General features: G+C 59.1%; 58 protein-coding genes (2 of these 58 cut by a window edge). 22 read left to right on the top strand and 36 right to left on the bottom strand.

Annotated elements, in window-relative coordinates; translation table 11 throughout:
- The 11 genes from MK208_RS03385 to mraZ form a co-directional block, all read right to left on the bottom strand.
- Positions 1 to 144, bottom strand: partial view of a hypothetical protein gene (locus MK208_RS03385; protein ID WP_294113877.1) — the 5' portion only. Its footprint begins 30 nt before the window's first position; the window shows 144 of its 174 coding nt (coding positions 1–144); it begins with the start codon at positions 142 to 144; the stop codon falls past the left edge of the window.
- A 101-nt stretch (positions 145 to 245) separates the two neighbouring features.
- The gene (locus MK208_RS03390; RefSeq protein WP_294113879.1) at positions 246 to 563 is read right to left on the bottom strand and encodes an HPF/RaiA family ribosome-associated protein; all 318 of its coding nucleotides are present in this window, start codon (positions 561 to 563) and stop codon (positions 246 to 248) included.
- 162 nt (positions 564 to 725) lie between these two features.
- The gene (gene murD / locus MK208_RS03395; RefSeq protein WP_294113880.1) at positions 726 to 2,126 is read right to left on the bottom strand and encodes a UDP-N-acetylmuramoyl-L-alanine--D-glutamate ligase; all 1,401 of its coding nucleotides are present in this window, start codon (positions 2,124 to 2,126) and stop codon (positions 726 to 728) included.
- Between the two features lie 65 nt (positions 2,127 to 2,191).
- Positions 2,192 to 3,058 carry a hypothetical protein gene (locus tag MK208_RS03400; RefSeq protein WP_294113881.1) on the bottom strand — a complete coding sequence of 289 codons (867 nt, stop codon included), beginning with the start codon at positions 3,056 to 3,058 and terminating at the stop codon, positions 2,192 to 2,194.
- A gap of 223 nt (positions 3,059 to 3,281) precedes the next feature.
- A complete protein-coding gene (gene mraY, locus MK208_RS03405) occupies positions 3,282 to 4,364 on the bottom strand; it encodes a phospho-N-acetylmuramoyl-pentapeptide-transferase (RefSeq protein WP_294113883.1) in 1,083 nt (360 codons plus the stop codon).
- On the bottom strand, positions 4,364 to 5,806 hold the full coding sequence (gene murF / locus MK208_RS03410; RefSeq protein ID WP_294113885.1) for a UDP-N-acetylmuramoyl-tripeptide--D-alanyl-D-alanine ligase: 1,443 nt from the start codon (positions 5,804 to 5,806) through the stop codon (positions 4,364 to 4,366). The genes mraY and murF overlap by 1 nt, the downstream gene beginning before the upstream one ends.
- Entirely contained in the window at positions 5,803 to 7,284 is a 1,482-nt protein-coding gene (locus MK208_RS03415) for a UDP-N-acetylmuramoyl-L-alanyl-D-glutamate--2,6-diaminopimelate ligase (RefSeq protein ID WP_294113886.1), read from the bottom strand. The genes murF and MK208_RS03415 overlap by 4 nt, the downstream gene beginning before the upstream one ends.
- A 21-nt stretch (positions 7,285 to 7,305) precedes the next feature.
- The gene (locus tag MK208_RS03420; RefSeq protein WP_294113888.1) at positions 7,306 to 9,090 is read right to left on the bottom strand and encodes a penicillin-binding protein 2; all 1,785 of its coding nucleotides are present in this window, start codon (positions 9,088 to 9,090) and stop codon (positions 7,306 to 7,308) included.
- Positions 9,087 to 9,434 carry a cell division protein FtsL gene (locus MK208_RS03425; protein WP_294113890.1) on the bottom strand — a complete coding sequence of 116 codons (348 nt, stop codon included), beginning with the start codon at positions 9,432 to 9,434 and terminating at the stop codon, positions 9,087 to 9,089. Before MK208_RS03425 ends, MK208_RS03420 begins: the two co-directional genes overlap by 4 nt.
- Positions 9,434 to 10,426: a 16S rRNA (cytosine(1402)-N(4))-methyltransferase RsmH gene (rsmH, locus tag MK208_RS03430; RefSeq protein WP_294113896.1), complete on the bottom strand. Its 993-nt coding sequence runs from the start codon at positions 10,424 to 10,426 to the stop codon at positions 9,434 to 9,436. Before rsmH ends, MK208_RS03425 begins: the two co-directional genes overlap by 1 nt.
- A 2-nt stretch (positions 10,427 to 10,428) precedes the next feature.
- Entirely contained in the window at positions 10,429 to 10,920 is a 492-nt protein-coding gene (mraZ, locus tag MK208_RS03435) for a division/cell wall cluster transcriptional repressor MraZ (protein WP_366010435.1), read from the bottom strand.
- A 734-nt stretch (positions 10,921 to 11,654) separates the two neighbouring features.
- Here mraZ and MK208_RS03440 point away from each other — a divergent pair.
- From MK208_RS03440 to ptsP, 5 genes are all read left to right on the top strand, one after another.
- Complete coding sequence (locus MK208_RS03440; RefSeq protein ID WP_294113901.1) at positions 11,655 to 12,137, top strand: NUDIX hydrolase; 483 nt, start codon at positions 11,655 to 11,657, stop codon at positions 12,135 to 12,137.
- Positions 12,138 to 12,209: 72 nt separating this feature from the next.
- Positions 12,210 to 12,683: a DUF1178 family protein gene (locus MK208_RS03445; RefSeq protein ID WP_294113902.1), complete on the top strand. Its 474-nt coding sequence runs from the start codon at positions 12,210 to 12,212 to the stop codon at positions 12,681 to 12,683.
- A 26-nt stretch (positions 12,684 to 12,709) separates the two neighbouring features.
- Entirely contained in the window at positions 12,710 to 13,354 is a 645-nt protein-coding gene (locus MK208_RS03450; RefSeq protein WP_294113904.1) for an SDR family NAD(P)-dependent oxidoreductase, read from the top strand.
- A gap of 193 nt (positions 13,355 to 13,547) precedes the next feature.
- On the top strand, positions 13,548 to 14,786 hold the full coding sequence (locus MK208_RS03455; RefSeq protein ID WP_294113906.1) for an aspartate kinase: 1,239 nt from the start codon (positions 13,548 to 13,550) through the stop codon (positions 14,784 to 14,786).
- A gap of 323 nt (positions 14,787 to 15,109) precedes the next feature.
- A complete protein-coding gene (ptsP, locus tag MK208_RS03460; RefSeq protein WP_294113908.1) occupies positions 15,110 to 17,353 on the top strand; it encodes a phosphoenolpyruvate--protein phosphotransferase in 2,244 nt (747 codons plus the stop codon).
- A gap of 217 nt (positions 17,354 to 17,570) precedes the next feature.
- Here ptsP and MK208_RS03465 read toward each other — a convergent pair whose 3' ends face one another.
- Both MK208_RS03465 and MK208_RS03470 read right to left on the bottom strand, forming a co-directional pair.
- Positions 17,571 to 18,338, bottom strand: a complete 768-nt coding sequence (locus MK208_RS03465) for an EcsC family protein (RefSeq protein WP_294113909.1) — start codon at positions 18,336 to 18,338, stop codon at positions 17,571 to 17,573.
- Positions 18,339 to 19,178: 840 nt separating this feature from the next.
- Complete coding sequence (locus MK208_RS03470) at positions 19,179 to 19,679, bottom strand: N-acetyltransferase (protein WP_294113910.1); 501 nt, start codon at positions 19,677 to 19,679, stop codon at positions 19,179 to 19,181.
- Positions 19,680 to 19,770: 91 nt separating this feature from the next.
- Here MK208_RS03470 and MK208_RS03475 point away from each other — a divergent pair, with 91 nt between their 5' ends.
- The gene (locus MK208_RS03475; protein WP_294113912.1) at positions 19,771 to 20,376 is read left to right on the top strand and encodes a flavin reductase family protein; all 606 of its coding nucleotides are present in this window, start codon (positions 19,771 to 19,773) and stop codon (positions 20,374 to 20,376) included.
- 44 nt (positions 20,377 to 20,420) lie between these two features.
- On the top strand, positions 20,421 to 21,053 hold the full coding sequence (locus MK208_RS03480) for a CatB-related O-acetyltransferase (RefSeq protein ID WP_294113914.1): 633 nt from the start codon (positions 20,421 to 20,423) through the stop codon (positions 21,051 to 21,053).
- Here MK208_RS03480 and MK208_RS03485 read toward each other — a convergent pair.
- Both MK208_RS03485 and MK208_RS03490 read right to left on the bottom strand, forming a co-directional pair.
- Positions 21,050 to 21,961 carry an AEC family transporter gene (locus MK208_RS03485; protein WP_294113916.1) on the bottom strand — a complete coding sequence of 304 codons (912 nt, stop codon included), beginning with the start codon at positions 21,959 to 21,961 and terminating at the stop codon, positions 21,050 to 21,052. The genes MK208_RS03480 and MK208_RS03485 overlap by 4 nt on opposite strands.
- A 199-nt stretch (positions 21,962 to 22,160) precedes the next feature.
- The gene (locus MK208_RS03490) at positions 22,161 to 23,807 is read right to left on the bottom strand and encodes a SulP family inorganic anion transporter (protein ID WP_294113918.1); all 1,647 of its coding nucleotides are present in this window, start codon (positions 23,805 to 23,807) and stop codon (positions 22,161 to 22,163) included.
- 248 nt (positions 23,808 to 24,055) lie between these two features.
- On the opposite strand from MK208_RS03490, the gene MK208_RS03495 reads away from it, so the two are divergent.
- The 3 genes from MK208_RS03495 to MK208_RS03505 all read left to right on the top strand — a co-directional run bounded on the left by MK208_RS03495 (position 24,056) and on the right by MK208_RS03505 (position 26,329).
- A complete protein-coding gene (locus MK208_RS03495) occupies positions 24,056 to 24,613 on the top strand; it encodes an invasion associated locus B family protein (protein ID WP_294113920.1) in 558 nt (185 codons plus the stop codon).
- A 126-nt stretch (positions 24,614 to 24,739) separates the two neighbouring features.
- A complete protein-coding gene (locus tag MK208_RS03500) occupies positions 24,740 to 25,630 on the top strand; it encodes an S-methyl-5'-thioadenosine phosphorylase (protein WP_294113923.1) in 891 nt (296 codons plus the stop codon).
- A 69-nt stretch (positions 25,631 to 25,699) separates the two neighbouring features.
- Positions 25,700 to 26,329, top strand: coding sequence for a LysE family translocator (locus MK208_RS03505; RefSeq protein ID WP_294113926.1), 630 nt, complete (start codon positions 25,700 to 25,702; stop codon positions 26,327 to 26,329).
- Here the strand turns inward: MK208_RS03505 and MK208_RS03510 are convergent.
- Positions 26,326 to 26,556, bottom strand: a complete 231-nt coding sequence (locus MK208_RS03510) for a hypothetical protein (RefSeq protein WP_294113929.1) — start codon at positions 26,554 to 26,556, stop codon at positions 26,326 to 26,328. The two genes, MK208_RS03505 and MK208_RS03510, sit on opposite strands and share 4 nt — an antisense overlap.
- Before the next feature lie 162 nt (positions 26,557 to 26,718).
- Here MK208_RS03510 and MK208_RS03515 point away from each other — a divergent pair, with 162 nt between their 5' ends.
- Positions 26,719 to 27,258: an adenine phosphoribosyltransferase gene (locus MK208_RS03515; RefSeq protein ID WP_294113931.1), complete on the top strand. Its 540-nt coding sequence runs from the start codon at positions 26,719 to 26,721 to the stop codon at positions 27,256 to 27,258.
- Between the two features lie 59 nt (positions 27,259 to 27,317).
- Here the strand turns inward: MK208_RS03515 and MK208_RS03520 are convergent, their stop codons facing one another.
- From MK208_RS03520 to coxB, 11 genes are all read right to left on the bottom strand, one after another.
- Complete coding sequence (locus tag MK208_RS03520; RefSeq protein ID WP_294113932.1) at positions 27,318 to 28,727, bottom strand: FAD-binding oxidoreductase; 1,410 nt, start codon at positions 28,725 to 28,727, stop codon at positions 27,318 to 27,320.
- 46 nt (positions 28,728 to 28,773) lie between these two features.
- Positions 28,774 to 29,583: an MBL fold metallo-hydrolase gene (locus tag MK208_RS03525; protein WP_294113934.1), complete on the bottom strand. Its 810-nt coding sequence runs from the start codon at positions 29,581 to 29,583 to the stop codon at positions 28,774 to 28,776.
- 129 nt (positions 29,584 to 29,712) lie between these two features.
- Positions 29,713 to 30,303, bottom strand: a complete 591-nt coding sequence (locus tag MK208_RS03530) for a GNAT family protein (RefSeq protein ID WP_294113936.1) — start codon at positions 30,301 to 30,303, stop codon at positions 29,713 to 29,715.
- Positions 30,303 to 31,565, bottom strand: coding sequence for a pitrilysin family protein (locus tag MK208_RS03535; protein WP_294113938.1), 1,263 nt, complete (start codon positions 31,563 to 31,565; stop codon positions 30,303 to 30,305). The genes MK208_RS03530 and MK208_RS03535 overlap by 1 nt, the downstream gene beginning before the upstream one ends.
- Positions 31,562 to 32,950, bottom strand: a complete 1,389-nt coding sequence (gene thrC, locus MK208_RS03540; RefSeq protein ID WP_294113941.1) for a threonine synthase — start codon at positions 32,948 to 32,950, stop codon at positions 31,562 to 31,564. The genes MK208_RS03535 and thrC overlap by 4 nt, the downstream gene beginning before the upstream one ends.
- A gap of 5 nt (positions 32,951 to 32,955) precedes the next feature.
- Positions 32,956 to 33,633, bottom strand: a complete 678-nt coding sequence (locus tag MK208_RS03545; protein WP_294113942.1) for an SURF1 family protein — start codon at positions 33,631 to 33,633, stop codon at positions 32,956 to 32,958.
- 97 nt (positions 33,634 to 33,730) lie between these two features.
- Positions 33,731 to 34,537 (bottom strand): cytochrome c oxidase subunit 3, encoded by an 807-nt coding sequence (locus MK208_RS03550; RefSeq protein WP_294113943.1) that lies wholly within the window; start codon positions 34,535 to 34,537, stop codon positions 33,731 to 33,733.
- Between the two features lie 45 nt (positions 34,538 to 34,582).
- Entirely contained in the window at positions 34,583 to 35,146 is a 564-nt protein-coding gene (locus tag MK208_RS03555; protein ID WP_294113946.1) for a cytochrome c oxidase assembly protein, read from the bottom strand.
- Positions 35,146 to 35,313 (bottom strand): hypothetical protein, encoded by a 168-nt coding sequence (locus tag MK208_RS03560; protein WP_058240054.1) that lies wholly within the window; start codon positions 35,311 to 35,313, stop codon positions 35,146 to 35,148. The genes MK208_RS03555 and MK208_RS03560 overlap by 1 nt, the downstream gene beginning before the upstream one ends.
- Before the next feature lie 4 nt (positions 35,314 to 35,317).
- Entirely contained in the window at positions 35,318 to 36,262 is a 945-nt protein-coding gene (gene cyoE / locus MK208_RS03565) for a heme o synthase (RefSeq protein ID WP_294113952.1), read from the bottom strand.
- An 84-nt stretch (positions 36,263 to 36,346) separates the two neighbouring features.
- Positions 36,347 to 37,195, bottom strand: coding sequence for a cytochrome c oxidase subunit II (coxB, locus tag MK208_RS03570; RefSeq protein WP_294113954.1), 849 nt, complete (start codon positions 37,193 to 37,195; stop codon positions 36,347 to 36,349).
- A gap of 181 nt (positions 37,196 to 37,376) precedes the next feature.
- Between coxB and tldD the strand changes: the two genes are divergently transcribed.
- Both tldD and dprA read left to right on the top strand, forming a co-directional pair.
- A complete protein-coding gene (gene tldD, locus MK208_RS03575) occupies positions 37,377 to 38,798 on the top strand; it encodes a metalloprotease TldD (protein WP_294113957.1) in 1,422 nt (473 codons plus the stop codon).
- Between the two features lie 128 nt (positions 38,799 to 38,926).
- Positions 38,927 to 40,069, top strand: a complete 1,143-nt coding sequence (gene dprA / locus MK208_RS03580; protein ID WP_294113960.1) for a DNA-processing protein DprA — start codon at positions 38,927 to 38,929, stop codon at positions 40,067 to 40,069.
- 12 nt (positions 40,070 to 40,081) lie between these two features.
- On the opposite strand, the gene MK208_RS03585 is transcribed toward dprA, so the two are convergent.
- Positions 40,082 to 40,525 (bottom strand): hypothetical protein, encoded by a 444-nt coding sequence (locus MK208_RS03585; RefSeq protein ID WP_294113962.1) that lies wholly within the window; start codon positions 40,523 to 40,525, stop codon positions 40,082 to 40,084.
- Between the two features lie 125 nt (positions 40,526 to 40,650).
- Here MK208_RS03585 and topA point away from each other — a divergent pair, with 125 nt between their 5' ends.
- A complete protein-coding gene (gene topA, locus MK208_RS03590) occupies positions 40,651 to 43,245 on the top strand; it encodes a type I DNA topoisomerase (RefSeq protein ID WP_294113964.1) in 2,595 nt (864 codons plus the stop codon).
- 47 nt (positions 43,246 to 43,292) lie between these two features.
- Here the strand turns inward: topA and MK208_RS03595 are convergent, their stop codons facing one another.
- Positions 43,293 to 43,835, bottom strand: coding sequence for a TetR/AcrR family transcriptional regulator (locus MK208_RS03595; protein ID WP_294113966.1), 543 nt, complete (start codon positions 43,833 to 43,835; stop codon positions 43,293 to 43,295).
- A gap of 109 nt (positions 43,836 to 43,944) precedes the next feature.
- Between MK208_RS03595 and MK208_RS03600 the strand changes: the two genes are divergently transcribed.
- The 3 genes from MK208_RS03600 to MK208_RS03610 all read left to right on the top strand — a co-directional run bounded on the left by MK208_RS03600 (position 43,945) and on the right by MK208_RS03610 (position 45,872).
- Entirely contained in the window at positions 43,945 to 44,370 is a 426-nt protein-coding gene (locus MK208_RS03600; RefSeq protein ID WP_294113968.1) for a VOC family protein, read from the top strand.
- Positions 44,371 to 44,517: 147 nt separating this feature from the next.
- Positions 44,518 to 45,240, top strand: coding sequence for a CoA transferase subunit A (locus MK208_RS03605; RefSeq protein ID WP_294113970.1), 723 nt, complete (start codon positions 44,518 to 44,520; stop codon positions 45,238 to 45,240).
- A gap of 2 nt (positions 45,241 to 45,242) precedes the next feature.
- On the top strand, positions 45,243 to 45,872 hold the full coding sequence (locus MK208_RS03610; RefSeq protein ID WP_294113972.1) for a 3-oxoacid CoA-transferase subunit B: 630 nt from the start codon (positions 45,243 to 45,245) through the stop codon (positions 45,870 to 45,872).
- A 92-nt stretch (positions 45,873 to 45,964) separates the two neighbouring features.
- Here MK208_RS03610 and MK208_RS03615 read toward each other — a convergent pair whose 3' ends face one another.
- Together MK208_RS03615 and MK208_RS03620 are read right to left on the bottom strand one after the other, a co-directional pair.
- Positions 45,965 to 47,257: an FAD-dependent oxidoreductase gene (locus MK208_RS03615; RefSeq protein WP_294113974.1), complete on the bottom strand. Its 1,293-nt coding sequence runs from the start codon at positions 47,255 to 47,257 to the stop codon at positions 45,965 to 45,967.
- Positions 47,258 to 47,371: 114 nt separating this feature from the next.
- A complete protein-coding gene (locus MK208_RS03620; RefSeq protein WP_294113976.1) occupies positions 47,372 to 48,847 on the bottom strand; it encodes an AMP-binding protein in 1,476 nt (491 codons plus the stop codon).
- Positions 48,848 to 49,010: 163 nt separating this feature from the next.
- Here MK208_RS03620 and MK208_RS03625 point away from each other — a divergent pair, with 163 nt between their 5' ends.
- The 5 genes from MK208_RS03625 (at position 49,011) to aat (ending at position 53,271) form a co-directional block, all read left to right on the top strand.
- Positions 49,011 to 49,712, top strand: coding sequence for an ABC transporter substrate-binding protein (locus MK208_RS03625; RefSeq protein WP_294113979.1), 702 nt, complete (start codon positions 49,011 to 49,013; stop codon positions 49,710 to 49,712).
- Between the two features lie 92 nt (positions 49,713 to 49,804).
- Positions 49,805 to 50,347: a LuxR C-terminal-related transcriptional regulator gene (locus tag MK208_RS03630; protein WP_294113981.1), complete on the top strand. Its 543-nt coding sequence runs from the start codon at positions 49,805 to 49,807 to the stop codon at positions 50,345 to 50,347.
- 412 nt (positions 50,348 to 50,759) lie between these two features.
- Positions 50,760 to 51,263, top strand: a complete 504-nt coding sequence (gene accB / locus MK208_RS03635; protein ID WP_294113983.1) for an acetyl-CoA carboxylase biotin carboxyl carrier protein — start codon at positions 50,760 to 50,762, stop codon at positions 51,261 to 51,263.
- Between the two features lie 9 nt (positions 51,264 to 51,272).
- Positions 51,273 to 52,625 (top strand): acetyl-CoA carboxylase biotin carboxylase subunit, encoded by a 1,353-nt coding sequence (gene accC / locus MK208_RS03640; protein WP_294113985.1) that lies wholly within the window; start codon positions 51,273 to 51,275, stop codon positions 52,623 to 52,625.
- Between the two features lie 19 nt (positions 52,626 to 52,644).
- Complete coding sequence (aat, locus tag MK208_RS03645) at positions 52,645 to 53,271, top strand: leucyl/phenylalanyl-tRNA--protein transferase (RefSeq protein WP_294113987.1); 627 nt, start codon at positions 52,645 to 52,647, stop codon at positions 53,269 to 53,271.
- Here aat and MK208_RS03650 read toward each other — a convergent pair.
- The 5 genes from MK208_RS03650 to MK208_RS03675 all read right to left on the bottom strand — a co-directional run.
- Positions 53,226 to 53,723 carry a DUF2155 domain-containing protein gene (locus MK208_RS03650; protein WP_294113989.1) on the bottom strand — a complete coding sequence of 166 codons (498 nt, stop codon included), beginning with the start codon at positions 53,721 to 53,723 and terminating at the stop codon, positions 53,226 to 53,228. The genes aat and MK208_RS03650 overlap by 46 nt on opposite strands.
- Positions 53,716 to 54,165, bottom strand: a complete 450-nt coding sequence (mlaD, locus tag MK208_RS03655) for an outer membrane lipid asymmetry maintenance protein MlaD (RefSeq protein WP_294113990.1) — start codon at positions 54,163 to 54,165, stop codon at positions 53,716 to 53,718. Before mlaD ends, MK208_RS03650 begins: the two co-directional genes overlap by 8 nt.
- Before the next feature lie 5 nt (positions 54,166 to 54,170).
- The gene (locus MK208_RS03660; RefSeq protein ID WP_294114111.1) at positions 54,171 to 54,560 is read right to left on the bottom strand and encodes an NADH:ubiquinone oxidoreductase subunit NDUFA12; all 390 of its coding nucleotides are present in this window, start codon (positions 54,558 to 54,560) and stop codon (positions 54,171 to 54,173) included.
- Between the two features lie 102 nt (positions 54,561 to 54,662).
- Entirely contained in the window at positions 54,663 to 55,202 is a 540-nt protein-coding gene (locus MK208_RS03665) for a glyoxalase superfamily protein (protein WP_366010417.1), read from the bottom strand.
- Between the two features lie 191 nt (positions 55,203 to 55,393).
- Positions 55,394 to 56,108, bottom strand: partial view of a DMT family transporter gene (locus MK208_RS03675; protein ID WP_294113992.1) — the 3' portion only. 179 nt of this gene lie beyond the right edge of the window; 715 of the gene's 894 nt are visible here — the last part of the coding sequence; its start codon lies off the right edge, out of view; it ends in the stop codon at positions 55,394 to 55,396.

Genomic DNA, 56,108 nt, shown 5'->3' on the forward strand with positions numbered 1-56,108 from the left:
AATGACAACAAAGTAGGCAAGGATCATCTTCCAACTGACCAGTTTTCGTTCTTCTTCCGAAACAAGCCCTGTGACAATCAAAAAAAGCTTGGTCACGACCAGCGCCACAACAATGATAACCGTATGTGCTAAATCAAAATGCACAGTCCCTTCCCCCGTAGTTCAGAAACAGCGTAGCACAAAAATGGCGTCGCCAAAGTCCGGCGACGCCATGTAACTCTTGGCTTTTGAGGTTAAACCTCGGCTCAGTGGTGCTTATCCGCCTTGCCAAACTCGCTGGTCAGGAGAGTGCGCAGCTTTTTTGCGGCCCCTTTCAGCGCGGCCTGTATATCCGCCGCCTCGTGATGGGCAGACAGCGGGCCTTTGCCACGTGGCCGCGCTTCCATGGTGCAGAGGATGTGGTCCGGGCCGTGCTTGTCTGCGTTCTGATCTTTCAGGTGCACTTCCACTCGGGTGAGACGGTCGCTCATATGTTCCAGATCGTTGGAAACGGCCAGCTCAGCCACCTCGATCACACGCTCGTCACCATGAATGAAGTTGTCGGTATTCACCTGAATTTGCATCGTCAGATCCTTTCATCGTTACACTACAGACCTATGAACGCCTGCGTGATTTGCAAGGAACAAGCTCTTCATTTCCTTGCGTGAATTCAGGATAGACAGGCCAATTTCCGCCCACTTTGATGTTGATCAAACCTGCTCAAAAAGCCGTGGCAGCGCCCTCCTTCAGGAGAGCGCCTGCTCGACACATTTGGCAAAATCCTCGCCGCGTTTCTCAAAGCTGTTGTATTGGTCAAAACTCGCGGCTGCAGGCGCCAACAACACCGTATCGCCCGCCTCTGCCTCCGCCGTAGCTTTGGCCACAGCCGTCGCCATGTCGGTGCAAACCTCGGCCTCAACGCCCTTGAGCTGCATCGCAAAGCTGGCCGCCTCGCGCCCAATCACATAAGCCTTCTTGACCCCACCGGCACTCTCAACCAAATCGCCCAGACCGCCCTCTTTCTCCAGCCCGCCACAAATCCAGCGGATGTTTTTGAAAGCGGACAGCGCCTTCTTGGCAGCATCAACGTTGGTCGCCTTGCTGTCGTTCACATAGGTCACACCGTCCTGCTCCGCGATGATCTGGCTGCGATGGGGAAGACCGCCGAAAGAGGTAAACCCGGCTTCGATCACGCGCGGCGCCAACCCTAATGCCCGGCACACCGCATAGGCGGCGCAGGCATTCTGGTGGTTGTGCGTACCCGGCAAGCCTTTGATATTGCGCAGATCAATCGACCCGGCCTGACGGCCTTTGCGGTACTCACTTAAGTAGCCCTTGCGGGCAAAGACATTCCAGCCCGCCCCGGGCAGCTTACGCTCGGTGGAAATCCGCATCACCCGATCATCTGCCGGCCCTTCTGAGAGCTGCCCCGCCAGATATTTGCCCTCAATCTCGTCCACGCCGACGATGGCGCGGTCCGGGCCACCTTCCGCAAACAAACGACGCTTGGCGGCAAAATAACCGCCCATGCCCGCGTGCCGATCGAGATGATCCGGGCTCAGGTTGGTAAACACCGCCACATCTGGCGTCAGGCTGCGCGCCAGATCGGTCTGATAGCTCGACAGCTCCAGCACCACCACATCACCGTCCTCCGCTGGATCAATATCCAGCACCCCGCGGCCAATATTGCCTGCCAGCTGCGTGCGCCGTCCCGCCTCGGTTAACACATGATGAATCAACGCAGACGTGGTGGATTTCCCATTGGATCCGGTCACGGCCACCACCTTGGGCGTGACTTCAAAACTGTCCCATTGCCGTGTGGCAAAGCTGCGGAAGAACAAGCCAATGTCATTGTCCACTGGCACACCCGCGTCCAAGGCTGAGGCCACAACCGGGTTCGGCTCAGGATACAAATGCGGAATGCCCGGCGAGACAATCAGGCTAGCAACATCCTCAAACGCGCCCTGACGAGACAAATCGCGACAGACAAAGCTTTCCCCTTCCGCCGTTTCCCGCGCCGTTGGATTGTCGTCCCAGCAAATCGCTTCCGCACCACCTGCGCGCAATGCCCGCGCTGTGGCAAGGCCGGACCGCCCCAACCCCAACACAGCCACATTTGCGCCGTCATACCCTTGCACTGGAATCATTTTTTCGCCTGCCACTTTCCGAGTCACTTACGTCTTACTCATAGCAACAGATACTGACGTGCGCTCTAGTGTTTATTTCTCTCTTGTTTGAGCTTGCGCCGTAAATGCGCCGCCTTTTGCCTGACAGAAGTCAATTCTTCCGCCAAATCAGAAATGGTTTGCGCAATCCCTTGCACGGCTTCATCGGTGAAGAGGTTTTGCTCTTCGCGCGGCGGACCGGCCAGATCGCAATCCGGAAACTCTATGCCCCAGGTCTCCCGAAAATAGATGTAAGTCTCTTCGCAACGTGCCCGCAACAACGCGACACTTCCTGCTTCCAATCGCAATTTTGGCCCGTCGATATGCTGCAGTTGAAACCCATTCATGACGTGGCCAAGCGATTCATGGCGGATGTCTGACAGAGCGTCTGCAATCAACAGTCCCGCGCCGGACAAGGACTGGTTCAAGCTCATCGTCTCAATGTTGCGTCCCAACGCTGATAGACCAGCAGCGTTCCAAAAACTCGCCATGATGTCCGATTTTATCGGAGGGTCGCCCGGAAACATCACCAGCTTAAGAGACTCAGAACCGAATACGGCGCGATACGCTTCAATAATCTGAGGTGCTGGCAATTCGGGTATCGCGGCCAACGGAGTGTTCAATCTCCGGTCCCCCCGTTTTATGCCATGAAACAAACGACTGATTGTTAACAAAAGCGGGTCGCGTACGTAAAAGACAACCTCAATACGTTTTGCAAACTTCAACAGATAGTTCCGCAGTGTGTTCAGCCCTGCTCTGTCCTCATGAAGCTGCACCAGATGCTCGGAGCTCAGAAGCAAAACTTTCGGTTTGGTCGCGTAGAACTCGTCCTCAAACTCGCGCCGACTGTCAGTATTGTTTTTGGTTACGTCCTCCAGGGTCAAATTGTGCTTAGACACTTGAAGAAGACGCATTGGATCGCTGGCGCATAAAGTTGCCAGGAACCTGTGATTGACCGCCACAGAGGGATACAGCACCCCAGAGGAAATGAGCTGAGGCGCCGCGCGCCTCAGAGTTCGCTGAATGGTTGTGGTCGCCGTTTTGGGCGGCCCAATGTGTAAAATGCAACGGTCGGCTATATACTCTTCAAAATTACCTGAACCCATACCACCTGTCCAAAACTACAATAAAAACCCATTATCGCAGTTTTAGCGTCGCCAGTCCAATCATTGCTAAGATAACCGCAACGATCCAGAAACGGATCACAATTTGCGGCTCTGACCAGCCCTTTTTCTCATAGTGGTGATGGATCGGCGCCATTAGGAACACACGCTTACCGGTGCGTTTGAAGTAGAGCACCTGAATGATCACACTGAGCGCTTCGACCGCAAACAGGCCGCCAATGATGCCCAGCACCAGCTCGTGTTTGGTGGACACTGCAATCGCACCCAAAGCACCACCAAGCGCCAACGAGCCGGTGTCTCCCATGAACACCGCAGCTGGCGGCGCATTATACCAGAGGAAGCCCAGCCCGCCGCCGATCAAACCTGCGACAAAAATCAGGATTTCGCCAGTGCCCGGCACGTAATGCACGTCCAGATACTGGGTAAAGTCGACCCGCCCAACGGCATATGCAATCACACCCAACGCACCGGCGGCAATCATCACCGGCATGATCGCCAAGCCGTCCAAGCCATCGGTCAGGTTCACCGCATTGGCCGCGCCCACAACCACAAACATGGCGAATGGAATATAGGCCCAGCTGAGGTTGATCAGCACTTCTTTGAAGACCGGCACAGCAAGCTGCAATTGTAGTGCCTCCGGCTGCAAATAAGTCGCCCAGACCCCGGCCACACCGGCAATCACAAAGCCCAGCAACAAGCGCACTTTGCTCGACACGCCTTTGGTGTTTTGCTTGGAAACCTTAGCGTAGTCGTCGGCAAAACCGATCAGCCCATAAGCCAGCGTCACAAACAGCACCAGCCAGACAAAACCGTTGTCCCAACGCGCCCAAAGCAAGGTAGAGGTCACCAAAGCCCCCACAATCAGCAGGCCCCCCATGGTGGGTGTGCCCGCTTTTACAAAATGCCCCTCAGGACCGTCATCGCGGATCGGCTGGCCTTTGCCTTGCTTGCGGCGCAGCACATTGATCAGGGGCTTGCCAAAGATAAAACCAAATATCAGCGCTGTCATAAACGCCCCGCCTGCGCGGAAGGTGATGTAGCGAAACAGGTTAAAAAAATCACCGCCGTCTGACAGACTGGTCAGCCAATAAAACATTACGCGTCCTCGTTTTTGGATTGCGGGGCGGGATGGCCCAGTTTGCGGATGGCGTCAACCACCTTGGACAGCGCCATGGACAGGCTGCCCTTGGCCATGACCACGTCGCCCGCATCTACCAGCCTACGCACATCCGGCACCAGATCGGCACTGGTGTCGACCCATTGCCCTTGTTTTTCTTCTGGCAGGGCGGCGTGCAAATGCTGCATCAACGGGCCCACGCAATGCACCACATCGATGTCTTTCATCGCCGGGTGACCCGCCAAATCCGCATGCATCTCAACCTCTTGTGGGCCAAGCTCTTTCATGTCTCCAACAAAGGCAATCCGACGACCCTTGCCAATCCGGCCCACGCCATTGGTAGGCACCGCCGCCGCCAAAACCTCGAGCGCCGCTCCAAGGCTGGTTGGGTTGGCATTATAGGCCTCGTCAATCAGCACCAACGTGCGTTCGGTTTCTACCGGATCGAGATAAATCGTTTCCCGCGCGCCACGACCCACAAACGGCGTCCAGCGTCCCAAAGCAGCCACCGACAGCGCCAAATCCGCGCCCAAGGCCTCGGCGGAAGCCAAAGCGCCAAGCCCGTTCATCGCAAAATGCCGTCCGGCGCTTTGCACTTTGAACATTGCCAAATCGCCGCCATGAATGGCGCGCGCCACAGTGACATTGCCGGTCAGCTTCACGTCACCCAACCGCCAGTCTTTGGCGGTTTCACCAAACTCCTGGATCTCCGCTGACAGGCTCTGCGCATGGGTGCGCAACACATCGGCAGTTTCAATGTCAGCGTTCACAATCGCAATGCCACCCGGCTCAAGTCCGTCAAATACCGCCGCCTTTTCCTGCGCGATGCCTTCCACGTTCTCAAAGGCTTCCAAATGCACCGCCGCCACCGTAGTCACCAGCGCCACATGCGGTCGGGCCATCTTTGCAAGCGGCGAAATCTCACCGGGGTGGTTCATCCCAATTTCGATCACCGCAAACTCGGTGTCCTGCGGCATCCGCGCGAGGGTCAGTGGCACGCCCCAATGATTGTTATAGCTCGCCACAGAGGCATGGGTCCGACCCTGCCCGCCTAAGATGGCACGCAGCATTTCTTTTGTGGAAGTTTTGCCAACAGAGCCGGTCACCGCCACAACCCGCGCGTCGGTGCGCGCGCGCCCGGCTTTCCCCAGCGCCTCCAGCCCTTCAAGCACATCATCCACAATCAACAGCGGCGCGTCTGGTGACACGCCCTCCGGCACCCGGCTCACCAAGGCAGCCGCCGCGCCTTTTTCCAGCGCCTGCGCCACAAACTCGTGCCCGTCCCGCGCCGCCGTCAGCGCCACAAACAAGTCGCCCGGCGCGATGGTGCGCGTGTCAATCGACACACCATCGCATTCCCACGCAGTGGTGACTTTGCCGCCGGTCGCTTTAGCGGCGGCCTCAGATGTCCACAGGCTCATGCGATCCCCCCGTCCAGCGCGGCCACGGCCACACTGGCTTGTTCACAATCATCAAATGGCAACACGTCGTCGCCGACAATCTGGCCGGTTTCATGACCTTTGCCTGCAATCAACAACGTATCCCCCGGCCCCAATGCATCCACCGCCAGCAAAATAGCTTTGGCGCGGTCGTCCACCTCGGTAGCTTCCGGCGCGCCTTCCATCACGGCGGCCCGGATTGTGGCAGGGTCTTCGGTGCGCGGATTGTCATCAGTGACATAGACCACATCGGCGTTTTGCGCCGCCGCTTGTCCCATCAACGGCCGTTTGGCCGCGTCGCGATCGCCCCCAGCGCCGACAATCACAATCAAACGCCCCATCACATGCGGGCGCATGGCCTGAAGCGCGGTTGCCACTGCATCTGGCGTATGGGCGTAGTCGACAAACACTGCCGCGCCGTTTTCCCGTGTGGCCGCCAGCTGCATCCGCCCGCGCACGCCTTTGAGCTCATGCAAAACCTCAAACACCCGCTCCGGCTCTGCGCCACAGGCAATCGCCAGTCCTGAGGCCAACAACACGTTCTCCGCCTGAAACCCGCCCAGCAGGTTCAATCGTTGCTGATAAGCCTTGCCCCGGAACGTAAACCGAATGTCCTGCCCGGTTGCATCAAACCGCTGCGCCATCAGCGCGATGTCCGCCTCAGCCTTACCTACGGTGATCACACCTTGTCCACGGCCCCCGGCAATGATCGCCATATCCAGACCGCGTGGATCATCGACATTGATCACCGCTGTGCCATCGTCGGGCAAGACCCGGCCAAACAACCCCGCTTTGGCGTTGAAGTACTCATCAAACGTCTCGTGGTAATCGAGGTGATCTTGCGTGAAGTTGGTGAACCCCGCCGCCTTCAATTGCACCCCGTCCAGACGGCACTGCGCCAAGCCATGCGAACTGGCCTCCATCGCGGCAACCCCAATGCCGGCCTCCGCTGCGGCCGCCAACGTGCGATGCAAGGTGATTGGCTCCGGCGTGGTGTGATTGAGCGGCGCGGTGAAGTCACCCTCAACCCCAGTTGTACCCAGGTTCACCGCCTCAAGACCCAACTCTTGCCAGATCATACGCAGGAATGTCGCTACCGATGTTTTGCCATTGGTGCCCGTGACCGCTGCCATGATCCCCGGCTGCGCGCCAAAATACAGCGCCGCCGTATAAGCCAGCGCCTGACGTGGATCTTCGGCAATCACCAGCGCGGCGTCACTTGCCGCCAGTTCCTGTTCGGCAATCTTGGCGCCCGCTGCATCGGTCAGGATCGCCGCCGCGCCCATGCGCAGCGCAAACTGGATAAATGTACCGCCATGCACCCGCGTGCCCGGTAGGGCAGCAAAGAGAAATCCCTCTTTCACCTCACGGCTGTCCACCGCCAATCCGGTGATCGCCGGGTTCAGCCCACCCATGGCTGTCAGACCCAATTCTGAAAGCTGTTTTGTGCCTGCTGCCATCTGTGAATGCCCTTATTTGGCTTAGTTTGATGTCAGCGTTATATCAGCCAAAGGCGCAGGCTCAACCTCGGGACGCAGGCCCAAAAGCGGCGCCACGCGCGTGATCATCTCTGCCGCCACCGGCACCGCGGTCCACCCCGCCGTCCGTCGCGGTTCATCACCGGAGGTTTCCACTGGCTCATCCAAGCTCACGATCAGCACATATTTGGGATCATGCGCCGGGAACATAGCGGCAAAGGTGGCAATCACCTTGTCCTCATAATACCCGCGCCCGCTCTCCAGCGGCTTGTCTGCGGTGCCAGTTTTACCACCCACAGCATACCCCGGCACCTCGCCAAAGGACGCCGTGCCTTCGCTCACCACCTTGCGCAACATCAGACGCGAGGCTTCGGCACTCGCCGCGCTCATCACGCGCTCGCCCTTCACCACCGCATCCTGCTTCAGGATCGTCGGCACCACCTTGGTGCCACCATTGGCAATCGCCGCATAGCCAGCCGCCAAATGCAACGGGCTGGCCGACATTCCGTGGCCGTAAGAAATCGTCATGGTCGAGAGCTCGGACCAGTTTTTAGGCAACAGAGGCTGCGCCCCTTTGGCCTCAACCAGTTCCACCGGTGTTGGATCAAAGAAGCCTAGCTGCTTGAGGAAATCTTGCTGCCGCGCTGCGCCAATCACCTGCGCCATGCGTGCGGTGCCGATGTTGGACGACTTCACGATCACCTTGGTGACGGTGAGTTGCGCGCCGTAGTTGCGGAAATCGCGGATCTTGAACTTGCCCCAACGCAACGGGCCAGCGGTGTTGATCTTGGTCTCCGGGTTCGCCAACCCAAGCTCCATAGACTGCGCCGCCGTGAAAATCTTAAAGGTCGACCCCAGCTCATAAAGCCCCTGCACCGCGCGGTTGAACAACGGGCTGTCCGCCGCCTGCCCCTGCACCGGTGGGTTTGGCCGGTTGTTCGGGTCAAAATCCGGCAGGCTCACCATAGAGACGATCTCGCCAGTATGCGCATCCATCAAAACCGAGCTCGCCCCTTTGGCGTTCATCAACTTCATGCCGCCCCAAAGCACCCGCTCTGCGGCAGTTTGCACCGTAAGGTCAATCGACAGCGTCAGCGCCTTGTCGCCATTGGCCGGATCCCGCAAAGCATCGTCGAAGTATTTTTCTACACCGGCAACGCCCACAAGCTCGGCGTCATGCACGTCTTCTTCGCCAAAAGACGCCCCGCCTAGGATATGCGCCGCCAAGCGCCCGTTCGGATACAGCCGCATCTCACGACGCCCAAACAGCAAGCCCGGCTCACCAATGTCATGCACCGCCTGCTTCTGCTCCGGGGAGATTTTTTTCTTCACCCAGTAGAACTTACGGCCGTCTTTGAACCTACGCTCCAGCTTCTCGGCATCCAGATCCGGGAAGATCTCCGCCAGCTCTTGCGCCGCAAAGGCCGGGTCGATCATCTCATGTGGATGGGCATAGATGGAATGGGTTTCCAAGTTGGTCGCCAAAATGCGGCCCTTGCGGTCGACAATATCCGCGCGCTCCGCCTGAATGCGACTGCCGGCGTAGCTGGTGCGCGGCTCGGTCGCCTCTGACATGCTGACCACGGCCATCCGTGCGCCAACTGTCAAAAACGCGCCGGCAAACAGCGCGCCCATGATGAGCAACCGCCCCTCGGCCCGCGCACGCCCCTTGTTGCGCATCTCTTCATGCCGCTCGCGCAGGTTGGCGCGCTCAATCTGATCCGGATTTTCACCGGCACTGCGCGCATGCAGGATCGACGCCAACGGGCGCAGCGGCTTGCGGATCATGGCTTGGCCTCCTCAGAGGAGACTTCCACCGCGTTCTCAAAGGTGATCGGCGCGTCAACGGACGGGAACGCCACCTGCTCGATCCGGCCAAACTGATCCGGGCGCAGCGGCAAAAGCTGCATGTCGTTGTAGTTGATTTCCGTCAGATCGCGCAGCCGGTCCGGACGGTTGAGATAAGCCCACTCCGCCTTCAACACAGCCAAACGCGCCCGCGCCTCGCCAATCTCACGCTGCAAACGTTCGGTCTCGCCAATCATTGCCTGAGTACGATAGTTCTCCTGATAGGCCCAAACCGAGAGCCCAATCACCATCCCTGCGGCCAGGATAAACAACACCATCCGCATCACTTACGTCCCCCAAGTGTCGGCATTCCAATGGCTTTTCCCGCAATCTCACCGGACGGCGCATCGGTGCGTCGCGCCACGCGCAACTTCGCGGACCGCGCTCGCGGGTTGTCTTCCAACTCGTCCGGGTCCGGCCCAACCGCCTTGCGCGTGATCAACTCAAACGCTGGCTTTTCCTGCTCGGTCTCGGGTGCATAGCGGTTCACATTGCCAGTTTTTCCGGCGCGGCTCTGAAGGAAGCGTTTGACCATGCGGTCTTCCACAGAATGGAAGGTCACCACCGCCAGCAAACCGCCCGGCTTCAAGGCCCGCTCCGCCGCCATCAACCCACGAAACAGCTCGCCATATTCGTCATTCACCGCAATCCGCAATGCCTGAAAACTGCGCGTTGCCGGATGACTCTGCCCAGGTTTTGGCCGTGGCAAACAGCCCTCCACAATCTCCGCCAACCGCAGCGTTGTGGTGATCGGTTCTGCCTTACGCTCGCGCACAATCGCCTTGGCAATCCGCCGGCTCGCGCGCTCTTCACCGTATTGATAAATGATGTCAGCCAGATCGGCCTCGTCAGCCTCATTCACCAGATCAGCAGCCGAAGGCCCTTCCTGGCTCATACGCATGTCCAGCGGGCCGTCTTTCATGAAAGAAAAGCCACGCTCCGCCAAATCAAGCTGCATGGAACTGACCCCAAGGTCGAGCACCACGCCGTCCAGGTCCTGGGCATATTCGTCCATCTTGGAAAACACACCGGCAACCAGCTCAATCTGATCGCCATACTCGCCCACCCAAGGTGCGGCCATCTCAAACGCGAGAGGGTCGCGGTCCACGCCATACACTTTGCTGGCCCCGGCTTCGATCAGCCCACGGGTATAGCCCCCGGCGCCAAAGGTGCCATCCAGCCACCGCCCAGACACCGGCGCCACTGCGCGCAGGAGCGGCGCAAGCAGAACTGGAATGTGAGGACGTTTGGCGGCGGGTTCGTCAGTCGTCGCCATGGTTAGAAATCCTCGTCGCCATCAAGGTAGATCGACGGATCGGCATCCGGATCAAAATCCTCATCCGCCTCCAGCGCCTCTTCCTGGGTGGCGTCATATGTCTCTGGGTTCCAGATCTCAAACGTGTCGCCTTTACCGGCAAAGAACGCCATACTGTCGAGCCCAATCTTGTCGCGCTGCTCTTTGGGCAACACCAAGCGGCCGGTTTCATCCACCGACACTTCCAACGATTGGGTGAGGTATAATTTACTCAGCGCCAGGCGCTTTTTGCTGCCACGGGGCATTTTCATGATGCGGCTCACCACATCATCCATCGCCTCAACCGTGAAACATTCCAGAAATTCGCGTGTCTTGCCGCCGTAGACAATCACCAGGTTGGGGTTTTCGCCACTTTTCCACTCAGGGTCGCCTGCTTCAAGCACACGGCGGAACTTGGCCGGAATCGACATCCGTCCCTTGCTGTCCACCTTGTTACGGCTTTCGCCGCGAAACATGAGCGCCACTGCCTATGGCCCCTTTCAACCTGTTGTCCCTGCCCTCCCCGGGGCTGGAAGCGAAACGGCGGATTGATCTGCTGCCACTGATCAATCCGCCGCCCTCGTCCCGCTTCTGCGGGTAGTCCAGTTGCGCGTGCCACCTGGGGGGATGTTCTGCTCGCCCACGCACCGGATCTCTTTTTTTTCGATGAAAGCGGGTGCCTGTATGAAACCTGACTTGGGATCGGAGGTCTTAGCGCCTCTCTTTATGTCCCGTCCTCATCGTGTAGACAGGGATGCCATGGGAATTCATGGAAATCAACAGGAATTTGTGGACAAAAATGCTTCACGCGCGACCCAAGCTCACCCAACCTCGCGATTTTGAGAGCAATTTTGTGGGTGATGACACCATATTTAGGATATCAATCCAGAACCAACCACCAAATAAAGCGCCCCTTTAGGCGCCAAACTTTTTCCCAAGTTTTCCCAACTTTTTTCCACAGAAGGTCAAGAGCGCCCCATAACAGCCCGATCAAAAGGGCAAATCTCCGCCGTTCTGAAACTGATTCGGCGCAAAACCGCCGCGATTCCCATGCGGATCCCATGCATTCCCAGCGGGACTTCCCATATCTTTCCCACAAAATCCCAAACCGCTTCGCAACACTGCGAAACGTTGCATACCTAACCGCTTGGCTTGCCCGGGCATGGCTTCTAGGGTGCCCCTACCCGAGCACCGGACTTTTGGAGACGACATGGGGCTGCTTGACCCAACCGCCACGGCCAGCATGATCCGCAAGGCACAGAAGCGCGGCAAACACATCCAGTTTGCCGCCCTGCCGTACCGCATCCACAAGGGAAAAGCCGAAGTTCTGCTGATCACCTCACGCGGCACCCGTCAGTGGCTGCTGCCGAAGGGCTGGCCGATGGCCGACCTGAAGCCCCACAAAGCCGCTGCGCAGGAAGCCTGGGAAGAAGCGGGCATTCTGGGCCGCGCGCGCAAGCATTGTTTGGGCACCTACCGCTACCGCAAAACCCGCGGCCCCAAACGCGGCCAAACCATTCGGGTGCTTGTGTACCCTCTGGAAGTGGATAAGCTCGCGCGCATCTATCCAGAAACCGGCCAACGGGACCGCAAATGGCTGCGTCCAAAAAAGGCCGCCAAACGCATCGCCCACCCCGAACTCGCCAAACTGGTGCGCAGCTTTGACCCAGCGACAATCTCCGCCAAAGGCTAACCCCCGTCGCTTGATCCCAACCGCCCCCACGCCTATGTTCGCGCCACTGAACATGGGCACCATCACAGCAAAATGATCAACTACACTCTGAAATGCGCCAACGACCACCGCTTTGACAGCTGGTTTCAATCCGCCGCCGCCTTTGACAAACTCAAGGCTGCGGGCATGGTGGCCTGCGCCGTCTGTGGTGACACCAATGTAGAGAAGGCGATGATGGCCCCGCGCGTGCGCCCCGCCCGCTCCGCCGCCGCCAAACCGCAAGAGACCACACCAGCCCCGACACCCGAAGCCGCAACCGCACCCGGCCCGCTGAGCCAACCCGCCTCTCCAGCCGAACAAGCCCTCAAAGAGCTGCGCGACCATGTCGAGGCCAATTCCGACTATGTTGGCAAAGACTTCGCCAGCGAGGCCCGCGCCATGCATGACGGCGACGCCCCTGAACGGCCAATTTATGGCGAAGCCAAGATTGAAGAGGCCAAAGCCCTGATCGAAGATGGCGTGCCCGTTGCACCACTGCCCTTTAACATCGGTCGCAAAACCAACTGATCTCACACACATACAGGAGCCACCCCATGCATGTCCTCATCACCGGCGCCAATCGCGGCATTGGACTGGCCCTCGATCAAATCCTACGCGCGCAAGGACACCAGGTCACCGGCACCAGCCGTGCGGGCGGCGAATGCCTAAAACTGGACGTGACCGATGCGGACAGCCAACGCGCCATGGCACAGGCTTTGGACACCCAACCGATTGACCTGCTGGTCTGCAATGCAGGCGTATTCCTCGACAAAGGCCAGAACCTCGCGGACGGCTATGCGCCAGACCTCTGGGCACAGACCTTTGCCGCCAATGTCACTGGCGTGTTTCTGACCGTGCAAAACCTGCTGCCCAACCTGCAGCTGGCCCAAAACCCAAAAATCGCGATCATCTCATCGCAAATGGGCTCCTCCACCAAAGTTGGCGGTGGCGGCTACATCTATCGCGCCTCCAAAGCGGCGGCCCTGAACCTCGGCCTCAATCTGGCACAAGACCTCAAGCATATCGGCATTGCCGTCGGCATCTATCACCCCGGCTGGGTGAAGACCGATATGGGTGGCGAAGGCGGTGACATCACTGTGGCGGAGTCGGCAACCGGCCTGGTCGACCGCTTCCATGCCCTGAGCCTTGAGACGACCGGCTGCTTTGAAACCTGGGACGGGCGCGCGCACCCGGTCTGATCCCGCATTCTCATTCCTTCAAATATCCCGGGGAGGAGGCGCATCCTCTGTGCCGGAGGGGCTGGCCCCTCCTCTCCCCCTGCCGTCAAGCCTTGCGTCCCCGACACATGCGCCGCCCTGACGCGCCAATCTGCCTTGCCTCGGAGCCCCCAAGCGCGTAAACCGCCTGCGACTTACGAACTAAGGACGCGCCATGCCCGTACTTGTGATGAAATTCGGCGGCACCTCTGTCGCCAACCTGGACCGCATCCGCCGCGCCGCCAAACGCGTCGGGGTTGAGGTGGCCAAAGGCTATGACGTGATTGTCATTGTCTCCGCCATGTCCGGTGAAACCAACAAACTTGTGGGCTATGTGGACGAAACCTCGCCGCTTTATGACGCCCGCGAGTATGACGCGGTGGTCAGCTCCGGCGAAAACGTCACCGCTGGCCTGATGGCGTTGACCCTGCAGGAAATGGATGTGCCCGCGCGCAGCTGGCAGGGCTGGCAAGTGCCGCTCAAAACCTCCTCTGCCCACAGCCAGGCCCGGATCGAAGAGATCCCGACCGACAACATCAACGCCAAATTTGGCGAAGGCATGCGCGTCGCCGTGGTTGCCGGCTTCCAGGGCATTTCCGAGGAAGGTCGCATCACCACGCTCGGCCGTGGCGGCTCCGACACCACAGCGGTGGCCTTTGCCGCCGCCTTTGATGCGGAACGCTGTGACATCTACACCGATGTGGACGGCGTCTACACCACCGACCCGCGCATCTGCTCCAAGGCGCGCAAACTGGACAAAATCGCCTTTGAAGAAATGCTGGAGCTCGCCTCTCTGGGCGCCAAGGTCCTGCAAACACGCTCTGTCGAGCTCGCCATGCGCTACAAGGTGAAACTGCGCGTGCTCAGCTCTTTTGAAGAACAATCCGACGAGGCCGGCACGCTGGTCTGCGATGAGGAGGAAATCATGGAATCCAATGTTGTGGCCGGTGTGGCCTACTCCCGCGACGAAGCCAAAATGACCTTGCTGTCCGTGGCCGACCGCCCCGGCATCGCCTCCATCATCTTTGGCTGCCTGTCTGACGCAGGCGTGAACGTCGACATGATTGTGCAGAACATCTCTGAAGATGGCCGCACAGACATGACCTACTCCCTGCCGACAGATCAGGTGAAACGCGCCGAAACCGCGCTGGACGAGCTCAAAACCTCCGGCGGCCTGAACTTTGCCGAATTGGTGATCGACGAAGACGTCTCCAAGGTCTCCGTTGTGGGCATCGGCATGCGCTCCCAGTCCGGCGTCGCGGCCAAGATGTTCAAAGTGCTCTCTGACGAGGGCGTGAACATCAAAGTCATCACCACCTCGGAGATCAAAATCTCCGTGCTGATTGACCGCAAATACATGGAACTGGCGGTGCAGGCCTTGCACGACGCCTTTGAACTGGAAAAAGCGGCGTAAGCCGCGCTGCAAAATGTCAACGCGCGGCCCAAAGGGTCGCGCGTTTTTCTTTCAGGACACAAGCCGCCCGAATTTGCGGCATTTCGCCACTTTTTACAGCATAATGCCCAATTCGATGCTACGCTTTGCTACACCGCAGCAAGCCACCCTGCGCAAGCTTTTCCCCGTCAATCAACACGCTCGTCCAAGTTTTTGAATTTTCTTCACAAAAATCGCTGCAACGCGGCGTATTATTGCAACCAAGACAGCCATATAAACCGTTTTGATTCCACGATTGTTGTGATCTATTCGGCGCCGAGTAGTGACAAGGACCACACCTCACCATGGTGCAAAAAACCGAAACCGAGAGCCGCAAACTTTTGGGGCGCCTGCGCGATGCCTTGGCCGAAGACAGCGCCGGTCAGGAGCGCCTGGACAAAATCACCCATCTGATTGCCACCTCCATGGGCACAGAGGTGTGCTCGATCTATCTGTTTCGCGATGAGGACACGCTAGAGCTCTGCGCCACCGAAGGCCTGAACGCAGAAGCGGTCCACCAGACCCGCATGCGTGTTGGCGAAGGCCTTGTCGGCCGCGTGGCCCGCACCTCCAAAGTGGTGAACACCGATGACGCGCCCAGCGCCAAAGGCTTCCGCTACATGCCGGAAACCGGCGAGGAGATTTACTCCAGCTTCTGCGGCGTGCCGGTGCAGCGCCTTGGCGACAACCTCGGCGTATTGGTTGTGCAATCCAAAGACAAACGTGGGTATTCCGCTGATGAAGTCTATGCGCTGGAAGTGGTCGCCATGGTGCTCGCTGAGATGACCGAACTTGGCGCGTTTGTCGGCGAAGGCGCCGCCATGAGCGCCTTGCACCAGCAATCGGAGCTGTTTCGCGGCACCTCAGGCCAAGAAGGCGCCTCCGAAGGCCACGTCTGGCTGCATGAACCTCGCGTCGTGGTCACCAACCCCGTGGCGGATGACCCAGACGTAGAGCTCACCCGCCTGAACGAGGCGGTCGAAGAGCTGCGCGTTGGCGTCGACAAAATGCTTGATGGCGCCAAACGCGGTGACAAAGAACAGCTGGAAGTGCTTGAAGCCTACCGCATGTTTGCCAACTCCAAAGGCTGGATGAAGCGTATGGAGCAGGACATCGCGCGCGGCCTGTCCGCAGAGGCGGCTGTCGAAAAAGAACAATCCACCGCCCGCGCCCGCATGGAGCAGGTCACCGATCAGTATCTGCGCGAACGCCTGCACGATCTGGACGATCTCTCCAACCGCCTGCTGCGCATCCTGACCGGCCAAGGCAGCGAGACCGGCGCAGACATGCCCGCTGCTCCCATCCTGATCGCGCGCAACATCGGCCCCGGTGAATTACTGGAATATGGCCGCAATCTCAAAGGCATCGTGCTGGAAGAGGGCTCCGTCGGCAGCCACGCCGCGATCGTTGCCCGCGCGCTGGCAATCCCCTTGGTGATCCACGCCGACAAAATCACCACCGAGGCACTCAATGGCGACCACATCATGGTCGACGGCGATCAGGGCATCGTGCACCTGCGCCCCGACGACACGGTTGTGACCGCCTTCCGCGACAAGATCGCCATGGCTGCCAAGGCACAGGAACGCTACGCCAGCATCCGCGACAAAGAGGCCAAGAGCCGCGATGGCGCGGTGGTGCACCTCACCATGAACGCAGGATTGATGGCCGACTTGCCGTCGCTGCAATCCTCCGGTGCCGAAGGTGTGGGCCTGTTCCGCACCGAGCTGCAATTCCTGATCCGCAACCAAATGCCCAAACGGACCGAACTGGCGCAGCTTTATGCACGCGTTATGGACGCCGCCGACGGCAAACGCGTGGTCTTCCGCACACTCGACATTGGCTCCGACAAAGTCCTGCCCTACATGGCCCCGCAAGACGAACCTAACCCGGCGCTTGGCTGGCGCGCAGTGCGTGTGGCCTTGGACAAACCCGGCGTGATGCGCATGCAGCTTCAGGCGCTTTTGCGTGCCGCCAACGGACGCCCGCTCACCATCATGTTCCCCTTCATCGCGCAATATGAAGAATACAAAATGGCCCGCGCCGAAGTGGACAAGGCGATTGAACGCGAGATGATCCTTGGCCACCCGCTGCCGTCAGAGATCGAAGTGGGCGCGATGCTGGAAACACCATCATTGGGCTTTGCGCCCAAGAAATTCTACGAAGAAGTCGACTTCCTCTCCATTGGCGGCAACGACCTGAAACAGTTCTTCTTTGCCGCGGATCGTGAAAACGAGCGGGTGCGCCGCCGCTATGACACGCTCAACGTCAGCTTCCTGACCTTCCTGGAAGGCATTGTGAACCGCTGCATCGACACCGGCACACCGCTCAGCTTCTGTGGCGAAGATGCCGGCCGCCCAATTGAGGCTGTCTGCCTTGCTGCTATGGGTCTGCGCAACCTGTCAATGCGCCCGGCTTCCATTGGCCCGGTGAAAAGCCTGATCCGTCGGGTCGATCTGGGTGAGCTGCGCCGCGTGATCCACGCTGCGCGTGAGCGGGGCGAACAGTCCGTGCGCCCCGACGTGATGGAATACCTGCGCAACAGCGGATAAACACCTTACTTCGCTCGGGAAAAGGCGTGCGTTGCACGCCGCCGAGCATCTCCCCACTGGCCGTCAGGGGCTTGTGTAGCAAGCTCCCGAGAGGTGACCGCCCCCATGGGCGGGCGATTTTGGCCTGATTTGTCATGCCCCAAAAGTGGTTTTGGATGGAGAGCTCGGTTCATATTCGACAGGCGAGATCGCCCACCCACGGTCAGGCGTTGCCCGGCTAGTCTTTCCCCAACCGCTTGCGCATCCCGTCAACCAGCACCTCCGGTGACACATCTGCCTCCACCGCCAGTTTGCGCAGGCCAAAATGCACATGCGCGATGTCCTGATAATAACTGGTGTAGGCGTAGTTCGTCGCCGCGCCTGCCGCCGCGCCAATCACCGGCACCATCTGCGCCGCCAGCTTCTGCCCCAAAACCGGCGCCAGTTTGGGCACAATCACCGTGCTGATCCATTTGGTGCCGCCCATCGCCAATCCTGCCCGCTGCTCCAGCATCGCCAAATCCGCGCCGCGATCTTCCTCAAACGGCCCATTCGCGGCCAATACGCGCACGCAATCAAACCGTACGCTCTCATGGCTTGGGTCAAACCCATATTGCACCGCCACGCCCTGAATCGCGCGCAACAGCACCGTCACCGTGATCGGCAGCTCCGCCAGCGACGAGGTCACGCCCCCGGCCCCACCCGCCGCGCCCAGCGCCGCCGTAACGCTGGCGTTGATCCAATCCGGCTGATCTTTGACCAAGCCCCGGCTGCCATCGGCCCATTTCACGGCCTGCATCAAAGCCACCTCCGTAGCCCCACCCAGCCCGTCCTGCACCTCACCCGGCAAGCTCTTGAGCAACCCGCTCACCGGCATGCCCAACACGCCCAGCACTTTCATGCCCAGCCCACTGGCCCCGCCATAGCGCTTGGCCAGCGCGTCTAGTTCGGAACTTACGTCAATGTCTTGGTCCGGAACATCCGGCAAAATCTCGATTTGGGTCATGGGTATAGAGGTAGGGTAATTGGCCGCTGGTTCAACTATGCAGGATAGAAAGGCCATTCCTGAGAGGTTATAGACTTGCAAGAATATCAGGGACTGCCCAAAGTCGCCTTCGAGCCAACATCGCGGCGGAGGCACCAAGAAGTCGCGCGCAACTGATTTCCAATTACAAAATTTGACTTCTGAAACACGACGTAAACAACCATGACGCAATTTAGATTTCTGCTATTTTTGATCTTATTTCTTGCTCCATCGGATAGAGCAGAAGCATGGTCCTGCTCCGAATGGCCTCCTGCTATACGTGAGAACAGCCAAAACGCTCCAACCCAACAGCAGTTACTGCGTCATCATTCCATCGCTCTTTCCAGTCGGTTGCCAAATACACTTGCTGAAGGGGAGAAAATAGTCGTTGGAAAGTTCACACGAAACACGTCCACTCCCTTTCTTCACGAAAAACAACTTGAAGACGTTCGAGCTATGTTATGGCCTCCGACTTAAAAGGTCAAAATGCCTTTCCAAATTGAATACACTTACTTAGATGCATACAGTTTTTCGGGCCATAAGTTGGAAGGCTCAACGTTAGTCCAATTTACTTCTGGTTCCGTCGATTTGCGCGTAACCATCTCTGCGGAATACGAAGGAATTGTAGATGTTCTGCCGACGACGGAGCATGACGTTATAGGGGTACTGAAACCCGGGGGTGCCGGGCGAAAGTTTGAGCTCACAACTTCGCACTGTCCGAGCTACATACAAATTGAGCCAGCTCAGCTTTCTGACTTATTGAAATGCTACGAAGAAGCGATGTGTCGCTGATTTGGCGGCATCTGCTGAACAGTGTCCCGTTTAGTCGGCATGCGTGGCGGCCACACTCTCCACATCCCCAAAAACATCGTCCCAAGCGCCCTCAACAAGCGCGCGGCCCAGTACCCGCTCGGGATTGGTCGGCGGCGGCATCACCACGCCGTCCAGTTTCTCAAAGCCAAACCGCTTGTAATACGGCGCATCACCCACCAGCATCACCCGCTCCCAGCCCAAAGGCTGCGCCCGTTGCAAGCTGTCCTCAATCAGCAAACCACCCAAGCCCTCGCCCTGATGCGTCGGGTGCACTGCCACGGGCCCCAGCAACAACGCCGTCGCAGCGCCAATTCGAACCGGCCAATAGCGGATCGCTCCGGCCAAAATCCCCTCGGCATCGCGCGCCACCAAGGACAGCCCCGCTACAGGGTCCACACCATCGCGCAAACGATAGGACGACAAGGCCTCACGCCCCGGCGCAAAGCAGAGGTCATACAGCGCCTCCACTTCCCACCAATCGTCCTTCGTTTCCACTGCCAGCGTAAACACCTGCGCGCCTCTTGCCCGTCTGAAATTTTGCGGTTTCCTCGCCCCTAACATGGCGTTACGACTGCCTGCAAACCAATATGGAGTCAGTCCGATGTTCTATCAGCCCAAAGACGGCCACGGCCTGCCGCACAACCCGTTCAAAGCCATCGTCAGCCCGCGCCCAATCGCCTGGGTCTCCACCCAGGACACAAACGGCGTGCGCAACCTCGCGCCTTACTCGTTTTTCAATGCGCTCGCGGACAATCCCGCGCAGGTGATGTTTGCCTCCACCGGCAAGAAGGACGATCAGGCTGAGGGCAAAGACAGCTTGTCCAATATCCGCGCCACAGGCGTGTTCTGCGTGAACATCGTCGAAGAGAGCATCCGCGACGCGATGAACATCTCCTCCGGACCGCTGGGCAAAGATGAGGACGAGTTTGTGGCCGCAGGCCTGGAAGCCACACAATGTGACACCATCGACTGCCCCCGCCTTGTGGGGGCGCCTGCATCTCTGGAATGCCGCCTGACCCAGATTGTGCCTCTCTTGGGAGAGAACAACTTTATGGCCATTGGCGAAGTGACCGGCGTACACCTGCGCGACAACTGTATTGTGGATGGTATTTTTGACGTCACCACCTACCGCCCGCTGAGCCGCCTTGGCTACAAGGACTATGCGGTGGTCGACAACACCTTCACCCTCGCCCGCCCCGATCAATAAGCAAGGGGCCTCAGGCGCGAGGGACATTTGATAAGGAGGGCCACATGCCCCTTCCCGATCCCAAAACCGCCTTTCCGATCACCCTGCCCGATGGCAGCAAACACGCAGGCACGGTGTTGCTGTCTGCGGTGATCGATCAAGACAACATCAAAGTAGGGGACTACACCTACGCCTCCGACTTTGATCCACCAGAGGATTGGGCACAGCGTCTTGTGCCCTACCTCTATCCCTTCAGCCAAGGCACGCTGGACATCGGCAGGTTCTGCCAGATCGCGCATGGCGTGCGGTTTATCACCAGCTCCGCCAACCACGCCATGGACGGGCTAAGTTGTTACCCTTTCCCAATCTTTGGCGAGACCGTGCCGGAGGGCTACCAGCCCGACAAACGCGACACGATTATCGGGCATGATGTGTGGCTCGGCTACGGCGCGATGGTGACGGCAGGCGCGCAAATCGGCCACGGCGCCATCATCGGCGCAGGTGCCGTGGTGCGTGGCACGGTGCCCCCCTATGGCATCGTCACCGGCAATCCCGGAACTGTGGTGAAAAAGCGCTTTGATGACGCGACTATTGCCGCGCTTTTGGACATCGCGTGGTGGGACTGGCCCAAAGAAACAATCGAGCGCGCGATCCCGGCCATCATGGCCAGTGACATCGACCGGCTAAAGGCGGTCTAAAACACCACCTCAGCCAGTGTGATCCACACCGGCAGGCTTATCGCCCCCAACAAAGTTGTCTGTGCCACCAGTGTCGCGGACAACTCCCGATCTGCGCCAAAGCCCGAGGCCAGCACATGCGCCGCACTCGCGGTCGGCAAAGCCGCCCAGATCACCAGCACCACCGCCACGCCGCTCTCCAGCCCCAACCCAAGCGCCAGCACCAGTGCTGCAACCGGCATCACCAAGAGCTTGGTGGCGCAGATGATGCCGCTAAACGCATCCAGCCGCGCCAGCGCCCCCCAATTCATCGTCGCCCCCACCGAGATCAACGCAATCGGAATGGCCGCGGCTGCCAACATCTCCAGGGGGGCCAAGACCGGCGCCGGGATCGTCAGGCCTGACAGCCCCACCAGCACGCCACCAAGTGAGGCGATCAAAAACGGATTAAGCGCCACTTTCTTGACTGTGCCCCACAGCCCAAAACTGCCGCCCCGGCTCAGCGCGCTGACCGCGAACACATTGGCCATCGGCACCGCCATACCAATCGCCACCGCCATCACGCCCGCGTCGGCCTTATCCGTGGTGGCAATCGCAATAAACGCCAACGCCGTGTTGAACCGCCACGCGGTCTGCCACGCTCCGGCAAAGTCCAAAAACCGCTCGGGCCCAAACCGCCGTGCGCCATAGCCCACCACCAAGCCCACGGCCAACAGCGCCCAGACCAAAGGCGCAATGCCCACCACCTGAGCGACTTCCAAAGGTCGCTGGCTTGCTGCCACAAACAACAGCGCCGGAAACAGGATCTCAAAGTTGAGCTTGTCCAACCCTTGCCAGGCATTGGCCGACAAACGTTTGCGCAGCAGCCCACCCAGCCCAACAAGCAGGAACGACGGCAAAAGCCCGATCAGAATGGCAAGGAAAGTCATGAGGGTTGCTCCGGTGTGGTCCCATTCCTATTGCGCCTGTTCCTGCCAAGAAACAAGAGGCGCGCCTGACCCTAGGTGTGTGCAAAGCGCCCTCCTGTGGGGAGGGTCGGGCGCGCCTCGGCTTCTCCGAGGCAAGAGACGGCAACAAAAAAGGGCCAGCCTCTCGGCCAGCCCATTTCTTAGTCATCTGTTGCTGCGATCAGTGACCGCCGCCAAACACCCCGGTTTTCACCGGATAGTCCACGGCAATCTGATACTCGGGGTCATCGTCACTATCGACCATCAAGTTGCCCGCTTTGGTCAGCAGCTCGTGGCAATCCCGGCTCAGGTGACGCAGCACAACCTGCTTGCCCGCCGCCTCATACTTGGCTGCCACCGCTTCAATTGCCTGCAACGCGGACTGGTCCACCACGCGCGACCGGGCGAAATCCACAATCACATGCTCCGGATCGGCGTCCACAGCGAACAGCTCGCTAAAGCCCTCAGCAGAGCCAAAGAACAGCGGCCCTTCGATCTCATAAACCTTCGCGCCCGGATCGCTCTCGCTCTCACGGGTGTTCGCGTGGATGCGCCGTGCGTTCTGCCAGCTGTAGGCCAGCGCGCTCACGATCACGCCGACGACCACCGCCACCGCAAGGTCTTCCAGCACGGTCACCACCGTCACCAGCACAATCACAAAGGCGTCCATCCGTGGCACACGGCGCATGATCTGGAAGCTGTTCCAGGCAAAAGTGCCGATCACCACCATGAACATCACGCCCACCAGCGCAGCCAGCGGAATACGCTCAATCAACGGGCTTGCGACAACGATAAACGCCAACAGGAACAACGCAGCACAAATACCTGCGATCCGCGTGCGACCACCGGATTTCACGTTGATCATCGACTGACCAATCATCGCACAGCCGCCCATGCCGCCAAAGAAGCCGGTCACTACGTTCGCCGTCCCCTGCGCGATACATTCTTGCGACGCGCCACCGCGCTTGCCGGTCATCTCACCCACAAGGTTCAGCGTCAGCAGGCTCTCGATCAGGCCAATCGCCGCCAGGATCACCGCATACGGCAGGATGATGTAGAGCGTTTCAAGGTTGAACGGCGCCAACAGCGCTGGTGGATAAATCCCCTCGCCTTCGCCAAACGGAATGTGGAAGCTCGGCAGGCCGCCCTTGATGGAGGCCATATCGCCCACGGTTGGCACATTGATGCCAAACACAATCACAATGATCGCGGTGATGCCAATGCCCCCCAGTGGCGCTGGAATGGCTTTGGTCAGCTTTGGCAGCCCCCAGATGATGCCCATGGTCAACGCCACAAGCCCCAACATCATCGCCATCTGTGGTCCTGCCAGCCATGCGTCGGTGTTAGCCGGGTCTTTAAACTGCGTCAGCTGTGCGAGGAAAATCACAATCGCCAGACCGTTCACAAAGCCAAGCATCACCGGATGTGGTACAAGGCGGATGAATTTACCCCAATGCAACGCGCCCGCGATGATCTGCAAAATCCCCATCAGGATCACGGTCGCAAACAGATACTCCACGCCATGCTCGGCCACCAAGGCCACCATCACCACCGCCAACGCACCGGTTGCGCCGGAGATCATGCCCGGACGGCCACCGATCAACGCGGTGATCAGACCGACCAAAAACGCCGCGTACAAGCCCACCAGCGGGTGCACCCCAGCCACAAAGGCAAAGGCCACAGCTTCTGGCACAAGCGCCAGCGCCACGGTCAGGCCGGAGAGCACTTCTGTCTTGATCCGGTTTGGAGTGAACCCTTCGTCCTGCATGATCGAAAGGTTGGGAGGAGAAATATTCTTGGCCAGCATGGCCAACGCCGCGCGTCTCATGAGTGTACCTGCGTAAATCTGGGAGTGTTCGCTTTGCGGCCTCCCTAGCCGGTTTGCCCTTAACAAACAATAGCGGCGACCGGCCCGACGCCCCGTCAGAGGCTTTTGCACCACGTTCCGCCGCGCCACTGCCCCCGCTGCCGCCCAATTCGGCATTTTCCTTCACAGATTGCTGACGCCACGTGATTGGACAGCCAAGCCTATGAAATGAAGAGTGCCGCCAACGCGTACCGTTTCAGGAGTCCCCCATGCGCTGGCTCTTTGCCCTCACTCTGGCCGCAACTCCCCTCGCCGCTCAGGATCAGGCAGGCAACGACCGCCCCTCCAATTGGCGCGTAACCCACCACGCAATCCATGACCTCTGGAACACGCTGTGTGACGAGCGCGACGAAAATGGCACGCTGGCGCAACGCTGTTACATCCGACGCGTGGACGTGTTCTCACCGCAACCAAACTTTGCCGCGCAGTTCTTCTTCCTGACCCAATCCGACGATGACCGCCCTGAAATCGAGTTCGGACTGGAGCTCGGCACCCTCACCGCCCCCGGCAACTTCCGCATCGAACGCGATGGCACCTCCGTCTGGCACACCAACCGGGTCGGCTGTCTAACCGGCACCGGATGCACCTTCGACGGCGACGCCGCAGAAACCTTGCTGGCGGAGATGCGCACTGGAGGCGACTTCCGCTTCACCTTTCGCGATCGCCATGGCGCCTCCCAAGACCTCACGTGGCCGCTTACCGGCTTTGAAGCCGCTTTCGCCTATTACCGTGCCCAACTTGCAAAACGCGGCTTGTCCCAACCCTGATGCCATCCAAATTTGCACCGTCGCGATACAGACGCATTACAGACGAGTTACCGACCCGGCTATTCCTTGCAATTCCGGCCTCTTGTCCGCACAACTTTGCCCAACGATTAGCACTGGGAGACGGGCATGACTGAGGCCACCAAAGAAACCATGATCGCCGTCATTGGCGGCTCTGGCATCTATGACATCGACGGGCTGGAAGACGCCACATGGCAGGCGGTAGAAAGCCCCTTTGGCACCCCATCTGATGAGATCCTCACCGGCCGTTTGAACGGCGTGAAAATGGCCTTCCTGCCACGCCACGGCCGTGGCCACGTGCACACGCCAACCTCCGTGCCTTACCGCGCCAACATCGACGCGCTCAAACGCCTTGGCGTGACCGATGTGATCTCCGTTTCCGCCACAGGCTCCTTCCGCGAAGAAATGGCGCCGGGCGATTTTGTTATTGTGGATCAATTCATTGACCGCACCTTCGCGCGCGAAAAATCCTTCTTTGGCCCCGGCCTTGTCGCTCACGTCAGCGTCGCCCACCCGACCTGCCCGCGCCTCTCAGACGCCTGCTTCACCGCTGCCACTGACGCTGGCATCAAGGTGCACAAAGGCGGCACCTATCTCGCGATGGAAGGTCCACAGTTCTCCACTTTGGCCGAAAGCAAAATGTACCGCGAAAGCTGGGGCGCGGATGTGATTGGCATGACCAACATGCCCGAAGCCAAATTGGCCCGCGAAGCCGAGCTCTGCTACGCCTCGGTGGCCATGGTCACCGACTATGACAGCTGGCATCCGGAGCATGGCGAAGTGGATGTCACTGAAATCATTGCCACATTGACCGGCAACAGTGAGAAAGCCCGCAACCTTGTGCGTGGCCTGCCTGCCCTCCTAGGAGCGGAACGCGCCGACTGTGAACACGGTTGCGACAAAGCGCTGGAGTTTGCCATCATGACCGCTCCGGACAAACGTGACCCAGAAATGATCGCCAAACTGGATGCGGTCGCAGGTCGCGTGCTCGCAGGCTAATTGCCGCTAGACCAAAGTCCAATTCATCTGTTTGATAGGGCCTGTTGATTCATCTGCAGGCCCTGTCTTATGTCCCTCGATCTCTGGCTGACCTTTGTCGCCGCCTCCACCGCGCTCTTGCTGATCCCCGGCCCCACCATCCTGTTGGTGCTCAGCTACGCGCTCACCCAAGGACGCAAAGTCGCCGTCGCCACCGCTGCCGGAGTGGCCCTGGGCGATCTGATTGCCATGACCGCCTCGCTGATGGGCTTGGGCGCCATCGTACTGGCCTCCGCCACCGCCTTTATGGTCCTCAAATGGGTGGGCGCCGTGTATCTTGTCTGGCTTGGTTTCAAAATGCTGCGCAGCGCCGGTCAGGCCCATTTGGGCGACATCAGCAAATCCGCAGACCTGCCCGCACGCGGCGTCTTTGGTCATGCCGCCGCCGTCACCGCGCTGAACCCTAAAAGCATCGGTTTCTTCATTGCCTTTGTGCCGCAGTTCATTGACCCAACCGCAGCCATGTTGCCGCAGTTCTCCATCCTCATCAGCACGTTTGTCTCCCTCGCCGCTCTCAATGCGCTGACCTATGCGCTCTTGGCCGATCGGCTGCGCAGTCGTATCGAGAAACCGTCCGTGATGCGCGGCCTAACCCGCATCGGTGGCATCACGTTAATGGGCATGGGGGTGCTGACAGCAACACTGAAACGTGCTGCTTAGCGTTTGTTTTTCTTCATAAACTTTCGGATAAAGCCGCGAATTTCCCGCGCGGCACTTGTGTCCATATCCTTGCACAGATCAACAAAGGCATCGCGCTCCTTCTTGTCGAGCCGCAGGATCAGCTGACTGTCCTTCTTGGCTTTGGACTTCACTTTGACCTTGGACTTACACTTAGGCTTTGCCTTCGCTTTGCCCTTGTCCGACTGCCCCGCGTCTGTTGATCCCATGTGACACCCACCCAAGCTGCATCCCTGTCCCAAATCGGCTTACAGAGGGGATGCGCCCTCCGTCCAGAGCAAACTCTCTCCACCGCGACAAACTCCGCCCTTGCGCGCCGCGCTTGCATCCGCCAAACCTGCTGCGTCTGAAATTTAACCCCGGAACCAAAGATGCCTAAAAGCGCCGACGTCAAAGACTACATCCGCACCATTGTCGATTTCCCGCATGAAGGCATCATGTTCCGCGATGTCACCACGCTGTTTGCGGACCCGCGCGGGTTCCGCATGGCGATTGACCAAATGCTGCACCCTTACGCCGGCACCCGCATCGACAAGGTGGTTGGGCTTGAGGCACGTGGGTTTATCCTTGGCGGCGCGATTGCCCACCAATTGAGCGTTGGCTTTGTGCCCATCCGCAAAAAGGGCAAACTGCCCGGCACCACCATCTCGCAGGATTACAAGCTCGAGTACGGTGAGGCGATTGTCGAGATCCACGACGACGCCATCCAGCCCGGTGAGCAAATCCTCGTGGTCGATGACCTGCTGGCCACCGGCGGCACCGCTGAGGCGGGTATCAAGCTGATCGAACGGCTGGGCGGCGAGATCATCAGCTGCTCCTTTATCATCGACCTGCCGGAGCTTGGCGGCCGTAAGAAACTTGAAGCCATGGGCATGGATGTCTCCGTGCTCTGCGAATTCGAGGGCCTGTAAGAGGGGCTTTGCCCCGTCGCCTTGGGCGACTCCCCAGGATACTTGCAGAATGAGAAGACCTAGGGCGCGAGCACCGCGCCCGGGTTCATGATCCCGTTCGGGTCCAGCGCTGTTTTGATGGCCCGCATCGCCGCCAGCCGTGTCGGGTCCGCGTATGTCTCCAAATCACCAACCTTGAGCCGCCCAACACCGTGTTCGGCGCTGAATGAACCTCCGTACTGATGCACCAGATCATAAATCTGCGCGCTCAGATCGTGGCGAATATCGTCATAGTCATGCCGATCGCCGCCTTTGGGCGGGAACAGGTTGTAATGCAAATTACCATCGCCAAGATGCCCGAAACAGTTGATGCGCAGCGGACATTGCGCGGCAATTTTGGCGCTCATCTCTGTGATAAACTCGGGCAGCGCTTCCAGCGGCAGGGAAATGTCATGGCTTGCCACCGAGCCAATCGCCTTATTGGCCACCGGAATATGCTCTCGAAGGTTCCAGAAGTCGTCCTGCTGGCGCGCACTCTGTGCGATCAGCCCGTCCGCGACCAAGCCTTCTTCAAGCGCTTCGCCAAACAAATCTTCCAGAAGGCCCTCCGCCCCCGATCCGGTGCCCACCTCGATCAGCACCGACCACTCTGGCGCAGCCTCAAACGGCAGGCGCACGTCCGGCAAGGTTTCGACCACAAAATCCATACCGTTCTGATGCATCAACTCAAACGCCGAAACGGATTCCCCTGCGATGTCCCGCGCCATGGCCAACAGGCGCAGGGCCGCTGTCGGGTCGGTCACCACCATGATCGCCGTGGCCACCGATTTTGGCCGCGCAAACAGCTTCAGCGTCGCCGCCGTGATCACGCCCAAAGTGCCCTCCGCGCCGACGAGGAGGTTGCGCAGATCATAGCCGGTGTTGTCTTTGCGCAGCCGCGTCAGCCCGTGCCAGATTTCGCCGGTAGGCAGCACCGCTTCCAGCCCCAAACACAGGTCCCGTGCATTGCCATAGCGCAGAACGTTCACGCCGCCAGCATTGGTCGCCAGATTGCCGCCAATCCGCGCTGTGCCTTCCGCCCCAAGCGACAGGGGAAACAACCGGTCGGCCGCTTCGGCCGCCGCCTGCACATCCTGCAGGATCACCCCTGCTTCCGCGATCATCACGTTTTCCAAAGGGCGCACGTCGCGCACCTTGTTCATGCGCTCCAGGGACAGGATCACCGGCTTGGCGCCTTCTTCCACAATCTGGCCGCCAACCAGCCCGGTTCCCCCGCCATAAGGCACCACTGGCACGCAAGCCGCGTTGCAGGCCTTTACAACAGTTGCGACCTCCTCGACCGAGCGCGGCAAGGCCACCACGCCACCGTTGCCAAAAGACCGCCCACGGGGCTCTTCCAAGTATCGCGGCTCCGGCCTACGCAAGGTGCCTTCCGGCAGCTGTTCGGACAGGGATTGGACAAAATCGGGGGAGACATCATGTAAACTCATGGCCCTGATCTACGCTGCCCTAGCGGCAAGGTCCACGCAAAATCCCTTACGGGTCTTGCAGATAGCGCGGCGCGAGCACTTTAATGGTGGGCCGATCCGGCAAGTCCCGTAGGCTGACGGTCAGACTAGAGCGCCCTTCGTTCTCGATCAGATACTCGTCCGACATGCCGGTCAGAAACGCGCTCAAGGTCCATTCCTCAAACCAATGCATCGGGATCACCACCTGCGCCTTGAGCCGCTTGAGCACCCGCATCATAGTGGGCACATCCAGGCTCATGCCCCCATCCACGGCCGCCATCACCACATCCAACCGGCCCAGGGCAGCATATTGCGCGTCGTTGGGCTCATGGTGCAGATGCCCCAAATGGCCAATGCACAGCCCCGCAACCTCAAAAACAAAGATCGAGTTGCCCTTTTCCTCCACCCCGCCAAAGCTGCGAATGTCGGTGGAGACATTGCGGATCAGCATCGAGCCCAAATCCAAGTGGTGCTCGATCCCCAGCCCATAATCTCCCCACCCCGGCAGGACATTGGGGATCGCGGGATCGGGATTGGCTGTCCAGTGTGTGGAATGCGCGTGGTTCATCGTGACCACATCCGGCACGAGCGTGGTGACGCCCAGAAACCCGGTGTAGTCGGTGACCACATCAATGCCGTCATGGCTCTGGATCAGGAAGGACGCATGGCTAATGTAGCTGATCCGCACCGCGTGCTTTTCTACTGGCTCGCGAAAGGATGCTTTGTGCAAATATTCAATACCAGGCACTTGCGCCAACGCGATACAATGGCTCGGCCGCCGATCCTGCGCATGTGCCGCCGTTGTCCAAATCAGTCCCAAAATAACAAGAAACCGCATTCTGCATTCCTCCCTGTTTCAGGCAGCCTAGCAGAAATCATCCCATTTGGCGTTCACGGTTTCTTGGGCTTCTTCTTTCCACAAATATCCTGGGGAAACCTCAGCACTGCTGAGGCTGGGGCAAAGCCCCTACTTCTGCCCTGCCAACGTGCGCCCACGCCGGTCATGGCGCAATGACGCGTACAACACATGGGTGCGCCAGCGGCCGTTGATCTGCAAATAGCTCTGCGCCACGCCTTCGTATTTGAACCCAGATTTCTCGAGCACGCCGCGGCTCGCCACATTCTCCGGCAAACAGGCTGCCTCAATGCGGCTCAGGTCCAGCCGCGTGAAAGCATGGTGCACCACCGCCTCAATCGCCTCGGCCATAAAGCCCTGTCGCGCAAAGGGCTGTCCCACCCAGTAGCCAAGCGTGCCAGCCTGCGCCGGTCCGCGACGGATGTTGTCGAGTGTGATTGCGCCAACCAGCCTGTAATCTTCGCGGCGAAACATAAACAGCGGCACGGCGCTGTCATTGCTAATCGAGCGCTGCGCCCAATAAACGCGATTGGTAAAGCTCTTGCGGCTCAGGTGGCTGCTGGCCCAAACCGGTTCCCAGGGAATGAGGAAATCCGCACTGGCAGAGCGCAGCTCCGCCCACTCGCGAAAATCCGCATGGATCGGCGGGCGCAAGGTCATGCGCTCGGTCTCGATCCGAACCCTGCGACGCGTCAGAAGCATTAAGCGGCGCGCCTCTCTTCCAAAGCGTCCAGCGCAGGCGCAGCGGACACCGGCCCATAAAGCGCCATCGCGCTGCGGGCTTGGCTCGCCATCTGTTCGGCCAAGCGGCGCACATCGGCGTCGCTCACCGCATCAATGCGCTCCACGGTTTCCGGCAAGCTCGGGATTTTGCCCCAGATTGCCAGCATCCGCGCCAAACGTTCCGCGCGGCTCGACGGGCTTTCCAGCCCCATCAACAAGCCTGCCTTCATCTGCGTGCGCGCCCGCGCGATCTCGACAGAGTTCATATCCTCGGCGGCGCGCTTGAGCTCATCAATGGTGATCTCGGCCAACTCGCCAATTTGCTCGCCCGAGGTGCCCGCATAGATCGTTGTCATGCCGGTGTCGGCATAAGCCCCGGTTTGGGCAAAGATCGCGTAGCACAGCCCGCGTTTTTCCCGCACTTCCTGGAAAAGACGGCTCGACATGCCGCCACCCAAAGCGCTCGAGTAAATCTGCGCTGTGTAGATGTCGGCGCTGCAATAATCCGGGCTTTCAAAGCCAATCGCAAAATGTGCCTGTTCCAACGCCTTTTCGGTGCGGTACTCGCCGCCGACAAATCGCGCGGGGACCAGTTCGATAGATGGCCCGCGTTCCAGATGCCCAAACATCTCCTCGGCCATGCGCACGATCGCGTCGTGATCCACCGCACCTGCCGCCGCCAAAATCATCCGCTCCGGACGGTAATGCTCGGTCACAAAAGCGGAAAGATCCTCGCGGCCAAAGCGGCGCACATGGTCGCCCTCGCCCAGGATGGTGCGGCCCATTGGCTGATCTGGGTACGCCCGCTCTTGCAGCCAATCAAAGACCACATCATCCGGCGTATCCAGCGCCTGACCGATCTCTTGCAAGATAACGCCCCGCTCAACCTCGATCTCGTTTGGATCAAAGATCGGGTTCAGCACAATGTCGCCCACCACATCCATGGCCAGCGCCACGTCGTTCTTCAGAACCCGCGCGTAATAGGCCGTAACCTCGCGGCTGGTGTAGGCGTTGATGTAGCCACCCACATCTTCGATGGTCTCAGCAATCTCCAACGCAGTCCGACGCTCCGTGCCTTTGAACGCCATATGCTCCAGAAAATGCGCAATGCCGTTTTGTGGCGCGCGCTCATGGCGCCCACCAGCGCTCACCCAAATGCCGATGCTGGCGCTTTCCAGCCCCGGCATATGTTCTGTTGCGATCTGAAACCCGTTCGCGAGTGTGTGCAGCTTGACTGTCAACGTTGTGCAATCCGTTCCTTGATGAGCGCTTCCAGCGCTCCCAGATCATTGGGAACACGGGTCACGCGTTCGTCTTTGTCCATCATATCCGCCATATGCGGCGGCAGTGCCGGACGTGCCCCCATCGCAGCTTCCACCGCGTCCGGGAACTTCGCCGGATGCGCCGTGGCCAAAGTGACCATAGGCACTTCGCCCAAATAGGCATTCGCGACCTTTACGCCAACTGCCGAGTGCGGGCAAAGCACTTCTGAGGTTGCGGTAAATGCGCTGGCGATGGTGGCGTTTGTTTCCTCTTCCGAGGCCCGGCCGCTGTCAAAATGCTCACGCAGCGTTTCCATCGCGCCTTGGGAGATCGCAAAGGAGCCATCCTTCAACTCTTCCATCAACTGCGCCACCGCGCCGCCATCACGGCCATAGGCGTCAAACAGCGCGCGCTCAAAATTGGAGCTGACCTGAATGTCCATAGACGGGCTGATCGACGGCGTCACGCCCTCTTTGGTGTAAGCCCCGGTTTCCATGGTGCGATGCAGGATGTCGTTTTGGTTGGTTGCGATGACCAGACGGTCAATCGGCAGCCCCATCTTCTTGGCGATGTAGCCTGCAAAAATGTCGCCGAAGTTACCAGTTGGCACGGTGAAGCTCACCTTGCGATATGGCGCGCCAAGGCTCACGGCGGAAGTGAAGTAATACACCACCTGCGCCAGCACCCGCGCCCAGTTGATCGAGTTCACACCGGCCAGCTTCACGCCATCGCGGAAGTCAAAGTCGTTGAACATGTCTTTAAGCTTGGCCTGACAGTCGTCAAAGTCGCCATCCAGCGCCAGCGCATGCACATTGGCGTCCTCTGGCGTGGTCATCTGTTTGCGCTGAATGTCGGACACCCGGCCATGCGGGAACAGGATGAACACATCCACATTGTCCAATCCGCGGAAAGCTTCAATAGCGGCAGAGCCGGTGTCACCCGAGGTCGCGCCCACAATGGTCACTCGCTCATTGCGGCGCGCCAGCGAGAATTGGAACAGCTGACCAATCAATTGCATCGCGAAATCTTTGAACGCCAGCGTTGGACCGTGGAACAGCTCCAGAAGATAGTGGTTCGGCGCCAACTGCACCAAGGGCGCGCGTGCGTCATGGCGGAAGTTCGCATAGGCCCGCGCAATGATGCCTTTGAACTCTTCATCGGTGAAGGCATCGCCCACAAACGGACGCATCACGACAAACGCGGCCTCTTCATACGACTTGCCCGCCAGTCCTGCGATCTCCTCGGCAGACAGCGTCGGAATGCTTTCTGGCACATACAGCCCACCGTCACGTGCGAGACCGGTCAACATGGCCTCTTCAAAGCTCAGCTCCGGGGCGTTTCCACGGGTCGAAATATATTTCACGTCTCTCAGGCCTTTTTGGTTTTGCGCATCCGGCGCAGGTAATACAGGGTCATCGCCACCCAGACAATTGCCAGTCCGTACCATGTCAGGACATATTCAAGGTGATTGTTGGGCAACGCGGCAGTGTCCACCGGCAAAGGCGTCGCAATCGCGCCCTTGTCACTGTCTTCCCGCACGATCAGCAGGACCGGCTCGGTGTTCAGAACCTCAGCCATCTGCTCCACATCACGGGCAAACCAGATGTTGCCGTCCACGTCATTGGCTGGGGTAAAACTGTCCCGCTCATCCGGCCAATGCAAGTTGCCCACCACTTCCACATCGTGTGCCTGACGCGCGGCGTCTTTGTCTTCGGTCTTGATCCAACCGCGATCAATCATGATCCGACGGCCACCTTCAGTCTCAAACGCCGACACCAGGCGATAGACAGCTCCGGCGTCCCGCGTGCTGGCCAACAGGTGGATTTCATCTTCGGTGATGGTGCCAGACACAGCCACCGGCAGGTACTTGTCCCGCTCCAAATCAATGGGCTCCGGCAGCGCCACAGGATCGCTCGCAATCCGCGCATTGATCTCCGCAATGACGCCTTCCTTCCAGGTCAGTCGCTGCAACTGCCATGTGCCCAGCGACACCAGCACCACCGTGCCCAGAATGCCAAAAAACAGCGGCCAGAACAGTCGACGCAAGACAGCGATCCTTCTTAGAAAGAAAAAGCGCGGCAGAACCTGCCGCGCTTTGCTTTAATCGTATCCGCTCTCAAGGATCAACCTTTAGCAGGTCGCCTTATTGGCCCCAGATGTACACGGCGGCAAACAGGAACAGCCAGACCACATCCACAAAGTGCCAGTACCAGGCAGCCGCCTCAAAACCGACGTGCTTTTCTTTGGTGAAATGACCCGCGTTCAGACGCAGCAGGCAGACAAACAAGAAGATCGTGCCGATCACAACGTGGAAACCGTGGAAGCCGGTCGCCATGAAGAAGGACGCGCCATAGATGTTGCCGGAGAAGCTGAACGCCGCGTGGCTGTACTCGTAGGCCTGGAAGAAGGTGAAGATCACACCCAGCAGAACCGCGATGATCAGACCGTTTTTCATGTCTTTGCGGTTGTCTTCATGCGCAAGCGCGTGGTGCGCCCAGGTCGCTGCACAACCGGAACACAGCAGGATCAGCGTGTTGATCAGCGGCAGGTGCCAAGGGTCAAAGGTCTCAATGCCCGCTGGTGGCCACGGGCCATCTACTGCCGGGCTGTTGCCGTTTGGATCCATCGGATACATGCGGTGCTTGAAGAAGGTCCAGAACCACGCCGCGAAGAACATGACTTCGGACATGATGAACAGGATGAAGCCGTAGCGCAGGCCGATCTGAACCACCAGCGTGTGATCGCCTACGTTGCTTTCTGCAATCACGTCAGCCCACCAGCCGAACATGACGTACAGAACCGCCACCAAGCCAATCAGGAACACCCAAGGTCCGCTGTCGTGCATCCACAATACTGCGCCAAACAGCATGATGAAACCACCAACGGCGCCCAGGAACGGCCACCATGAGGGGTTCAAAATATGATAATCGTGATCTTTTACGTGCGCCATTTTCTCAGTTTCCCTCGTTGGAAGGCTTGCCTATTAGTTTTGCTTTTACTCACCCGCTGTCGTCAAGGACGCCAGCTCTTCGGGCAAGTCTGTTTCATAGAAGGTGTATCCCAATGTGATCACCTTGATATATTTCGCGTCCCGGTCATCCACGATTTCCGGATCCACGTAAAAACTCACCGGCATCGTCACCCGCTCACCGGGTTGCAGCACCTGCTCTTCAAAGCAGAAGCAGTCGATCTTGGTGAAGAACCCACCCGCGTCATACGGCGCCACGTTGTAGCTCGCGGTGCCCGCAATCGGACGGTCAGTTGGGTTATAGGCCTCATAGAAGGCCAGGCCGGTCTCGCCGATGCGCACTTCCATCTCGCGCTGCATGGGTTTGAATTCCCACGCCATATCGCGTTCAATAGAGGCGTCAAAGCGGACCTTGATGGTTTTGTCGAGGATCACGTCGCTGCCAGCTTCGGCGGTGTTGGTCACGCCACCAAAGCCAGTCACACGGCAGAACCAATCGTAAAACGGCACAGACGCCCAGGCCAGCGCGCCCATGGTCACAACCACACCTACGGTCTGAACCAGCGTCTTTTTTTTCGGATCCATCGCCATCACTGCCCCCGCTGAATACTGGCGTTTTCAGGCTCATAGTCGCCGCGGGTGACTTTCACCACGGTCAGGCCAAAAACGATGACAATGAAGCTCACCAAGACCAGCGCAACCCCAAGGTTGCGACCAAACCGGCGCTTGTGCAGTTCGTGTTCCTCGCGAAAGCTCATCTGCTTACCATCCTCCGATGCCATAAGGGGCCAACGTGGCCTCCACCAAAATCGCACCAAAATGCAGGAACAGGTAAATCAGCGACAGGCCAAAGAACGCTTTCTCGCGCTTGTAGCCGTCGGCTTCGGAAATCTCTTCGTCACGCCGCCAGATCGAAATCGCACCGGCCACAAATAGGCCGTTCAGGATCAAGGCGGTGGTCAGGTAAATCGGGCCGCCCACACCGGTGAAGGCCATGCCAATCGCCACAACGGCGAGCAGCAGGGTGTAAACTAGGATGTGGTTGCGGGTCACGCGACGCCCATGGGTCACGTGCAACATTGGCACGCCCGCGTCTTTGTAGTCGGACTTCATGAACAGACACAGCGCCCAGAAATGCGGAGGGGTCCACATGAAGGTCAGCGTGAACATCAGCACACTTTCAATCGAAATGCCGCCGGTCACAACCGCCCAGCCGATCATCGGAGGGAAAGCACCCGCTGCGCCACCAATCACGATGTTCTGCGGGGTCCAGCGTTTGAGCCACATGGTGTAGATCACCACGTAGAAGAAAATCGTAAAGGCCAGCAGCGCCGCCGCGACCCAGTTGGCCGCCAGGCCCAACATCACCACCGCAAAACCCGACAGCGCCACTCCAACGGCCAGCGCCTCGCCCTCAGTCACTTTACCAGCAGGAATCGGGCGCTTCTGTGTGCGGGTCATCAAACGGTCGATGTCCGCGTCATACCACATGTTCAGCGCACCAGAGGCGCCACCGCCTACAGCGATAAACAAGATGGAGCAAAATGCCACAAACGGATGCACCGAGCCAGGCGCGGCCAGAAGGCCCACGGCGGCTGTGAACACCACCAGCGACATCACCCGCGGCTTCAGAAGGGCGAAATAGTCGCCAAACTCTGCGTCGCCGTGGCTGGCTCTGGCTTGCGTATTGATGCTTGCGTCGCTCATGCTCTGTCCTGTGTGTGAAAGGCGGACACCATAGCCCGCCTTGCGCGTCACAACCGGCGGAGACAGGCCCCGCCGATGGTAAGATTAGTCAGCCGAAGCCACTTCGATCGCTGGCAGGGTGGACATGTCACCCGCATACTCTTCGATCGCGCCTTTCAGCCACTCGTTGTATTTGTCCTCAGACACAACTTCGACGGTGATTGGCATGTAGGCGTGGTCCTTGCCGCAGAGTTCAGAACACTGACCAAAGTAGATGCCCTCTTTCTCCGCTTTGAACCACAGCTGTGCGATACGGCCAGGCACGGCGTCCTGCTTCACGCCAAAGGATGGGATGGTCCAGCTGTGGATCACGTCCGCACCGGTCACGTCCATGACAACGGTCTTGCCAATTGGCACAACCACTTTGGTGTCGGTTGCCAGCAGATACTCATCTTCGTTGTAGCCGTTTGCCGCCAGTTCTTCTTTCGCCAGCAGGAAGCTGTCAAACGCAAACTCGTGGTCGGTGTACTCATAGCCCCAGTACCACTGGTAACCGGTCACTTTGATGTGCACTTCGCCTTCCGGGATTTCCTGCTGGTTGAACAACACCGGCAGAGAGAAGGACCCGATCAGCACCAGAATCAGGATTGGGCCCAGGGTCCACGCGATTTCCAAAGGCGTGTTGTGGGTGAACGTACCCGGCGTTGGGTTGGCACGGCGGTTGTAGCGCACGATGCAGTAGATCAACAACGCGGTCACAAACACGGTGATGATGGTGATAATGGTCAGGATCAGACCGTCCAACGACTGAATCTGGCGGGCCAATTCGGTGGCCGCCGGTTGAAAACCAAGGCCCTTGGGCTCAGGTTTACCAATGGTTTCGGCGGCCTGCGCAAATGCGGGCGCCGCGGTTGTTGCTGCCATAAGGCCCAGGAATGTCGAGAGAATTCGCATGTGTCACCCTGATCGGTTGCGGTGTTGTTCTTGTCGGTTTCACAGAATCCCTCTTGCCTTCCGGCGGAATCCCGCTGTTGTTTCGCGCCTAAAAACCATATTCTCTCCCGTAGATAAAGATCGAAGCTTGCGTCAAACGGACGCTTTTTTGATTTAGATCAAATATAGAGGCTGACAGCATATGACCCAAACCCGCTTCCAACCCTTTGAAAATGCAATAGATGAGGGCACCGCCCTGCGGCATTTGCGCACTGCGACCAAGGGGGCAGATGATGGCGAGCTGTTTTTTGAACGCCGCAGTTCGGAAGCTTTGGTGTTTGATGACGGTCGGATCAAGACCGCAAGCTATGACGCCGCCGAAGGATTCGGCCTGCGCGCAGTGAATGGCGAGGTGGCTGGTTACGCCCATTCCTCCGAGATCAGCGAAGCCGCGATCAAACGCGCCGTTGACACCGCGCGGCTGGCCGTGGGCAACGGCGGTGGTACTCTGGCTGACGGCCCGACGCCCACCAACCGCAAGCTCTATACTGATGCCGATCCTATTGGCGGCATCGACTTCCCGGTGAAGATCGAAACCCTGCGCGACATCGACACCTTTGCCCGCGACCTTGATCCGCGTGTGGTGCAGGTCTCCGCCACTTTGGCGGCCTCACATCAGGAAGTGGTGATCCTGCGCCCGGATGGTCAGGTCATCACCGACACCCGCCCGATGACCCGTGTAAATGTCTCCGTAATTGTCGAGGAAAATGGCCGCCGCGAAAGCGGCTCCGCTGGCGGCGGCGGCCGCGTGGGTCTGGATGGTTTACTTGATCCTACTGATTGGCAGGCCAAAACCCGCGAGGCGCTGCGCATCGCCACGGTGAACCTCTCTGCGGTCCCTGCCCCGGCGGGACCAATGGAAGTGGTGCTTGGCCCAGGCTGGCCCGGCATTTTGCTGCATGAAGCTGTCGGCCACGGGTTAGAAGGCGACTTCAACCGCAAAGGCAGCTCCAAGTTCGCTGGCATGATTGGCAAGCAGGTCGCCTCCAAAGGCGTGACCGTGATTGATGACGGCACAATACCGGATCGCCGCGGCTCCATCACAGTTGATGACGAGGGCACACCGTCGGGCAAAACCACCCTGATCGAAGACGGCATTCTGGTGGGCTATATGCAAGACCGCCAAAACGCCCGCCTGATGGGCGTCGCCCCCACAGGAAATGGCCGCCGCGAAAGCTACGCCCACGCGCCCATGCCGCGCATGACCAACACCTATATGGAAGGCGGCAACGCCGATCCCGCGGATCTGGTCGCGTCTCTGAAAGACGGTATCTACGCCGTCGGTTTTGGCGGCGGTCAGGTCGACATCACCAACGGCAAGTTTGTTTTCTCCTGCACCGAAGCCTACCGTGTGGAGAACGGTAAAGTTGGCGCTCCCGTAAAAGGTGCCACATTAATAGGAGACGGCGCCACCGCCATGACCCAAATTAAAGGTCTGGGTAACGATATGGCGCTGGATCCGGGCATGGGGAACTGCGGCAAGGCCGGTCAATGGGTGCCGGTTGGTGTAGGCCAACCCACTGTTTTGATGGACGGTTTGACGGTTGGTGGCGCGGCGACCTAAGCGGTGACTGTCTAAAATGTGAGGGGAATTCGTTTTATTTGGTCAAAACTCAATTTTTTCCTGTTTGGTTTACGCGCTGTTAACCACTGCAAGCCTAAACCTAGTCTTGCAAGCAGGCGGAGTTGCGGATGACCGAAGATCGAATTTCTTCCACTCACCCCCAAATCCCACCCACCACGGAGGAAACGCGATTATCGCGGCTTCGCCTCTTGCGATCCCGTCGTGTCGGGGCAACTACATATCATAGATTGATGCGGGAGCATGGATCGGCAGAGGCGGCCCTAAACGCCCTGCCCGACATAGCAAGAACTGCTGGCGTGCCCCGGTACACCCCAACATCAATCGACGACGCAAAACGCGAACTGAATGACGGCCGTGCTCTTGGAGCGCGGCCGCTTTTCTTTGAGGACGCCGACTACCCCGCGCTGCTGAAGGAAATCCCGGACGCACCGCCAATGCTCTGGTGTCTCGGAAACACTTCCCTCCTGTCTCACCCAACTGTCGCCATCATCGGTGCCCGCAACGCGTCCTCTTTGGGCATGCGCATGGCCAAACGTTTGGCCGCAGACCTCGGCGACGCTGGCCTCACGGTGGTCTCCGGACTCGCCCGTGGTATCGACGCAACCGCCCACGAAGCCTCTTTGGACACCGGCAACATCGCCGTCTACGCAGGCGGCCTCAACCGGCCTTACCCGTCCAAGAACATCGACCTCGCAGAGCAAATTGCGGCGCAGGGCCTCTGCCTTTCGGAACAACGTCCAGACATGGAACCCCGCGCACGCCACTTCCCGGCCCGCAACCGGATCATCTCCGGCCTTGTGCGGGCTGTCGTAGTCGTCGAAGCCGCCGCCAAATCTGGCAGCTTGCTCACCGCGCGCATTGCGCTGGACCAGGGCCGCGACGTGCTGGCCGTGCCCGGACACCCGTTTGACGCCCGCGCCTCGGGCGCCAACATCCTGATCCGCGACGGCGCCACCTTAGTGCGCGGCGCAGAAGACGTGCTGGAGGTGCTCAACACCTTGCCCCTGCGCGCGCCCAAACAACCGGACATCCCACAAGACTCGCCGACAAACCGCCCAAACCGCAGCCTGCGCGACACCGCTGCGCTGCACAGCGAAATCCTGCAACGTCTAGGCCCCTCGCCAATCAGCGAAGACCAGTTGTCGCGCGACATGGTGCTCTCCCCCTCCGAGGTCACACCAGCGCTGCTTGATCTGGAAATGCACGGCAAGATCACCCGCCTGGCCGGCGGGCTGCTCTCCAAAACCTAAATTATGAACGAACTAGCGACACCACTCGGTCAGCACCGGGCCATAAGCCGCGCAATACTCCGGCGACGCCCACCAGGCCTCGCTCGACGACAGCGTATACTCCACCGCCACCCAAACATTGCCAGATTTCTGGTACATCACATCAATGTAAGGCTCTTCCCACTCTTCAAAGTAGTCGCCGCCCATGCGCCGCGAAATCGGCGTGGCGTTCAGATCAATCTTCCCGCCGCCCGGACGTTGCGCATAGAGTCGGCCATAGCCGACATCGCCTGCCACCCGCAAATCCTTGACCACAAATTGCACCGGCGCGCCCAGCCGCCACTCCGCAATCGGGCGGATCGCGCTCATCAAATCTTTGCGCACCTGCGTGCCCCGCGCCGGCTCGCTCCAGCTCTGAGCCAAGGCTCCGCCAGCCGCCGTTACCATCAAAACACCTGCCCAAATCAATCGCTTCATGTGTCAAAATCTCCCTCAATTGCGTGCACAGTGACACGCGAAAATCCGCTATGCATTGACAATCCCCCCTTTCGCCCCACATTTTTCGCCGCCATAAGGCTCGCGCCGAGTCGAGAGGAAAATGAATGCCAGTAGTTGTCGTAGAATCCCCAGCCAAAGCCAAAACTATTAATAAATACCTTGGCTCGGACTACACAGTATTAGCCTCCTACGGCCACATCCGCGACCTGCCCGCCAAAAACGGCTCGGTGGATCCGGACAACGATTTTGACATGCTGTGGGAGATCGCCAACAACTCCCGCCCTCATGTCAAAGCCATTGCCGACGCTCTGAAAAACGACAACGAACTGATCCTCGCAACCGACCCTGATCGCGAAGGCGAAGCGATCAGCTGGCACCTCGAGGAAGCCCTGCGCAAGCGCCGCGCCATCAAGAAGGACACCAATGTGTCCCGCGTGGTGTTCAACGCGATCACCAAATCCGCCATCACCGAGGCCATGCAAAACCCGCGTCAGGTGGATCAACCGCTGGTGGACGCCTATCTGGCCCGCCGCGCACTCGATTACCTTGTCGGCTTCAACCTCTCTCCCGTGCTGTGGCGCAAACTGCCCGGCGCGCGCTCTGCAGGCCGCGTACAGTCGGTCTGCCTGCGCCTGATCGTGGAGCGCGAGATGGAAATCGAGGCGTTTAACGCCCGCGAATACTGGTCCGTAAAGGCCCAGCTTTCCACGCCCCGCAACCAAGAGTTTGAGGCCCGCCTCACCGTGCTGGGCGGCGAGAAGCTCGACAAATACGCGCTGGAAAACTCCACCGCCGCTGAACTCGCTGTGCAAGCGATCCAAAGCCGCGACCTGTCTGTGGCCCGCGTGGAGGCCAAACCCGCCTCCCGCAACCCGTCCGCGCCGTTTATGACCTCGACCCTTCAGCAGGAAGCCAGCCGCAAATTTGGCATGGGCGCAAAACACTGCATGAGCACCGCCCAGCGCCTCTATGAGGCCGGCTACATCACCTATATGCGGACCGACGGCATCGACATGGCGCCGGAGGCCGTACAGGGCGCGCGCGACGCCATCGAAGCGCTCTACGGCAAGGACTACGTGCCTGCCAAGCCCCGGATTTATAAGAACAAAGCCAAGAATGCTCAGGAAGCGCACGAGTGTATCCGCCCCACGGATATGATGCGCAAGCCGTCTGACCTGAAGGTCTCTGAGGACGACCAGCGCAAGCTCTACGACCTGATCTGGAAACGCACCCTGGCCTGCCAGATGGAAGGCGCCCGCATGGAGCGCACCACCGTGGACATCGCCTCGCAAGACAAGCAAATTGAGCTGCGCGCCACCGGTCAGGTGGTGCTGTTTGACGGCTTCATGCGCGTTTACGAAGAAGGCCGCGACGATCAGGTTGTGGATGATGACGACGGCAAGCGTCTGCCACAGATCATGCAGGGCGAAAACATCGCCAAAAACGCCGTCTCCCCGGAGCAGCACTTCACCCAGCCTCCGCCCCGCTACACCGAGGCGACGCTGGTAAAAAAAATGGAAGAGCTCGGCATCGGCCGCCCCTCCACCTACGCATCGGTGATCACCACCATCCAAGACCGCGACTACGTCCGAAAAGAGAAAAACCGCCTCTTCCCTGAGGACAAAGGCCGCATCGTGACGATCTTCCTGGTGAATTTCTTCCGCAAATACGTCGGCTATGAGTTCACCGCCAACCTCGAAGAAGAGCTCGATGACGTCTCCGCCGGCGACCGCAACTACAAAAACGTGCTGTCCCGCTTCTGGAAAGATTTTCATGCGGCCATCGCCGAAACCAGCGATCTGCGCATCTCCGAGGTGCTCGACATCCTCGACGACGCGCTAGCGCCTCAATTGTACCCGCCGCGCGAAGACGGCACCGACCCGCGCGTCTGCCCCAAATGCGGCGCAGGCCAGCTGCACCTGAAAACCTCCCGGACCGGCGGCTTTGTCGGCTGCGGCAACTACCCGGAATGCAACTACACCCGTCCTATCTCCGGCGAGGGTGCAGAAGGCTACGAAAAAGTGCTGGGCGAGGACGATGGTGACGAAATCCATCTGAAATCCGGCCGTTTTGGCCCCTACGTGCAACGCGGTGAAGCCACACCGGAAAACAAAAAGCCGCCGCGTTCTTCTCTGCCAAAACAAGGCAAAGAGTTCCTGCCCGGTTGGGGGCCCAACGAGGTCACCCTGGAACAGGCTGTCACCTTGCTGACCCTACCGCGCGAGATTGGCATGCACCCGGACGGCGGCGTGATCGCGTCCAATCTGGGACGCTTTGGCCCCTACATCATGCACCAACTGCCTGACGAGGAAAAACCGGTCTACGCCAACCTCAAAGACACGCTCGACGTGTTTGAGATCGGCATGAACCGCGCCATGGAAATGATCACTGAGAAGCGTAACAACCCGGGCCGTGGTCGCCGCGCCGCCGCCAAGGCTTTGCGTGAGCTCGGCGAACACCCCGATGCCGGTGGTCCGGTCAACATCATGGACGGCCGCTATGGCCCTTATGTGAAATGGGAAAAAGTCAACGCCACGATCCCCAAAGAGATCGATGTGAAAGACGTGACCATGGAACAGGCTGTGGAATGGATCACCGAAAAGGCGGGTAAGAAACCGGCCAAAAAGAAAGCCGCTGCCAAGAAAAAACCGGCAGCAAAAAAGAAGGCACCCGCCAAAAAAGCCGCTGCCAAGAAATGAAAAAGGCCCCGCTACGGGGCCTTTTTTTTCGCGCCAAGCACCCTGCCCTATTTCGGTTCGAACGCCGCCCCCATCAGCCGATTGAGAACGCCTTCAAACACAGTTGGGTCCGCTCCCGATTGCGCAACCTCCAGTGCGGCACGATCAAACGCTGCGGACAGCACCACCGCCATTGCGGCAAGCGTCTCTTCATCGTGATCGGGATGCGCGGCCTTCAGCCCCACTAAGAGCGATTGCCGCCCACCGCCTGCGTCGATCCGATCCATCTCAGCCGCCCCGAGCACCGCAGGCCCATCAACAAGCAACAACTGCGCCCGCGCCGCATCGCTCATCGCGTCAAAAAAAGCACGGCTGCCTTCCGCAAGCGCATCCAGCGTGTCCACTGTGGTGCTGGCCGTATCAATGACTTCGGTTACCGCTTGCGCTTCTGCTTCCACAACCGCCCGAAACAAGGCCTGTTTGTCCTCAAAGTGATGGTACAGCGCCCCGCGCGTCGCCCCGGCCATGCGTACAATCTCGGGTGTGCTGGCCTCCGCGTATCCCTTCTCCACAAACAGCGCACGAGCGGCCTCAATCAAACGCGCACGCATCTGCGCCCGTCTTTCGGCATTGGGAGTCCGGGTTGATTTTTCTTGCATACATACGGCCTGTTTGTTTATTACATACATACTGTATGTTTTTACCAAGGAATCGCTGACAATGAAACCCACCCAGTTTTACCCCGTCCTGCAAACCAACGATGTGGCGGGCACCGCAGCCTTCTACGAAACCCATTTTGGCTTTTCACAAGCCTTCACCTCCGATTGGTATGTTCATTTGCAAAGCAACGCTGATCCGTCTGTGAACCTCGCCATTCTGGACGGCACCCACGAAACCATCCCTGACGTCGGACGCGGTCTCACCACCAGCATGTTGCTCAATTTCGAGGTTGAAGACGCCGCCGCGGAGTGCGATCGCCTGACCAAACTCGGCCTAGAAGTGGTCAAACCGCTGATCGATGAGGATTTCGGCCAGCGCCACTTCATCTTGCGTGACCCCAATGGCGTACTGATCGATGTGATCACCCCGATCCCGCCCAGCGCTGCCTTTGCCGCACAATACAGCGCCGATGCTCTGCCGGCCTGACACACAAGCATCTTCGCGGGCGCCCTGCCGTGCCCGCCCCACTACCCACAAACGCCCGTAGTAATACCGGACACCCCCTGCTGGCGTTGACTCATCTCCGCCCCGCCGTCACTACTCTCCCCAATTTCCGGATAAGGGGAGACATCCATGAAAAAGGTATATGCAAAGGCCGCTGAGGCGCTGGACGGCGTTCTGAGCGACGGCATGTTCATTGCCTCAGGCGGCTTTGGCCTCTGCGGCATTCCCGAGCTTCTGCTCGACGCAATCAAAGACAGCGGCGTCAAAGACCTGACGTTTGCCTCCAACAACGCGGGCGTTGATGACTTCGGCATCGGCATCCTGTTGCAGACCAAACAGGTCAAAAAGATGATCAGCTCCTACGTGGGCGAAAACGCAGAATTCATGCGCCAGTACCTCTCCGGTGAGCTGGAGCTGGAATTCAACCCACAGGGCACCCTGGCCGAGCGCATGCGCGCTGGCGGCGCCGGTATCCCGGGCTTCTTCACCAAGACCGGCGTCGGCACCGTGATTGCCGAAGGCAAGCTGGAAAAGCAGTTCCCCACCGGTCCTGACGGCGCGATGGAAGACTACATCATGGAAGAAGGCATCTTTGCCGATCTCGCCATTGTGAAAGCCTGGAAAGCGGATGAAACCGGCAACCTCGTGTTCCGCAAAACCGCCCGCAACTTCAACGCCCCTGCGGCCACCTGCGGCAAGATCTGCATCGTGGAAGTTGAAGAAATCGTGCCCACTGGCTCGCTGGACCCGGACAGCATCCACCTGCCCGGCATCTACGTGCACCGCATCATTCAAGGTGATCACGAAAAACGTATCGAACAGCGCACCGTACGCCCGCGTGAGGAGGCATAATCATGGCTTGGGATCGCAATCAAATGGCGGCGCGCGCCGCACAAGAACTGCAAGACGGCTGGTATGTGAACCTCGGCATCGGCATCCCGACGCTGGTCTCCAACCACATCCCCGAAGGCGTCGAAGTCACGCTGCAATCAGAAAACGGCATGCTGGGCATGGGCCCCTTCCCGATCGAAGGTGAAGAAGACGCCGACCTGATCAACGCCGGCAAGCAGACCATCACCGAACTGCCCCAGACCGCGTATTTTGACTCGGCGCAGTCCTTCGCGATGATCCGCGGCGGCAAAATCGCCATGGCCATCTTGGGCGCCATGGAAGTGGCTGAAAACGGCGATTTGGCCAACTGGATGATCCCCGGCAAGCTTGTCAAAGGCATGGGCGGCGCGATGGATCTGGTGGCCGGCGTCGGCCGCGTGGTGGTTGTGATGGATCACGCCAACAAACACGGCGTCTCCAAAGTGCTGAAAGAGTGCACCCTGCCGCTGACCGGCAAAGGCGTGGTCGACCGCATCATCACCAATCTGGGTGTGTTGGACGTGGTTGAAGGCGGCCTGAAAATCGTCGAATGCGCCGATGGTGTGAGCGAGGACGAACTGCGCGCCGCAACTGAAGCGACCATCGTGAACTAAGCCTAACGCGGCGATAAAATCACAAAGCCCTGCCAGATTTGGCGGGGCTTTTTTGCGCTTGGACCCCAAGTAAATCGGGTTTGATCCAGCTTTTATATTCTCAATCGATTGAGGCCCTGACTTGACAAGGACCGGACGAGCTCTTCAGCAGTCACTTCCTGAACGGCTACGCCGGACCGAAGCGCAAGCGCAGCAGCCGCGCCTGTGGCCTGCCCCATTGCCATGCACTGTGGCATTCCGCGCACCGAAGCAAACGCCACAGAGTCTGCCGACAAAATGCGGCCGGCAAACATCAGGTTTGTAATCCGTTCCGGCACAAGCGATCGAAACGGAATAGTATAAAACTGACCGGGTTCGATGGCCGCCAAATGCGTCATATCCCCTTCAGCGCGCATAACATCATCGATCGGGTTGTCGCAGGCCACAATCCCATCCCGGAACTTGGTCGCGTCCGCCAAGTCTTTCCCGGTCAACCGATACTGACCTTGCAGTTTCCGTGTCTCGCGCACCCCCACTGTAGGAGAGAGCATCGACATATGCGCCTTGTCAAAACCGGGGACATCACTCTTCAGGAATTGCGCCAACTTGTGACATCGTCTGCGCCCTTCCTGAGTTGCCGCGCTCACAGCAACAGGGTCTGTGCCGTCAACGCCCCGAACATGCACGGAATTGCAAAAAACCGTGCCTTCGTGAAAGCCTCGCATCAGATACAGCTTTGCCAAGTCACTGTGTAGCCGACCCTCCGCAATCCCTTTCGCCGCAAACTTCTGAAAATACGGATCCGGATCAGCAAAGGCCCGGTTCCATTCCACCCCCACCATGAAGAACGAAATTGTCACGGCCATCATGTTTCCCGACGCGTCGCCCAAGGCAAAGGGCACGCCCGCTTTGGCGGAGATATCGCCATCCCCGGAACAATCAATGACGATTTTTGGCTCAAGGCTGAAAGGTCCATGCCTATCACAGCATTGGACCAAAGAGATCGTGTCGCCATTCATTTCGGGGCTGACTGCGATTGCCCCTAATCGTGTCCGAACACCTGCTTCTTCAAGCATTTCAAACATTGTCAGTGTGGCAACGTCATGGTCATAGATGATTTCGGGACCGAAATTCTCCAACGTACAGTCCCGTTTTGCGGCCGCTGGGGGGACCATCTGTGTGAGCCGCTCCGTGAGTTCTTCAATGAGCCCGCCAATGATCTGATTCGTCGGGTAGGCGCCTCCCCAGGGCATCCCAGGACAAAACGCCATGACACCACCGACCTTGCTTGTCGCCTCTAACAGTGTCACCTCAAGCCCTTGGCGCGCTGCCGCGATGGCGGCTCCAAAACCTGCCGTACCGCCTCCAATCACAAGAACATCGGTTCGCTCTGTCCTGATCGTCATCTGAGGTCCTTTTGTCCAAGAAACGCATCTCACTCAACGATGAATAGCCCCTCGTTTCAAGTCGGGAAGACACCAAAGCGCCGCCTGTAAAATCACCCTTTGGAAGGCACTTTTTTAGGAGTCGCCTCGCAACATCCCCCGCAATTCCGTCTTCAACACCTTCCCATAGTTGTTCTTCGGCAAGCGCTCCACCTGCACATAATCCTTCGGCCGTTTGAACCGCGCCATCTCCGTCAGACAATGCGCCTGCAACGCCGCCACATCCAGCGCGCCATCACAGACCACAAAGGCAACCACATCCTCGCCCCACTCCGGGTGCGGCCTGCCCACCACGGACACCTCCACCACAGACGGATGCGTCAGCAGCACCTCTTCCACCTCACGTGGATAAATATTGGTCCCCCCGGAAATGATCAGGTCTTTGGAGCGATCCTTCAGCGTCAGATACCCCGCGCCGTCCAAAACGCCCATATCGCCCGTGTGCAGCCACCCGTCTTTCAGCGCCGCCTTCGAGGCCGCCGCGTTGCGCCAATACCCAGGCATTACCGCATCCCCGCGCGCAAGGATTTCGCCCACCTCACCCGCAGGCAAAAGCCCCGCCGAGCCACCAATCGCCAGCTCCACCACCGATTGCGCCCGACCAACCGACGCCAGCTGAGCCACATCCCCGCGCGCCACCTCATCTTTGCTCAACGCGGTGATGCACATCGGGCATTCACCCTGCCCGTAGATCTGCGCAAACACCGGCCCGAAGTGATCCACGGCCTCGCGGATGTCCTCCACATACATCGGCCCGCCACCATAGACGACGGTGCGTAGTCCAGAGCCATCAGCGCCCATCGCCTTGGCGACCTGCGTCATGCGTTTCACCATCGTGGGCGCAGCAAACATATGCACCCGCCCAAAATGCGCGGCGAGATCAAAAATCTCCGCCTCGTCAAAGCCGCCACTTTCCGGCACCACATGCCGCGCGCCTTTGAGCACATGCATCACGTTGTAGAGCCCGGCCCCATGGCTCATTGGCGCGGCATAAAGCGCTGTGTCCTCCGCGGTCACCTGATCCACATCGGCAAAATAGCTCATCGCCATGGCAACAAGCATGCGATGGGTGATCATCACGCCTTTGGGCCGTCCTGTTGTGCCGGACGTGTAAAACAGCCAGCACAGGTCACCAGGCTTGCGGTCTACAATCGCTCCACCGTCAACGCGTTCCTCCGGTACCAAGGCGCAAGCCACGTCACAGACCTCCGAGAGATCTGTCTCAAAGCGTTCGGACACAAAACACAGCTGAGCCTCCGCATCCTGCAAAATCCACGCTGCTTCTTTCGGATGCAGCTTGGCGTTGATCGGGACCGCCACTGCCCCGGCTGCCCAAATGCCATAAAGCGCAATCAGATACTCGGGGCAATTTTTCATAAACACCCCAACCCGATCGCCAGCTTGCACCCCTTGTGCGTCCAGCCACTGCGCCACCCCCAGCGCACGGCTCAGAAACCCGCCATAGGTCTCGACACAGCGCTGCCCCTCAAAAATCGCCTGCCGCTCCGGCGCACGCTGCGCCGCGCGCACCAACCATGTCGCAATATTCATAGCGGTCCCCCCTCTCCCCAACCTCAGCAAGCCGCAAGACCAGCCGCACTGCAATCCCGTAAAACCACCAGTGCCCGCCCCATCCAAAAGGTAACGGCTTTTTAGCACTCTCATGCTCAGGTGACGCCGGAACTTAAATGCTCATTCAATTTTTGGAGTCACCATGCAAAAATCCACGCTTTTTGCTGCCGCTCTCGCGGCCCTCGCCACCACAGCTTCGGCCGAAACGGTCAAACTGACCACGCTGGAATGGCCCCCATATGTGAACGCCGACGGCTCCGGCACATCGACGAACGCTGTCACCGCCGCCTTTGCCGCCGCAGGCGACGAGGTCGTGGCTGAGGTCTTCCCATGGAACCGCGCCGTGAACCTCGCCGCCAAAGATCCAAACTACCTGGGCCTTTACCCGGAATACTATGACGCCGGTGCCGACGCCGAAAAAGGCGGCGACCGCTGCGTCTACTCCGCCCCATTTGGCACCTCGCCGGTAGGCTTCATCCACCGCAAAGACAACGCCTTTAGCTGGTCCTCCCACGACGATCTCGGCAACTACCGCATTGGCGTGGTCGAAGGCTACATCAACGAAGCCCGCTTTGATGCCATGGTTGCAGACGGCTCACTGAAAGTGGACGCAGGCCCAACCGACGCCTCAAACGTGGAAAAAGTCGCCGCCGGCCGCATGGACGCCGCCGTGATCGACCGCAACGTGTTTGAACATATGCTCGCCAGCGAGCCGCGACTGGCCAAACACGCCGACGCGCTGGTGTTCCACGAAACCCCATTGGCCAACCACAACCTGCTGGTCTGTTTTGAAAACTCCGACGCAGGCCGCACCGCCCGCGACCGCTTCAATTCCGGCCTGTAAGACAACCAATCACCACACGACGGCGCGCGTAATAGGCGCGCCGTTTTTCTTTGCGCCTTCCCCTTTGCGCACACCTGTGCCATCACTGCCCGATGGAACTAAACGCCCTCGCCTTTGATCACGCCCCTGTCGGGCTCTGCATTCTGGAAAACCGTATCATCCAGCGGGTGAACCTGCGGTTTGGTGAGATGTTTGGCATCGCGCCGGAAGGCTGCGCAAACCGCTCTATTGCTGACTTCTACGCCTCTGATGAAGATTTCCAGAAACTTGGCAAAAAGGTCTACACCACCATGGGCAACACCGGTCGCTATAGCGACGAACGTGTGATGCAGCGCATGGACAAAACCCTTTTTTGGTGCCGCGTCCGGGGACAGTCCACGTCACCGGAAAGCCCTTTCTACAAAAGCGTTTGGTCTTTTGCTGACCTCTCTGAGGACCGCCCCGTTGTGGAACTCACCCAGCGCGAACGCCAGGTCGCCATTCTGACCTGCCGCGGCATGACCTCCAAAGAGATCGGGCTGGAGCTGGACCTGTCCTATCGCACGGTCGAAGAATACCGCGCCCGCCTTCTGCGCAAGTTCAATGCCCGCAAATTGGCCGAATTGGTGGCCAAACTGTCCGGAATGCCACTTTAGGCTCTGGCCCCACTCCTTTTGTACATCAGGCGTCAAATCCGCAAAATATCAGTGGTTTGGCACGCGCCGACAATAGTGGAGCTATTTTCAAGCGGGCCAAGCCTCTGAGATGACGCGGATTTGGCGTCCGTAGGATTTGGCAGATTTGCCGCCTGACGTCCTCGCAATGCCTTGAGATAGAACCACTATCCCAGCGCCATCGTTCGTTGTCAGACAGAAAATCTGCCAAACCTGTCGTGCAAAAGGAGTGGGGCCAGAGCCTAATCGACTTTCAGGGCTGGAAACTCCGTCCATTTCCCCCCATCTGAACCCCAGTTCAGCTTTCCTAGGGGCAGCTTTTTCTCTATAAGCGCCGCAGGGGAAACCAATAAGACTCAACAGCGCTTAAGCGCGTAGGGGATAGAAACGGAAAATGAGCAAAAAAAATCACGACTCTGATGTGGCCTTTATTTCTGCTTTGGCAGAGCTGCTGCGCGAAAACGACCTGACCGAACTGGAAGTGATGCGCGAGTATGGCGAAGACGACAGCCTGAACGTCCGTGTCAGCCGCCAGACGCAAGTAGTTGCCGCCGCACCTGCGGCCGTTGCAGCCCCAGCCGCCGCGCCAGCACCTGCCGCCGCCGCACCAGCCGCAGCGCCTGCTGCCGCACCGGCCGCTTCTGAGGACGATCCTGCCAGCCACCCAGGCGCAGTGACCTCGCCAATGGTTGGCACCGTGTATCTCGCACCAGAGCCAGGCGCCGCACCGTTCGCCACCGTGGGCCAGACCGTATCTGAGGGCGACACCCTGCTGATCGTGGAAGCCATGAAAACCATGAACCACATCCCGGCGCCAAAATCCGGCACCGTGAAGCGCATTCTGGTGGGCGACGGCGACACCGTGGAATATGGCGCACCGCTGGCGATCATCGAGTAAGGCGTTCTCATGTTTGACAAAATCCTGATCGCAAACCGCGGAGAGATCGCCCTGCGCGTGATCCGTGCGTGCCGCGAAATGGGCATCAAATCGGTTGCGGTGCACTCCACTGCGGACGCCGACGCGATGCACGTGCGCATGGCGGATGAGGCCATCTGCATCGGCCCGGCCCCCGGCACCGACAGTTACCTGAACATGGCGGCCATCATCGCCGCCTGCGAAGTCACCGGCGCGCAAGCGATCCACCCGGGCTACGGCTTCCTCAGCGAAAACGCCAACTTCGTGCAGATCATCGAAGACCACGGCCTGACCTTCATCGGCCCAACTGCGGAACACATCCGCATCATGGGCGATAAAATCACCGCCAAAGACACCATGATCAAACTCGGCGTGCCCTGCGTGCCGGGTTCTGATGGTGGCGTGCCTGATCTTGCAACCGCCAAGAAGCTTGGCGAAGAGATGGGCTATCCGGTGATCATCAAAGCCACCGCCGGTGGTGGTGGTCGCGGCATGAAAGTGGCCCAGACGGCTGCCGACATGGAAAGCGCGTTTATGACCGCCCGTGCGGAAGGCAAAGCTGCCTTTGGCAACGATGAGGTCTACATCGAGAAGTACCTCACCACACCGCGCCACATCGAGATTCAGGTCTTTGGGGACGGCAAAGGCAAAGCGGTGCACCTGGGCGAGCGCGATTGCTCCTTGCAGCGGCGTCACCAGAAGGTCTTTGAAGAGGCCCCCGGCCCCTCCATCACTCCGGAAGAGCGTGCCAAGATCGGTAAGGTCTGTGCGGATGCGGTTGCCAAAATCAACTACATCGGCGCGGGCACCATCGAGTTCCTCTATGAAAACGGCGAATTCTATTTCATCGAAATGAACACCCGTCTTCAGGTGGAACACCCGGTGACCGAAGGCATCTTTGGTGTCGACCTCGTGCGCGAGCAAATCCGCGTCGCGGCCGGTCTGGACATGTCCTTTGAGCAAGATGAGTTGGAAATCAACGGCCACGCCATTGAGGTTCGCATCAACGCTGAGAAACTGCCAGAGTTCGCCCCGCGTCCCGGTAAGATCACCGCGTATCACGCGCCCGGTGGTCTAGGCGTGCGGATGGATAGCGCGCTCTATGACGGCTACAACATCCCGCCTTACTACGACAGCTTGATCGGCAAGCTGATTGTGCATGGTCGTGACCGGGCCGAGGCGCTGGCGCGTCTGGACCGGGCCTTGGGTGAGCTGATCATCGACGGCATCGACACCACGACGCCGCTGTTCCACGCCCTGCTTCAGGAAAAAGACATCCACACCGGCGAATACAACATTCACTGGTTGGAGAAATGGCTCGAAGCCAACATGGCTGAGGGCTAATCCTGCTTGGGCGCGCATCATGAGTGAGGTCACACCGGACCTTTTGATGCGCGCCTATGGCATGGGAGTCTTCCCCATGTCCGAAAACCGCGACGACCCGGACATCTTTTGGGTGGACCCGATCCGCCGCGGCATCTTCCCTCTCGACAGCTTCCACATCTCCCGCAGCCTCGCCAAGCGCATCCGTCGTGGCGGCTACGCAGTCTCGCTCAACGCGGACTTCGAAGGCGTGCTGGAAGGCTGCGCCGACCGCGATGAGACGTGGATCAACGCGCAAATTCACGCCCTCTACATGGCGCTGCACGCACGCGGAGAGGCCCACTCATTGGAGGTCTGGGATCGCGATGAGTTGGTGGGGGGCGTCTACGGCGTAACCCTTGGTGGGGCCTTCTTTGGCGAGAGCATGTTCTCCCGCAGAACGGATGCGTCCAAAATAGCCCTGGCCTATCTGATCGAGCACCTGCGCCGCTGTGGTTTTACGCTGTTTGACACACAGTTTGTGACCGATCACCTGATCTCATTGGGGGCGATCGAAATCCCGCGTGCGGACTATCACAAGATGCTAACATGGGCGCTGCGGCATGACGCCGACATCACGGCTCACTCGTTGCCGTCACCCTCAGAGGTGCTCTCCGCGTCCACCTGAGCCAAGCCCGTGCAGCGCAAAACCCAAACGTCATAGCGGGCATGATCCAGCGCACTTAGCGCGGGAGATGACGCCACCATCCAGCCCTGGAACACATTGGCACCCGAGCCCTGCTCCTCATAGACCGAGATAAAGGCAAAGGCATCGCCATTTGGGTTTTCGCTCGGATGTCGGCATTGCGCCATATCCACGCGCAACGTGCCAAAGTTCACCGAATAGCCGTTATCCAATTCAAAGTCCGCCACCTGCCCGGTCAGCTTGTCCAGCCCCCGCAGCAACGCACCCTTGCCCACCGTGGCAGCGACCACGCTCTCGCTTTTGACATCGCCCAGCGGAATATCCAGCGTCTCATATTTGAGCGGCTCGATCTCCAGCATCTCGATCTGGATGTCCTGCGCCTGTGCCATCGCCGGCAGCAGTGTTGCCGCAGCCAAGGTTGCCCACTTAGTCATCGTCACCACCGCTCACAAACTTCAGAAGCAGCGAAATCAGGCTCACCGAACTCTGCGTATCCTCGATCTCGTCTCCGGCTTCAAAATTAAACGGCGAGCCACCTGGCAGAATTTCCACAAAATTCCCACCCAACAGGCCTTCAGACGAAATCACCACGGCGCTGTCATCCGGCAACGCGATACCATCCAGCACACTAAAGGTGGTCAATGCACGGAAGGTCTGAGGATCAAGCTGAATGTCGGTTACTGTGCCAATCTTCACACCAGCGAGCCGCACATCCGTGCCCACGCTGACGCCCTCAATCGAACGGAAGGACGCGTTGAGCCCATAACCGCCACCGCTCTGCCCCACGGAGGCAAACTGCGCGCTGTAAAGCATGAACCCGGCAGCCAAAGCCACCACGGCGGCACCGACAAATGTCTCTGTACGTACGGCGGACATAAAACTTACTCGGGGCTCCATGCCTCATAGTCAGACCGTTCCACCGGCGCCTTACCTTGCGCGCGAATGGTGCCCGCAGGCGCATAGGCCAGCGCGGTCCCGGTCACGTTTTCCTGATGCGGAATTTCCCACTCTTTGTGCTTGAGCGGTTTCTGGCTTGGCACCTCGTCAAAGGTCCGGTGCAACCAACCATGCCAATCAGCACTCACACGGCTCGCTTCCACTTCGCCGTTGAAAATCACCCAGCGCTTGGAATCATTTTCGGTGCGATAGTAGACGTTGCCTTGCTCGTCTTCGCCCATTTTTACGCCTTTGCGCGCTGTAAACAGCTTGGTGTTCAGCGTACCGCCGTTCCACCAGGTCAAAACGTTGTTGATCGTGCTCAGAATGCCCATAGGTATCTCCGCAAATTCTTCCCTCATATGGACTATTTGTCTGCAAAGGTCCAGTGGCGGAACCGCGCAGGTGCGAGGTTGTCGCCACTGAAGAAGTCACAATCAGCCGTTGCCGGAGCGCTGCTCACAGAAGGTCAATTTGTTGCCAAACGGGTCAGATACTGTCACCTGCGCCCCCCAGGGCATACTCTCCAGCCCCGGGTTCAGATTGGGATAGTCCCGGCTCTGCAACTCTTTGTGGAAGTCTTCAATCCGGTGCATCGGCACAAAGCTACGCCCCCCGGGTGTCGCATCATTGTGATGCCCGCTGATGTGCAACAGGCAGTCGCTGCGCGACACCTGCATATACAATGGCAACCCCTCCTCGTGTCGATGCTCCCAATCGACCGTGAACCCTAGGTAATCGATGTAAAACTCCCGCGCCTTGGACTCATCAAAACTGCGAATAATGGGGATGGCCGGGCGGATGTTCACCGCGGCACCGGCCTCAGCGATCTTCGCCGACAGAACATTCCAGTCCGGCAGATCAAATTGCTTTGCCACCAACTCCAGTGCCGTAGAGTGGGACACGTCCACACCTGTTTCTGCCAAAGCTGTTCTTAGGGATTTTGCCATCGATTTGGCATCACGAAAATCGCGCATTGCGCCTGTCCTTTTGCTGTCAGCCCATCCAATGTCAGCCTCCGCGTTGCCTCTTGATGCGCCTCAGACAAAAGTTTGGCGGTCTCATGGGGCGCGTTCACCTTCGCGAAAATCGCGTGCGGACAGCGGGCCGCGCCAGCCCTGCGCCGGACGCTAGGACAAGACCGCCCATGGGTCAACCATCCGTAGCCCTACGAAGCTGCGGGACGGCTGCGCCACATGATCACCAAGCCTGAAAGCACAATCAACGCGCTGCCGATCAGCATATAGCTGTCCAACCGCTCGCCAAACATCACCACGCCAAGGGCCACGCCAAACAGCAGACGCGAGTAGCGAAACGGCGTCACCGCTGAGACCTCTCCAGTGCGCATCGCCCGCATCAACGCGCTATAGGCAAACACGCCGCAGGCCACGGCCCCAACCACAGACAGCAGTGCCATAGGCGGCGGTGTGTGAAACGGCACCTGCTCCCAGATCATTCCATAAACCGCACCCGCCACCACAATGGCCAGAAACCCATAAAGCCCCAAAACAGCGGTGCTCAGGCTCGCCGGCGCCGCCCGGCTCGCCAAATCCCGTCCGGCAAAGCCCAGCATCCCGGCCACCGCCAAGAGCGACAGCCAGCTAAAGCTGTCCCCACCGGGCCGCACAATCAGCACCACGCCCGCCAGACCAATCACAATCGCCAACCAACGCCTCCAGCCGACCTGCTCACCCAGCACCAGCGCGGCAAAAGCCACCACCACCAATGGCGTGGCCTGCAAGATCACCGTAGTCGAACTTAATGGCGTAAGTGCCAGTGACAGCGTGAAAAACAGGCGCCCAACTATCTCAAACACCACCCGCACCTGCATCGGGCGCGACACCACCTCTTTCGGTGCCAAGGGCTGCGATTTGGCCCGCAGC

Source organism: Shimia sp., assembly GCF_022448905.1.
Lineage (GTDB): Bacteria > Pseudomonadota > Alphaproteobacteria > Rhodobacterales > Rhodobacteraceae > Shimia.

Bases quoted from the DNA above. Each gene is read 5' to 3' on its own strand.
- MK208_RS03390 (WP_294113879.1), bottom strand. From the start codon at position 563: ATGCAAATTCAGGTGAATACCGACAACTTCATTCATGGTGACGAGCGT.
- murD (WP_294113880.1), bottom strand. From the start codon at position 2,126: ATGATTCCAGTGCAAGGGTATGACGGCGCAAATGTGGCTGTGTTGGGG.
- MK208_RS03400 (WP_294113881.1), bottom strand. From the start codon at position 3,058: ATGCGTCTTCTTCAAGTGTCTAAGCACAATTTGACCCTGGAGGACGTA.
- mraY (WP_294113883.1), bottom strand. From the start codon at position 4,364: ATGTTTTATTGGCTGACCAGTCTGTCAGACGGCGGTGATTTTTTTAAC.
- murF (WP_294113885.1), bottom strand. From the start codon at position 5,806: ATGAGCCTGTGGACATCTGAGGCCGCCGCTAAAGCGACCGGCGGCAAA.
- MK208_RS03415 (WP_294113886.1), bottom strand. From the start codon at position 7,284: ATGGCAGCAGGCACAAAACAGCTTTCAGAATTGGGTCTGACAGCCATG.
- MK208_RS03420 (WP_294113888.1), bottom strand. From the start codon at position 9,090: ATGATCCGCAAGCCGCTGCGCCCGTTGGCGTCGATCCTGCATGCGCGC.
- MK208_RS03425 (WP_294113890.1), bottom strand. From the start codon at position 9,434: ATGCGGATGGTGTTGTTTATCCTGGCCGCAGGGATGGTGATTGGGCTC.
- rsmH (WP_294113896.1), bottom strand. From the start codon at position 10,426: ATGGCGACGACTGACGAACCCGCCGCCAAACGTCCTCACATTCCAGTT.
- mraZ (WP_366010435.1), bottom strand. From the start codon at position 10,920: ATGTTTCGCGGCGAAAGCCGTAACAAGGTGGACAGCAAGGGACGGATG.
- MK208_RS03440 (WP_294113901.1), top strand. From the start codon at position 11,655: ATGGGGCTGCTTGACCCAACCGCCACGGCCAGCATGATCCGCAAGGCA.
- MK208_RS03445 (WP_294113902.1), top strand. From the start codon at position 12,210: ATGATCAACTACACTCTGAAATGCGCCAACGACCACCGCTTTGACAGC.
- MK208_RS03450 (WP_294113904.1), top strand. From the start codon at position 12,710: ATGCATGTCCTCATCACCGGCGCCAATCGCGGCATTGGACTGGCCCTC.
- MK208_RS03455 (WP_294113906.1), top strand. From the start codon at position 13,548: ATGCCCGTACTTGTGATGAAATTCGGCGGCACCTCTGTCGCCAACCTG.
- ptsP (WP_294113908.1), top strand. From the start codon at position 15,110: ATGGTGCAAAAAACCGAAACCGAGAGCCGCAAACTTTTGGGGCGCCTG.
- MK208_RS03465 (WP_294113909.1), bottom strand. From the start codon at position 18,338: ATGACCCAAATCGAGATTTTGCCGGATGTTCCGGACCAAGACATTGAC.
- MK208_RS03475 (WP_294113912.1), top strand. From the start codon at position 19,771: ATGTTCTATCAGCCCAAAGACGGCCACGGCCTGCCGCACAACCCGTTC.
- MK208_RS03480 (WP_294113914.1), top strand. From the start codon at position 20,421: ATGCCCCTTCCCGATCCCAAAACCGCCTTTCCGATCACCCTGCCCGAT.
- MK208_RS03485 (WP_294113916.1), bottom strand. From the start codon at position 21,961: ATGACTTTCCTTGCCATTCTGATCGGGCTTTTGCCGTCGTTCCTGCTT.
- MK208_RS03490 (WP_294113918.1), bottom strand. From the start codon at position 23,807: ATGAGACGCGCGGCGTTGGCCATGCTGGCCAAGAATATTTCTCCTCCC.
- MK208_RS03495 (WP_294113920.1), top strand. From the start codon at position 24,056: ATGCGCTGGCTCTTTGCCCTCACTCTGGCCGCAACTCCCCTCGCCGCT.
- MK208_RS03500 (WP_294113923.1), top strand. From the start codon at position 24,740: ATGACTGAGGCCACCAAAGAAACCATGATCGCCGTCATTGGCGGCTCT.
- MK208_RS03505 (WP_294113926.1), top strand. From the start codon at position 25,700: ATGTCCCTCGATCTCTGGCTGACCTTTGTCGCCGCCTCCACCGCGCTC.
- MK208_RS03510 (WP_294113929.1), bottom strand. From the start codon at position 26,556: ATGGGATCAACAGACGCGGGGCAGTCGGACAAGGGCAAAGCGAAGGCA.
- MK208_RS03515 (WP_294113931.1), top strand. From the start codon at position 26,719: ATGCCTAAAAGCGCCGACGTCAAAGACTACATCCGCACCATTGTCGAT.
- MK208_RS03520 (WP_294113932.1), bottom strand. From the start codon at position 28,727: ATGAGTTTACATGATGTCTCCCCCGATTTTGTCCAATCCCTGTCCGAA.
- MK208_RS03525 (WP_294113934.1), bottom strand. From the start codon at position 29,583: ATGCGGTTTCTTGTTATTTTGGGACTGATTTGGACAACGGCGGCACAT.
- MK208_RS03530 (WP_294113936.1), bottom strand. From the start codon at position 30,303: ATGCTTCTGACGCGTCGCAGGGTTCGGATCGAGACCGAGCGCATGACC.
- MK208_RS03550 (WP_294113943.1), bottom strand. From the start codon at position 34,537: ATGGCGCACGTAAAAGATCACGATTATCATATTTTGAACCCCTCATGG.
- MK208_RS03555 (WP_294113946.1), bottom strand. From the start codon at position 35,146: ATGGCGATGGATCCGAAAAAAAAGACGCTGGTTCAGACCGTAGGTGTG.
- MK208_RS03560 (WP_058240054.1), bottom strand. From the start codon at position 35,313: ATGAGCTTTCGCGAGGAACACGAACTGCACAAGCGCCGGTTTGGTCGC.
- cyoE (WP_294113952.1), bottom strand. From the start codon at position 36,262: ATGAGCGACGCAAGCATCAATACGCAAGCCAGAGCCAGCCACGGCGAC.
- coxB (WP_294113954.1), bottom strand. From the start codon at position 37,195: ATGCGAATTCTCTCGACATTCCTGGGCCTTATGGCAGCAACAACCGCG.
- tldD (WP_294113957.1), top strand. From the start codon at position 37,377: ATGACCCAAACCCGCTTCCAACCCTTTGAAAATGCAATAGATGAGGGC.
- dprA (WP_294113960.1), top strand. From the start codon at position 38,927: ATGACCGAAGATCGAATTTCTTCCACTCACCCCCAAATCCCACCCACC.
- MK208_RS03585 (WP_294113962.1), bottom strand. From the start codon at position 40,525: ATGAAGCGATTGATTTGGGCAGGTGTTTTGATGGTAACGGCGGCTGGC.
- topA (WP_294113964.1), top strand. From the start codon at position 40,651: ATGCCAGTAGTTGTCGTAGAATCCCCAGCCAAAGCCAAAACTATTAAT.
- MK208_RS03595 (WP_294113966.1), bottom strand. From the start codon at position 43,835: ATGCGTGCGCGTTTGATTGAGGCCGCTCGTGCGCTGTTTGTGGAGAAG.
- MK208_RS03600 (WP_294113968.1), top strand. From the start codon at position 43,945: ATGAAACCCACCCAGTTTTACCCCGTCCTGCAAACCAACGATGTGGCG.
- MK208_RS03605 (WP_294113970.1), top strand. From the start codon at position 44,518: ATGAAAAAGGTATATGCAAAGGCCGCTGAGGCGCTGGACGGCGTTCTG.
- MK208_RS03610 (WP_294113972.1), top strand. From the start codon at position 45,243: ATGGCTTGGGATCGCAATCAAATGGCGGCGCGCGCCGCACAAGAACTG.
- MK208_RS03615 (WP_294113974.1), bottom strand. From the start codon at position 47,257: ATGACGATCAGGACAGAGCGAACCGATGTTCTTGTGATTGGAGGCGGT.
- MK208_RS03620 (WP_294113976.1), bottom strand. From the start codon at position 48,847: ATGAATATTGCGACATGGTTGGTGCGCGCGGCGCAGCGTGCGCCGGAG.
- MK208_RS03625 (WP_294113979.1), top strand. From the start codon at position 49,011: ATGCAAAAATCCACGCTTTTTGCTGCCGCTCTCGCGGCCCTCGCCACC.
- MK208_RS03630 (WP_294113981.1), top strand. From the start codon at position 49,805: ATGGAACTAAACGCCCTCGCCTTTGATCACGCCCCTGTCGGGCTCTGC.
- accB (WP_294113983.1), top strand. From the start codon at position 50,760: ATGAGCAAAAAAAATCACGACTCTGATGTGGCCTTTATTTCTGCTTTG.
- accC (WP_294113985.1), top strand. From the start codon at position 51,273: ATGTTTGACAAAATCCTGATCGCAAACCGCGGAGAGATCGCCCTGCGC.
- aat (WP_294113987.1), top strand. From the start codon at position 52,645: ATGAGTGAGGTCACACCGGACCTTTTGATGCGCGCCTATGGCATGGGA.
- MK208_RS03650 (WP_294113989.1), bottom strand. From the start codon at position 53,723: ATGACTAAGTGGGCAACCTTGGCTGCGGCAACACTGCTGCCGGCGATG.
- mlaD (WP_294113990.1), bottom strand. From the start codon at position 54,165: ATGTCCGCCGTACGTACAGAGACATTTGTCGGTGCCGCCGTGGTGGCT.
- MK208_RS03660 (WP_294114111.1), bottom strand. From the start codon at position 54,560: ATGGGCATTCTGAGCACGATCAACAACGTTTTGACCTGGTGGAACGGC.
- MK208_RS03665 (WP_366010417.1), bottom strand. From the start codon at position 55,202: ATGCGCGATTTTCGTGATGCCAAATCGATGGCAAAATCCCTAAGAACA.